At 67.4% G+C, this 54,792-nt stretch carries 56 protein-coding genes, 1 tRNA gene and 1 pseudogene (1 of these 58 only partly in view); 29 read left to right on the top strand and 29 right to left on the bottom strand.

Annotation, left to right across the window (positions count from 1 at the left end):
• The 5 genes from GTW51_RS12165 to GTW51_RS12145 all read right to left on the bottom strand — a co-directional run.
• Positions 1-204: the start of an HAD family hydrolase gene (locus GTW51_RS12165; protein WP_163044203.1), read on the bottom strand. Its footprint begins 495 nt before the window's first position; only the first 204 of its 699 coding nucleotides appear in the window; the start codon lies at positions 202-204; its stop codon lies beyond the left edge, outside the window.
• Between the two features lie 101 nt (positions 205-305).
• Positions 306-1,091 (bottom strand): glutamine amidotransferase, encoded by a 786-nt coding sequence (locus GTW51_RS12160; protein ID WP_163044202.1) that lies wholly within the window; start codon positions 1,089-1,091, stop codon positions 306-308.
• Positions 1,092-1,095: 4 nt separating this feature from the next.
• Positions 1,096-1,563 carry a tellurite resistance TerB family protein gene (locus GTW51_RS12155; RefSeq protein WP_163044201.1) on the bottom strand — a complete coding sequence of 156 codons (468 nt, stop codon included), beginning with the start codon at positions 1,561-1,563 and terminating at the stop codon, positions 1,096-1,098.
• A 127-nt stretch (positions 1,564-1,690) separates the two neighbouring features.
• Positions 1,691-3,295 (bottom strand): heme biosynthesis protein HemY, encoded by a 1,605-nt coding sequence (locus tag GTW51_RS12150; protein ID WP_163044200.1) that lies wholly within the window; start codon positions 3,293-3,295, stop codon positions 1,691-1,693.
• Between the two features lie 9 nt (positions 3,296-3,304).
• On the bottom strand, positions 3,305-4,423 hold the full coding sequence (locus GTW51_RS12145; protein ID WP_163044199.1) for a COG4223 family protein: 1,119 nt from the start codon (positions 4,421-4,423) through the stop codon (positions 3,305-3,307).
• 52 nt (positions 4,424-4,475) lie between these two features.
• Here GTW51_RS12145 and GTW51_RS12140 point away from each other — a divergent pair, with 52 nt between their 5' ends.
• Complete coding sequence (locus tag GTW51_RS12140; RefSeq protein ID WP_163044198.1) at positions 4,476-5,840, top strand: hypothetical protein; 1,365 nt, start codon at positions 4,476-4,478, stop codon at positions 5,838-5,840.
• Position 5,841: 1 nt separating this feature from the next.
• Here the strand turns inward: GTW51_RS12140 and GTW51_RS12135 are convergent, their stop codons facing one another.
• Together GTW51_RS12135 and hemC are read right to left on the bottom strand one after the other, a co-directional pair.
• Positions 5,842-6,534: a uroporphyrinogen-III synthase gene (locus tag GTW51_RS12135; RefSeq protein WP_163044197.1), complete on the bottom strand. Its 693-nt coding sequence runs from the start codon at positions 6,532-6,534 to the stop codon at positions 5,842-5,844.
• Between the two features lie 25 nt (positions 6,535-6,559).
• Positions 6,560-7,516 carry a hydroxymethylbilane synthase gene (hemC, locus tag GTW51_RS12130; RefSeq protein WP_163044196.1) on the bottom strand — a complete coding sequence of 319 codons (957 nt, stop codon included), beginning with the start codon at positions 7,514-7,516 and terminating at the stop codon, positions 6,560-6,562.
• 156 nt (positions 7,517-7,672) lie between these two features.
• On the opposite strand from hemC, the gene tsaD reads away from it, so the two are divergent.
• The 6 genes from tsaD (at position 7,673) to GTW51_RS12100 (ending at position 11,543) form a co-directional block, all read left to right on the top strand.
• A complete protein-coding gene (gene tsaD, locus GTW51_RS12125; RefSeq protein WP_163044195.1) occupies positions 7,673-8,761 on the top strand; it encodes a tRNA (adenosine(37)-N6)-threonylcarbamoyltransferase complex transferase subunit TsaD in 1,089 nt (362 codons plus the stop codon).
• Complete coding sequence (locus GTW51_RS12120) at positions 8,758-9,738, top strand: NAD(P)H-dependent glycerol-3-phosphate dehydrogenase (RefSeq protein WP_163044194.1); 981 nt, start codon at positions 8,758-8,760, stop codon at positions 9,736-9,738. Before tsaD ends, GTW51_RS12120 begins: the two co-directional genes overlap by 4 nt.
• A 76-nt stretch (positions 9,739-9,814) precedes the next feature.
• Entirely contained in the window at positions 9,815-10,105 is a 291-nt protein-coding gene (locus GTW51_RS12115; RefSeq protein ID WP_163044193.1) for a YciI-like protein, read from the top strand.
• Positions 10,106-10,119: 14 nt separating this feature from the next.
• Positions 10,120-10,557, top strand: a complete 438-nt coding sequence (locus GTW51_RS12110) for an EVE domain-containing protein (protein WP_163044192.1) — start codon at positions 10,120-10,122, stop codon at positions 10,555-10,557.
• Between the two features lie 79 nt (positions 10,558-10,636).
• Positions 10,637-10,861, top strand: coding sequence for a DUF3072 domain-containing protein (locus GTW51_RS12105; RefSeq protein ID WP_163044191.1), 225 nt, complete (start codon positions 10,637-10,639; stop codon positions 10,859-10,861).
• A gap of 37 nt (positions 10,862-10,898) precedes the next feature.
• On the top strand, positions 10,899-11,543 hold the full coding sequence (locus GTW51_RS12100) for a class I SAM-dependent methyltransferase (RefSeq protein ID WP_163044190.1): 645 nt from the start codon (positions 10,899-10,901) through the stop codon (positions 11,541-11,543).
• A gap of 22 nt (positions 11,544-11,565) precedes the next feature.
• Here GTW51_RS12100 and GTW51_RS12095 read toward each other — a convergent pair whose 3' ends face one another.
• The gene (locus GTW51_RS12095; RefSeq protein ID WP_163044189.1) at positions 11,566-13,881 is read right to left on the bottom strand and encodes an FdhF/YdeP family oxidoreductase; all 2,316 of its coding nucleotides are present in this window, start codon (positions 13,879-13,881) and stop codon (positions 11,566-11,568) included.
• A gap of 197 nt (positions 13,882-14,078) precedes the next feature.
• Entirely contained in the window at positions 14,079-14,612 is a 534-nt protein-coding gene (locus GTW51_RS12090; protein ID WP_163044188.1) for a L,D-transpeptidase family protein, read from the bottom strand.
• Between the two features lie 113 nt (positions 14,613-14,725).
• On the opposite strand from GTW51_RS12090, the gene GTW51_RS12085 reads away from it, so the two are divergent.
• Positions 14,726-15,409 carry a response regulator transcription factor gene (locus GTW51_RS12085; protein WP_163044187.1) on the top strand — a complete coding sequence of 228 codons (684 nt, stop codon included), beginning with the start codon at positions 14,726-14,728 and terminating at the stop codon, positions 15,407-15,409.
• 229 nt (positions 15,410-15,638) lie between these two features.
• Entirely contained in the window at positions 15,639-16,094 is a 456-nt protein-coding gene (locus GTW51_RS12080) for a cyclic nucleotide-binding domain-containing protein (RefSeq protein ID WP_163044186.1), read from the top strand.
• Here GTW51_RS12080 and GTW51_RS12075 read toward each other — a convergent pair.
• The gene (locus GTW51_RS12075) at positions 16,091-17,281 is read right to left on the bottom strand and encodes a DUF2235 domain-containing protein (protein ID WP_163044185.1); all 1,191 of its coding nucleotides are present in this window, start codon (positions 17,279-17,281) and stop codon (positions 16,091-16,093) included. The two genes, GTW51_RS12080 and GTW51_RS12075, sit on opposite strands and share 4 nt — an antisense overlap.
• A gap of 82 nt (positions 17,282-17,363) precedes the next feature.
• Complete coding sequence (locus tag GTW51_RS12070) at positions 17,364-18,173, bottom strand: exodeoxyribonuclease III (RefSeq protein ID WP_163044184.1); 810 nt, start codon at positions 18,171-18,173, stop codon at positions 17,364-17,366.
• Between GTW51_RS12070 and GTW51_RS12065 the strand changes: the two genes are divergently transcribed.
• Positions 18,145-19,176, top strand: coding sequence for an alpha/beta fold hydrolase (locus tag GTW51_RS12065; protein ID WP_343034005.1), 1,032 nt, complete (start codon positions 18,145-18,147; stop codon positions 19,174-19,176). The genes GTW51_RS12070 and GTW51_RS12065 overlap by 29 nt on opposite strands.
• Before the next feature lie 3 nt (positions 19,177-19,179).
• On the opposite strand, the gene GTW51_RS12060 is transcribed toward GTW51_RS12065, so the two are convergent.
• The 6 genes from GTW51_RS12060 to tesB all read right to left on the bottom strand — a co-directional run bounded on the left by GTW51_RS12060 (position 19,180) and on the right by tesB (position 27,525).
• Positions 19,180-19,833: an outer membrane lipoprotein carrier protein LolA gene (locus GTW51_RS12060; protein ID WP_163044183.1), complete on the bottom strand. Its 654-nt coding sequence runs from the start codon at positions 19,831-19,833 to the stop codon at positions 19,180-19,182.
• Between the two features lie 125 nt (positions 19,834-19,958).
• Positions 19,959-22,793, bottom strand: a complete 2,835-nt coding sequence (locus tag GTW51_RS12055; RefSeq protein ID WP_163044182.1) for an FtsK/SpoIIIE family DNA translocase — start codon at positions 22,791-22,793, stop codon at positions 19,959-19,961.
• Between the two features lie 231 nt (positions 22,794-23,024).
• Positions 23,025-24,404 (bottom strand): ammonium transporter, encoded by a 1,380-nt coding sequence (locus GTW51_RS12050; RefSeq protein ID WP_163044181.1) that lies wholly within the window; start codon positions 24,402-24,404, stop codon positions 23,025-23,027.
• A 293-nt stretch (positions 24,405-24,697) separates the two neighbouring features.
• Positions 24,698-26,053 carry an ammonium transporter gene (locus GTW51_RS12045; RefSeq protein WP_163044180.1) on the bottom strand — a complete coding sequence of 452 codons (1,356 nt, stop codon included), beginning with the start codon at positions 26,051-26,053 and terminating at the stop codon, positions 24,698-24,700.
• A 20-nt stretch (positions 26,054-26,073) separates the two neighbouring features.
• Positions 26,074-26,412, bottom strand: coding sequence for a P-II family nitrogen regulator (locus tag GTW51_RS12040; protein ID WP_163044179.1), 339 nt, complete (start codon positions 26,410-26,412; stop codon positions 26,074-26,076).
• Between the two features lie 240 nt (positions 26,413-26,652).
• Complete coding sequence (tesB, locus tag GTW51_RS12035; protein WP_163044178.1) at positions 26,653-27,525, bottom strand: acyl-CoA thioesterase II; 873 nt, start codon at positions 27,523-27,525, stop codon at positions 26,653-26,655.
• A 122-nt stretch (positions 27,526-27,647) separates the two neighbouring features.
• On the opposite strand from tesB, the gene GTW51_RS12030 reads away from it, so the two are divergent.
• The 8 genes from GTW51_RS12030 to GTW51_RS11995 all read left to right on the top strand — a co-directional run bounded on the left by GTW51_RS12030 (position 27,648) and on the right by GTW51_RS11995 (position 35,818).
• Positions 27,648-28,895: a ubiquinone biosynthesis hydroxylase gene (locus GTW51_RS12030; RefSeq protein WP_163044177.1), complete on the top strand. Its 1,248-nt coding sequence runs from the start codon at positions 27,648-27,650 to the stop codon at positions 28,893-28,895.
• Positions 28,896-29,076: 181 nt separating this feature from the next.
• The gene (locus GTW51_RS12025; protein ID WP_163044176.1) at positions 29,077-29,427 is read left to right on the top strand and encodes a DUF2849 domain-containing protein; all 351 of its coding nucleotides are present in this window, start codon (positions 29,077-29,079) and stop codon (positions 29,425-29,427) included.
• Positions 29,428-29,514: 87 nt separating this feature from the next.
• Positions 29,515-31,206, top strand: a complete 1,692-nt coding sequence (locus GTW51_RS12020) for a nitrite/sulfite reductase (protein WP_163044175.1) — start codon at positions 29,515-29,517, stop codon at positions 31,204-31,206.
• Positions 31,203-31,712, top strand: coding sequence for a DUF934 domain-containing protein (locus GTW51_RS12015; protein ID WP_163044174.1), 510 nt, complete (start codon positions 31,203-31,205; stop codon positions 31,710-31,712). Before GTW51_RS12020 ends, GTW51_RS12015 begins: the two co-directional genes overlap by 4 nt.
• 4 nt (positions 31,713-31,716) lie before the next feature.
• Positions 31,717-32,505: a phosphoadenylyl-sulfate reductase gene (locus GTW51_RS12010; RefSeq protein WP_163044173.1), complete on the top strand. Its 789-nt coding sequence runs from the start codon at positions 31,717-31,719 to the stop codon at positions 32,503-32,505.
• Positions 32,502-33,404: a sulfate adenylyltransferase subunit CysD gene (gene cysD / locus GTW51_RS12005; protein ID WP_163044172.1), complete on the top strand. Its 903-nt coding sequence runs from the start codon at positions 32,502-32,504 to the stop codon at positions 33,402-33,404. Before GTW51_RS12010 ends, cysD begins: the two co-directional genes overlap by 4 nt.
• Entirely contained in the window at positions 33,404-35,131 is a 1,728-nt protein-coding gene (gene cysN / locus GTW51_RS12000) for a sulfate adenylyltransferase subunit CysN (RefSeq protein ID WP_163044171.1), read from the top strand. The genes cysD and cysN overlap by 1 nt, the downstream gene beginning before the upstream one ends.
• Before the next feature lie 348 nt (positions 35,132-35,479).
• On the top strand, positions 35,480-35,818 hold the full coding sequence (locus GTW51_RS11995) for a hypothetical protein (RefSeq protein WP_163044170.1): 339 nt from the start codon (positions 35,480-35,482) through the stop codon (positions 35,816-35,818).
• An 80-nt stretch (positions 35,819-35,898) separates the two neighbouring features.
• Here GTW51_RS11995 and GTW51_RS11990 read toward each other — a convergent pair whose 3' ends face one another.
• From GTW51_RS11990 to GTW51_RS11975, 4 genes are all read right to left on the bottom strand, one after another.
• The gene (locus tag GTW51_RS11990) at positions 35,899-36,108 is read right to left on the bottom strand and encodes a Trm112 family protein (protein ID WP_163044169.1); all 210 of its coding nucleotides are present in this window, start codon (positions 36,106-36,108) and stop codon (positions 35,899-35,901) included.
• A 17-nt stretch (positions 36,109-36,125) separates the two neighbouring features.
• Positions 36,126-36,809 (bottom strand): LON peptidase substrate-binding domain-containing protein, encoded by a 684-nt coding sequence (locus GTW51_RS11985; protein WP_163044168.1) that lies wholly within the window; start codon positions 36,807-36,809, stop codon positions 36,126-36,128.
• A gap of 115 nt (positions 36,810-36,924) precedes the next feature.
• The gene (gene trxA / locus GTW51_RS11980) at positions 36,925-37,941 is read right to left on the bottom strand and encodes a thioredoxin (RefSeq protein ID WP_163044167.1); all 1,017 of its coding nucleotides are present in this window, start codon (positions 37,939-37,941) and stop codon (positions 36,925-36,927) included.
• Positions 37,938-38,495, bottom strand: coding sequence for a prolyl-tRNA synthetase associated domain-containing protein (locus GTW51_RS11975; protein ID WP_425483248.1), 558 nt, complete (start codon positions 38,493-38,495; stop codon positions 37,938-37,940). Before GTW51_RS11975 ends, trxA begins: the two co-directional genes overlap by 4 nt.
• 280 nt (positions 38,496-38,775) lie before the next feature.
• Here GTW51_RS11975 and GTW51_RS11970 point away from each other — a divergent pair.
• Positions 38,776-38,850: transfer RNA gene (locus tag GTW51_RS11970), tRNA-Gly, on the top strand.
• 334 nt (positions 38,851-39,184) lie between these two features.
• On the opposite strand, the gene GTW51_RS11965 is transcribed toward GTW51_RS11970, so the two are convergent.
• The 3 genes from GTW51_RS11965 to GTW51_RS11955 are packed head-to-tail and all read right to left on the bottom strand — an operon-like array spanning position 39,185 to position 41,693.
• Positions 39,185-40,867, bottom strand: coding sequence for a recombinase family protein (locus GTW51_RS11965; protein ID WP_163044166.1), 1,683 nt, complete (start codon positions 40,865-40,867; stop codon positions 39,185-39,187).
• Positions 40,864-41,364, bottom strand: coding sequence for a GNAT family N-acetyltransferase (locus tag GTW51_RS11960; protein WP_246233034.1), 501 nt, complete (start codon positions 41,362-41,364; stop codon positions 40,864-40,866). The genes GTW51_RS11965 and GTW51_RS11960 overlap by 4 nt, the downstream gene beginning before the upstream one ends.
• 23 nt (positions 41,365-41,387) lie before the next feature.
• The gene (locus tag GTW51_RS11955) at positions 41,388-41,693 is read right to left on the bottom strand and encodes a type II toxin-antitoxin system TacA family antitoxin (RefSeq protein WP_163044164.1); all 306 of its coding nucleotides are present in this window, start codon (positions 41,691-41,693) and stop codon (positions 41,388-41,390) included.
• Positions 41,694-42,211: 518 nt separating this feature from the next.
• Here GTW51_RS11955 and GTW51_RS11950 point away from each other — a divergent pair.
• The 4 genes and pseudogenes from GTW51_RS11950 to GTW51_RS11935 all read left to right on the top strand — a co-directional run bounded on the left by GTW51_RS11950 (position 42,212) and on the right by GTW51_RS11935 (position 47,129).
• Positions 42,212-43,423 (top strand): DUF932 domain-containing protein, encoded by a 1,212-nt coding sequence (locus tag GTW51_RS11950; RefSeq protein ID WP_163044163.1) that lies wholly within the window; start codon positions 42,212-42,214, stop codon positions 43,421-43,423.
• A 150-nt stretch (positions 43,424-43,573) separates the two neighbouring features.
• Positions 43,574-45,706, top strand: coding sequence for a ParB/RepB/Spo0J family partition protein (locus GTW51_RS11945; RefSeq protein ID WP_163044162.1), 2,133 nt, complete (start codon positions 43,574-43,576; stop codon positions 45,704-45,706).
• A gap of 68 nt (positions 45,707-45,774) precedes the next feature.
• A pseudogene (locus tag GTW51_RS11940) lies at positions 45,775-45,972 on the top strand (DNA primase); the annotation flags it as partial.
• Between the two features lie 104 nt (positions 45,973-46,076).
• Positions 46,077-47,129, top strand: a complete 1,053-nt coding sequence (locus tag GTW51_RS11935; protein ID WP_163044160.1) for a DUF7146 domain-containing protein — start codon at positions 46,077-46,079, stop codon at positions 47,127-47,129.
• A gap of 168 nt (positions 47,130-47,297) precedes the next feature.
• Here the strand turns inward: GTW51_RS11935 and GTW51_RS11930 are convergent, their stop codons facing one another.
• The 4 genes from GTW51_RS11930 to GTW51_RS11915 are packed head-to-tail and all read right to left on the bottom strand — an operon-like array spanning position 47,298 to position 49,061.
• Positions 47,298-47,531: a hypothetical protein gene (locus tag GTW51_RS11930; RefSeq protein ID WP_163044159.1), complete on the bottom strand. Its 234-nt coding sequence runs from the start codon at positions 47,529-47,531 to the stop codon at positions 47,298-47,300.
• Positions 47,528-48,277, bottom strand: a complete 750-nt coding sequence (locus GTW51_RS11925; RefSeq protein ID WP_163044158.1) for a COG4280 domain-containing protein — start codon at positions 48,275-48,277, stop codon at positions 47,528-47,530. The genes GTW51_RS11930 and GTW51_RS11925 overlap by 4 nt, the downstream gene beginning before the upstream one ends.
• A 30-nt stretch (positions 48,278-48,307) precedes the next feature.
• Positions 48,308-48,514: a DUF1127 domain-containing protein gene (locus tag GTW51_RS11920; RefSeq protein WP_203566048.1), complete on the bottom strand. Its 207-nt coding sequence runs from the start codon at positions 48,512-48,514 to the stop codon at positions 48,308-48,310.
• A gap of 4 nt (positions 48,515-48,518) precedes the next feature.
• On the bottom strand, positions 48,519-49,061 hold the full coding sequence (locus GTW51_RS11915) for a Chromate resistance protein ChrB (RefSeq protein WP_163044157.1): 543 nt from the start codon (positions 49,059-49,061) through the stop codon (positions 48,519-48,521).
• An 83-nt stretch (positions 49,062-49,144) separates the two neighbouring features.
• On the opposite strand from GTW51_RS11915, the gene GTW51_RS11910 reads away from it, so the two are divergent.
• Together GTW51_RS11910 and GTW51_RS11905 are read left to right on the top strand one after the other, a co-directional pair.
• A complete protein-coding gene (locus tag GTW51_RS11910) occupies positions 49,145-50,029 on the top strand; it encodes a DUF7146 domain-containing protein (RefSeq protein ID WP_163044156.1) in 885 nt (294 codons plus the stop codon).
• Positions 50,030-50,372: 343 nt separating this feature from the next.
• Positions 50,373-51,311 (top strand): DUF2493 domain-containing protein, encoded by a 939-nt coding sequence (locus GTW51_RS11905; protein WP_163044293.1) that lies wholly within the window; start codon positions 50,373-50,375, stop codon positions 51,309-51,311.
• 48 nt (positions 51,312-51,359) lie between these two features.
• Here GTW51_RS11905 and GTW51_RS11900 read toward each other — a convergent pair.
• Positions 51,360-52,414 (bottom strand): IS630 family transposase gene (locus tag GTW51_RS11900; RefSeq protein ID WP_203566047.1). Its coding sequence is split into 2 segments (ribosomal slippage): positions 51,360-51,922 and positions 51,922-52,414, totalling 1,056 coding nucleotides; the frame shifts between segments, so codons are not numbered across the junction.
• A 107-nt stretch (positions 52,415-52,521) separates the two neighbouring features.
• Between GTW51_RS11900 and GTW51_RS11895 the strand changes: the two genes are divergently transcribed.
• From GTW51_RS11895 to GTW51_RS11885, 4 genes are all read left to right on the top strand, one after another.
• Positions 52,522-52,899, top strand: a complete 378-nt coding sequence (locus tag GTW51_RS11895) for a YkvA family protein (RefSeq protein ID WP_163044154.1) — start codon at positions 52,522-52,524, stop codon at positions 52,897-52,899.
• 268 nt (positions 52,900-53,167) lie between these two features.
• Positions 53,168-53,332, top strand: coding sequence for a hypothetical protein (locus GTW51_RS23550; protein ID WP_203566046.1), 165 nt, complete (start codon positions 53,168-53,170; stop codon positions 53,330-53,332).
• 140 nt (positions 53,333-53,472) lie between these two features.
• Complete coding sequence (locus tag GTW51_RS11890; protein WP_163044153.1) at positions 53,473-53,928, top strand: DUF4175 domain-containing protein; 456 nt, start codon at positions 53,473-53,475, stop codon at positions 53,926-53,928.
• Between the two features lie 588 nt (positions 53,929-54,516).
• Positions 54,517-54,711: a DUF736 family protein gene (locus GTW51_RS11885; protein ID WP_203566045.1), complete on the top strand. Its 195-nt coding sequence runs from the start codon at positions 54,517-54,519 to the stop codon at positions 54,709-54,711.
• The last annotated feature ends 81 nt before the right edge of the window (positions 54,712-54,792 follow it).

Genomic DNA, 54,792 nt, shown 5'->3' with positions numbered 1-54,792 from the left:
CATCGACAGGACGAAGCCCTTGATGCCGAATCCGTAATGGGCAAGGTTGCGCCGTTCCGCGGCCAGCAGCCGCTCCGACACATGCGCGCCATCGGCATGCGGCGAAAGGATCTCCCGGAACCGCGCTTCGGTCAGCTGGAAGAACTGCTCGTTCTCCCAGAGCGTGTCGTCGGCATCGAAGCCGATCGTGGTCAGCCGGCGCATCGTATGGCTCCTGCCTGCCGATATTCGGGCAGAAGCCGATACACGCTCGACGGGCAGCAGTTCAAGAGAGCTGGTGGATCGACTATTCGCGACGGCGGCGTCTACGAGTTCTTCGGCTGACCGAAGACCCGCGCCAGGAACTCTTCCAGCCAGCGGCGCACAGGCGCGTCGTAAACCGCTCGGCCGTCGAAATGCTGGCGCCGGCCCTGTGCCCCGGCGAGGTTGAGCCGCTCGTGGCCGCGCGTCGTCCAGCGATGCATCATCGCCAGCGTCAGCTCGGCGTGGAACTGCACGCCGTAGGCGGCCTTGCCGTAGCTGAAGGCCTGGTTCGGATACCAGTCGCCTTCGGCAAGCCGATGCGCGCCACGCGGCAGCTCGAACCCCTCGCGGTGCCATTGATAGACCATGTCCGGCCAGTGCGGCATCAAGAGCCGGCCCTCCGTGGTCGGGCGCAGCGGATAGTAGCCGACTTCGGCCAGGCCCTCCGGGTGCGGCCCGACATTCGCCCCAAGATGCTTGGCGAGCATCTGGGCCCCGAGGCAGATACCGAGAAACGGGGTCTCCTCGCGCAGCGGCACGTCCATCCACTCGACTTCGCGGACCAGATGCGCATCGGTGTCGTTGGCGCTGGGCGGGCCGCCGAAGACGATAGCGCCGCGATGCGCCTCGAGCGTGTCGGGCAGCGTGTCGCCCATCACCGGCCGCCTGATGTCCAGCCGGACGCCATGCTGCTCGAGCACCTGGCCGACGCGGCCGGGGGTCGACGTCTCTTGGTGCAGCACGACGAGGATCGGTCGCGGGTCCGCGCCGTCGAGGCGGTAATTGTGTTTGGCCGTGCTCGTCTCGACGGCATTGGGCGCGCTGTTGTCCGTATCCTGAAAGGCCATGGCGTCAGTCGGGATTCCCGCTCCGGTTCGCTGCCTCCCGTTTCATCAACATCCGGTCCCTGGTGGAGACGCCAAGAAGCTCGGCGATCCGCCAGATCACGTTGTCCTCCAACTCGTGAACCGACCCGTCGACATACGTCACTTCCCACAGAAGCTCGATGAACCGCACGCGCCGGTCCTCGTCGAGCTCTGCCTTCAGCACCGAGGTGAATCGGTAGAGATCCACGGCCTCGGCATCGGCCGCCTCGCCGGCCGCGACGATCCGCTTCGTCTCGCCCGACGACAGGCCGAATTCCTCGGCCAGCACGGCATGCAGGCGCTCCCGCTCGCCATCCGTCACGATCCCGTCGGCATCGATGACATGATAGAGCAGCGCCGCCGCGGAGACCCGCACGTCATCGGCGCCGCGATCGTCGCTTGACGTGTCGTCGGTCCCGATCGACCGGATGAATTCCCGAAAGCTGTCGAACATCATTCCTCGCTGGCCCGCCGGCCGTGGGCGCCGCATGTGAGCATGACGGGCGCTGCCCGCAAGCCGGCTGCCGCGCGGAGCGGCGACGGACAATCCGGCGTGGTCGGGCGGACAGCACGCTGCGCCGTCATGCGAAGCGGGCTTCCTTGCGTTCTTCTTCGGTGAGGGCGTCTGGCTTCTTCTGCCCGCTGGCGGGCTCGACCGTTCCCGTATTGGCGGCAGGCATGTGCTTGCCGGAACCGTTCGACGACGGCTCGGTCGAAGCACCGGCTTCCGGCTTCGCCGGCGCCGGCTCGGATGCGGGGTTTTCGGCCGCCACGGTGCTGGCGGGGACGGGCATCACCGGCGGCGTCACCGGGGTAACGGGCGGCTCGTGCCCCGCCTCGATCGTCTTCGCACGATCGCCGGCCTGCGCCTCGATCATCGGACCGTCGTCAGCGGCGATACGCTCGACCGGCACCTTCCACTGGAAGGCGTCGAGCCGGCCGGTCACCGGCGAGATCGGCGCCCAATGCTCGGCAACGAGGCCGTCGGCGGTCCATGCCGGATCGCGCGGCGCGCGGATCGCGCGGGCGAGCCATTCCCGCACCCGGCCGATTTCGCCGGTGTCTTCCTCCTCGATATCCGCCAGGAGCAGGTAGACGCTCTCGCGCGGCTCCGCTTCAACCGCGGCCAGCGCGGATGAACGCGCCAGCCTGAGGTCGCCGGCATCGAGCGCTGCCCGCGCCAGGCAGGTCTCTGCCTCGACATGACCCGCGCGAAGCCCGTGCAGCTTCTGCGCGCGCTTCAGCCTGTCGGCGGGCGAGTCGCCCGGGCGGGCGTGCACATACGCCTCGGCGATTTCCGGATGCGGATTGCTGGTCCAGCTGGTCTCGAGAATCTTCGAGCCGCGGCGAAGGTCGCCCAGCCTGAACAGCGCCTGCGCGGCGACGAGGCCGGCCGGCACCAGATCCGGCGCCAGCTTGTGCGCCTCGACGCCGGCCGTGCGGGCGGTTTCCGGATCACCTTCGGCCGCGCCCATCGCCTTGGCGGTCAGCAGCACGGCGCGCAGCCGCTTGGACTCGTCGCGGTCGATCAGCCGTGTATTCTTCTGCGCCTCGAGGATTTCCAGCGCGCCGTTCCAGTCGCCGGCCAGCGACTTCGATTCCAGCACGGCGCCGCCGGCCCAGGGCACATGCGGCGCGATGCGCACCGCCCGCTCGGCATAATGGCGCGCCGCACCCTCGTCGCCGACGCGTTCGGCTTCGAGGAACAGGCCGCGCAGCGCCAGCAGGCGCGTTTCCGGGTCTCGCTCCATGTGCTCGAAGGTCGAGCGGGCGCGCGCGTGATCGCCCTCGATCATCGCCGTCTGGGCGTCGAGGAAGCGGATCAGCGGCTCCTTCTGGACGTCGAGCAACTTGTTGCTGCGCTTGGTCATCCGCCGCGCCAGCACCGCATCGCCGGCGCCGGCCGCGATGATGCCGGTCGACAGCGCCTCGTAGCCGCGGTCGCGGCGCCGGGTGTTCCACCAGTGGCCAATCGCACCGGGCGTCTTGAAGAACGCGCTGACCAGCCAGACGAGCAGAAGCACCGCGGCAAGCAGCAGCCCGAGCGCGATGATGAAGACCATCAGGCTCATGTCGGCCTGCTGGCCCTGCCAAACGAAGCTGACCTGGCCGGGATTGTCGGCCAGCCAGGCAAACCCCATGCCGGCGGCGAGAACGACGAGAAGGAAGGCGAGGATTCGCAGCATGTCCGTTCCTTAGCCCTGATTTTCCGTGGCGGCGGGCTCTTCCGCCGCCGGCGTGGCCTCGCCCTCGCCTTCGCCGGCCGCAGCGGCAGGCGCCGCAGCCAGCGTTTCCGACACGATGCGGTCGGCGGCAACCCGGGCCGCGACATCTTCGGCGAAATCCGCGCTGGCGTCCTTCGCCGGCTGCGGCAATGCCTCCCACTCCGTCTGCCAGGCAGCGAGATCGCCGTTGGTGATCGCCGCGTCGAGCCGCGACAGCGCCGCCGCCGGTCCCGGCTCGCTGGCGGGCGCGGGCCCGGCAGGGCGCACCTGGACCAGCGAGCGCAGGCCGGTCAGCAGCTGCTCGCCGACCGGCGCATCCGGCTCGGCGGGACGCAGCGCGTCCGCGATCCGACCCTCGACGGTGGGCCACGCGGCCGTCAGCGCCGCGACCGAAGGGACACCGTCGGCGGCGAATTCGCGCAGCGCATCCGTCGAGCCGCCGGCTTCCGTCGACTGCGCATAGGTTTCGAGCTCGCCCATGAACGGGCCGCCACGATCGATGGCGGATTTCAGATTCGCCGCGGCCAGTGCGGAGTCGGCCCGGCGGTTGCGTTGTTCCATGGCCGCCAGCCGATCGTCGAAGCCGGCGAGCGCGCCGTCGATGCGGGCACCGGCCTGCTCGGCGGCTTCCTGCGCGGCCGCGGCGGTGTCGCGGGCCTGGGTCGCCGTTTCCTGGGCGGCAGTGGACGCCGAATTGGCCGTGTTGGCAGTTTCCTGCGCGGCCGTCGCGGTCTCTTGTGCGGCGTCGGCTGCCTGCTGTGCGCTGCTGGCGGCTTCCTGCGCCGCGGTGGCCGTTTCCTGCGCCGCGGTGGCAGTCTCGCCGGCGCCGTCCGCAGCCTGCTGCGCGGCGGCGGCAGCCTCGCTGGCCTGCTGCGAACCAGCTGTGGTGGACTGCTCGAGCCCGTCGAGCCGCTGGCCCAGCGCGGTGAACTGTTCGGTCGTGGCCAGGCCCTCGACGGCGGGCGCCGCGTCGGCGCCGTCCATCTGCTGGCGCAGCGTCGTCACTTCGCCGTTCAGCGCCTCGAACTGTTCTGGCGTGACGGAAGCGACCTGCTCACCCTGTTCGGCCTCGCCGAGGGACGGCAGCACGCCCGCTGCCTGCAGCGCCGCGCCGCCGCCAAGGGCGATGAGCGCGCCGACAATGCCTGCCGCGAGCGCCGTGCCGAAGCCGCCGCCGGTCTTGGCCGGATCGGCGGCACGGGCCGGAGTGGGCGTCGCCGCCGGGCGAGAGGCACCGGACGATGCCGAGCCGCCGGAGGCCGAGCCGACGGTGGCGGGCGCCCCTGCGCCTGCGTCCGTCGTCGCTGATTTTGGAGACGTCGTGCTGGTCGGAGCCGCGCCAGAGGTTCCCGCATCCCTCGCAGCACCGACCGGGGAAGACGAACCCGACGGCCGCGCCGAGCCGGCGCTGCCAGATGCGCTGGCCGACGATCCCGAAGCGCTGGCGGACGGCGTCGCCGAGGATGCGCCGGACTTGGCGGCGCTAGCGGGCGAAGCTGCGCTGGACGAAGCAGGCGTGGAAGGGCCCGAAGCCGGCGCGCCAGCTGACTTGGCACTGCTCGTACCGGCGGTCGCCGATGCGCCGCTCGTGCTCGATGCCGGCAGGTTGGCGGACTTGGCACCGCTCGTGGCGGCACCGGAAGCCGCTGCACTGGCAGGCTTGGCACCGCCGGTGCCGGAGCCGGCGGAAGCGGCTCCGCCACTCGTGCTCGATCCGGCAGAGGCCGCGGCATGGCCCGGCGTGGTGCCCGCCACGGCCGGCGCGCCTGTCGGGGTGGCCGGCTGTTTGGGTACCGAGGATCCGGCAGACGACGTCGCACTCACTGCCGAGGTCCCGCCGATGCTGGGCGCGACGCCGCGAACGGTGGCGGGGACGGTGCCCGATGCGCCGACCGTCGTTGCAGGCTTGGCGTCGTCGCCCTCGGCTGGCTTTGTATCAGCGGCGCCGGCGGCCGGCTTCTTGTCCGCCTCGGCGGATTTCGGCGGATGCGGTGCGTCGGGGGCGAGGCCCTCCTCGGCGGCGAACGCCGCCACGGTCCCGCTGCCCTTGCTGTCGTTGGCCTTGCTGTCGCTGGCCTTGCTGTCGCTGGCCTTCGTCGAGGTGTACTTGACGGCGGACGACGAGCCGCTCTTGCCGCTGGCCGAACTCAACCCGGCGGCAGCGGAAGCTGCGGCGGGTTTGGTGCTGGACGATGCCGAAGGGGACGGCGCCGCGCCCGGCTTGGCCTGGGCAGCCGGCGCAGCCGTCGCGCTCTTGGCTTCGTCTGCCGTTCCGCTGGCAGGCTTGTTCTTGTCGCCGTCTGTCACTGGTTCAGCCTTCAGGTCGATCGTCTGGCCGCGCGTCTTGCTCGGCTTCGAGCGCCGGGGACGGTTGGTCATCGATTTAGCTCCATTCTCGCCGGACGGGCGGCTGCGCGGGTCCGAACCACCCCGGCGCACCGCGCCCTCATTGGTCCTTCATTCGCACCGGTCGCGCAAGCAGCGGTCTCTTCAGGGCAGAAACTAGGTTAGCCGAGCCATTCGAAAAGCGACGTAAGGCTCCTGTCGGACGAAATACGCGCGCGGCGGCGAAGTTCCGCCGGCAGCGCCGCCGCGATCCGCTCCGACAGCACGAGTACCAAAGGCAATGGCGAGAAGGCATCCGGCAGGGCGCGGCAGAGCCTGGCAAGCGCCGTCGCCTGCCCCACCGACAGCACCAGAACGCCGTCGGGCGCGCGCCCCGCGATCACCCGGCGGACCGTCGTCGCGTCCGGCCGCACCGGATGGATGGCATAGACTTCCCAGACCGCGCAGCCGACCCCCGCCTCGGCCAGCCCTGACTCAAGGGTTGCCGTGCGGGTCCGTCCCGCCGCATAGAGAATCGTCGATTCGTGCGGCAGCGTCGCTGCCGCGAGGGCCCCGATGCCATCAGCCGCGCCGCCCGCCACCCGAACGTCCGGAAAGCCGGCGTTGCGGGCGGCCGAGGCGGTCGCCTCGCCGACGGCAAAGAGCGGCCGCCCGTCATTCGGAAAAGCCCGCGCAAGCGGTGCCACCGCATGGGCGCTGGTGACCGCGAAGGCGGCAAAGGCGCCGTCGGGCGGCGGCGCATCCAGGGTCTCGACGGTTTCCAGCGGCAGCACCAGCGGTTCATGGCCGCGTGCCGTCAGTTCCGCCGCCGTTCGCGCGGCAGCGTCGGGCTCGCGCAGGATCAGGACACGCATGTGCCGGGCGCACCGGCGGCTCCGCTCATTTCGCCCAACCGGCGAAGAAGCCTGGCCCCGCCGCTTCCAATACGTCGCGCCCGGCCATCCGGCCGATCGTCTCGGCATCCTCGGCAAGCCCCGTCCGCCGCGTCTCGTGCATCTGGGCGCCGTCCGGCGTCAGGATCATGCCGTGCAGGGTCATCGAGCCGTCCTCGTGCATCTCCGCATGGGCGGCGATCGGCGTCCGGCAGGACCCGTCGAGTTCGGCAAGGAAGGCCCGTTCCGCCGTCAGCGCGACCGTGGTCCTATGGTCGGCGATCGCGGCGACAAGGTCGGCGGTCTCCTGGTCGCCCGCCCGGCTCTCGATGCAGATCGCGCCCTGCCCAGGCGCCGGCGGAAAGCTCACGACGTCGAGGACGTCCGTCGCGACATGGCTCATCTCCAGCCGGTTCAGCCCGGCGAGCGCCAGCAGCGTCGCGTCGACCTGGCCCTCTTCGAGCTTGCGCAGCCGGCTCTGCACGTTGCCGCGGAAGGTGATGACGTTGAGGTCCGGCCGCAGCCGCATCAGCAGCGACTGCCGCCGCAGCGACGCCGAACCGACCGTCGCGCCGTGTGGCAGTTCGTCGATGGTCCGGACCTCGCGCCCGATGAAGGCGTCGCGCACGTCCTCGCGGGGCAGGAAGGCGGTGATCGCCAGCCCTTCGGGGATCGCCGTCGACATGTCCTTCGACGAATGCACCGCAAGGTCGATCTCGCCGCCGAGCAACGCCAGCTCGATCTCCTTGGTGAACAGGCCCTTGCCGCCAACCTCGGACAGCGGCCGGTCGAGGATCCGGTCGCCGGAAGTGGAGATCACCGTCACCTCGAACCGCTCCGACGGCAGCCCGTGCGCGACCATCAAGAGGGCCCGCACCTCGCTGGCCTGTGCCAGCGCCAGCTGGCTGCCGCGTGTTCCGATGCGGATGATGCCGTCCGTCGCCAAGCGAGCCTCCCGGTCCATTGTTTTCGGCGGCTTCTGCCGCCTGCCGGCCTCGCGGCCTTGTCCCCATGCATAGGGGATCGGGGCGGCGAAGATCAATCACGACAGGCGGCCAGCGCGCCCACGGCCTTCCATCTGGCGCCGGAAGCGGTAGAACGGCGGCGCGAAGGGAATGCCATGACCGCCACACCCATCCTCGGCATCGAGACGAGCTGCGACGAGACCGCCGCGGCGGTGGTTGGCCGCGACCGTTCCGGTGCGCCGGTGATCCTCGCCAATGTCGTCCTCAGCCAGGTCGCGGAACACGCAGCCTTCGGCGGCGTCGTGCCGGAGATCGCCGCGCGGGCCCATGTCGAGGCGCTGGATGGCATCGTCCGGGCGGCGATGGCGGACGCCGGGCTGAGCTTCGGCGATCTCGCTGCGGTCGCCGCCACAACTGGTCCCGGCCTCGTCGGCGGCCTGATCGTCGGCGCGATGACCGGCAAAGCGATCGCGGCGGCCCGCGGCCTGCCCTTCATCGCGGTGAACCATCTCGAGGGCCACGCCCTGACCCCGCGGCTCACCGACCGGCTCGACTACCCTTATCTCCTGCTGCTGGTCTCCGGCGGCCACACCCAAATCCTCCTGGTGCGTGGCCTCGGCGCCTACGAGCGCTGGGGCACGACGATCGACGACGCGCTGGGCGAGGCCTTCGACAAGACCGCCAAGCTCCTGCAATTGCCGCAGCCGGGCGGGCCGAATGTCGAGCGCAGGGCGGCCGCCGGGGACGCCACGCGCTTTGCCCTGCCGCGGCCGCTGCGCGGCGAGGCGCGGCTCGATTTCTCGTTCTCCGGGCTGAAGACAGCACTCCGCCAGGCTGCGGAAGCCGCGGCGCCCCTGTCCGACGGCGACGTCGCCGATCTCTGCGCCAGCTTCCAGGCGGCCGCCGCCGACAGCCTCGCCGACCGCACCCGCCGGGCATTGGAGCGCTTCCGTACCGAATTCCCCGACCTCGCCGACCCGGTCCTCGCGGTCGCCGGCGGCGTCGCCGCCAATCGCGCCATCCGCGCTGCGCTGGAAGCCGAAGCCGCGAAAGCCGGTGTCAGGCTGGTGGCGCCGCCGGCCGCCCTGTGCACCGACAATGCCGCGATGATCGCCTATGCCGGGCTCGAGCGCTTCGAAGCAGGGCTCGTCGACGGGCTGGAGGCGCCGGTGCGCTCGCGCTGGCCGCTCGACGCTGGGGCCGTGCCACTGGTCGGCTTCGGCCGCCGCGGAGCCAAGGCATGAGCCGCTTCGCCATCGTCGGCGCCGGCGCCTGGGGCACCGCGCTCGCCAGCCTCTACGCCCGGGCCGGCCATGACGTGACCCTCCTCGGCCGCGATGCGGAGACCGTCCGGGCCATCGAAGAGGACCACGGCAATCCGCGCTATCTGCCGGACCTGACGCTGCCGGACGGCCTCAATGCGACGCTGGACCCGGAAGCGGCGCTCGGCGATGCCGGGATCGTCCTGCTGGTGGTCCCGACCCAGAGCCTGCGCACCGCCACGACGGCGCTTAAGCCGCATCTGCGCCGCGACCAGCTGATCGTGCTCTGCTCCAAGGGCATCGAGCAGGATACCGGACGCTTCGCCTCCGACATCCTGGCCGAGGAGCTGCCGGGCCATCGCCTCGCCGTCCTCTCCGGCCCGAGCTTTGCGGCCGACGTCGCGCGCGGCCTGCCGACCGCGGTCACCATCGCCGCCGACGAGGCCGAGGCAGCCGACGAAGCCGCGCGGCTGCTCTCGACCGACACGTTCCGCGGCTATGCCGCGACCGACATGCGCGGCGTCGAGGCCGGCGGCGCGCTGAAAAACGTCCTGGCGCTCGCCGCCGGCGCGGTTGCCGGGCGCGGCCTCGGCGCCTCGGCGCAGGCGGCGGTGATCACCAGAGGCTTCGTCGAATTGCGCCGGCTCGGCGCCGCGCTCGGCGGCCGGCCGGAAACGCTGATGGGCCTGTCGGGGCTCGGCGACCTCGTCCTCACCTGTTCGAGCCCACAATCGCGCAATTTCGCCTACGGCATCGCGCTCGGCCGCGGCGACGACCGCACCGGGCTGAAGCTCGCCGAGGGCGTCCACACGGCCGGCATCGCCGCCCGGCTCGCCGAAGAGCGCGGCATCGATGCGCCGATCATCGCGACTGTCGCGCGGATTCTCGCCGGTGGCATGGATGTCGGCGAGGCGGTACAGGCGCTCCTAGCGCGTCCGCTGAAGCGCGAATTCGATTGAAGCCGGCTCCAGGGTCGCTAACTTGCCGCCGCGGCTATGCGGCCGCCTTTATCCAGAACTGACCGAGGAAAATTCGATGCTCTACGCCCTGCTCTGCGACGACAAGCCGAATTCGCTGCAACTGCGCATGGATACGCGGGCGGAGCACCTGGCCCATCTGAACGACCTCGGCGACGCGCTGAAATTCGCCGGCCCGTTCCTCGACGACAACGACAAGCCCTGCGGCAGCCTGGTGGTGATCGAGGCGGACAGCCGCGAGGCCGCGAAGGAAATTGCCGATAGCGACCCCTACGCCGTCGCCGGCCTGTTCGCGACCGTCACCGTCCGGCCCTGGAACTGGGCGATCAAGAACCCGGCTTCGAGCTGAGCGGGAGCACGATCATGCGCTACTGGCTGTTCAAGTCCGAGCCCGAGAAATGGTCCTTCGACCAGCAGAAGAAGGCCGGCGCCAAGGGCCAGGAATGGGACGGGGTCCGCAACTATCAGGCGCGCAATTTCATGCGCGAGATGAAGGTCGGCGACCGCGGCTTCTTCTACCACTCCAACGAGGGCAAGGCGGTGGTCGGCATCGTCGAGGTGATCGCCGAGGCGCATCCGGATTCCACTGCCCCGGACGGCAAATGGGAGTGCGTGGACCTGAAGGCGGTGATGGACGTGCCGAACCCGGTCACGCTCGATGCGGCCAAGGCCGAGCCGGCGCTGAAGGACATGGTGCTGGTCAACAATTCGCGACTCTCGGTGCAGCCGGTGACCGAAGAGGAGTTCGCGAAGGTCTGCGCGATGGGTGGGCTCGATCCGGCAAAGGCCGGCAAGGGCTGAGCCGCGTTGCTCGGTCGCAGGGCGGAACCAGCACCGACGCAGAACATTTCCGGAACAACATCATCTCCGGAGAACGATCATGGCAACGCCCGACCCGAAGAACGACAATGCCTCGAACACCGAGAAGGACCCGGCGGAATGGACCACCGGCGGCGAGCCGATGACCGGCGCACAGGGCTCCTACCTGAAGACCCTCTGCGAGGAGACCGGCCACGAACTCGACGCCGGCCTCTCCAAGGCGGACGCGTCGGTCCTGATCGACAAGCTGCGCGGCGAGAGCGACCGGGTGAAGGCGGAAGGCTGAGCCGCCTCACCGTCACCTACAAGGGACCACGGCACGGATGAAGCGCGACGACTTCATCCGTGCCAACACGGCCATCCTCCGCCCGCCGCACGTCCCGGAGATCCGCCTCCATCTCGCCGACGAGGCCCACGGCCTCTGGCAGAAGACCGAGAGCGAGTTGGACTCCATCGGCCTGCCGCCGCCGTTCTGGGCCTTTGCCTGGGCCGGCGGCCAAGGCTTGGCGCGCCATGTGCTCGACCATCCGGAGATCGTCGCAGGGCGCGTCGTGATCGACTTCGCCGCCGGCTCCGGTCTCGTCGCCATCGCCGCCGCACTGGCGGGTGCGAGGTCCGTCACCGCCGTCGACACCGACCCGTTCTGCGCGGATGCGGTCCTGCTCAACGCCGCCCTGAACGGCGTCGATATCGGCTTTGACGGCAGCGACAGGATCGGCGGCAAGGTCGCGGCGGACGTGCTCCTGGCCGGCGACGTGTTCTTCGACCGCGAACTCGCCGAGCGGCTGACGCCGTGGCTCGACGATCTGGTCCGCAGTGGCGTCACGGTCCTCGTCGGCGATCCCGGCCGAGCCTATCTTCCCCGCGATCGCCTCGAAGGCCTCGCGGCCTACACGGTGCCGGTGACGCGGGCCCTGGAAGACGCCGAAATCAAACAAGTTTCGGTCTGGCGGTGGCGGTCGGCCTGACGTCTGGCCGCCCGCCTCGCGATCAGGCGGCGGGCCGCTTGATCAGCCGCACCGGGATCGACTTCGCGGCCGGCACGTGTGCCCGGCGCGAATGGTGCCAGAGCGGCATCAGCGCATTCAGCTCCGGATAATAGCCGGCGACGTTGCCCTTCGGCACAGAGAAGGCGTGGACGCGGTAATCCTCGACGCGCCGTGACACGCCGTCATCGGCATGCGTCTCGACGTCGACGCGGTCATCGTCGCGCAAGCCCAGCCGGCGCATGTCCGCCTCGTTCATCAGGATCACCATCCGCGTGCCGCTGACGCCGCGCAGCCGGTCGTCATAGCCGTAGATGGTGGTGTTGAACTGATCGTTGGAGCGGACCGTCATCAGCTGCAGGACATCCTGCGGCCGCGTGTCGATGTCGGGATTGACGTCGAAGCCTTCCGGCGTCTTGAAGTTCGCCTTGCCGGTGTCCGTGCGCCATTCCCGCTTGGAGGCGCCGATGTCACGATGGAACCCGCCGGGCTGGCGGAAGCGCTGGTTGAAGTACTTGAAGTCGCTCGGATAGGCGCGTTCGATCGCGTCGCGCACCTTGGCGTAGTCCGCCGCCCATTCGTCCCACGGAACGGTCGAGCGTCCCGGCACCGTCGCCTTGGCGAGTTCCGCAACGATCTTCGGCTCGGACAGGAGTTCCTTCGACGCCGGCTCCCGCATCCCGTTGGAGGCATGGATGCAGGCCGTCGAATCCTCGATCGACACGGTCTGCTCGACGCCCGCCTGCACGTCGCGCTCGATACGGCCGAGGCAGGGCAGGATGTAGGTGACCTCCGAGGTCAGCAGATGATTGCGGTTCAGCTTGGTGGCGATCTGGACGTTGAGGCGCATCTTCGGCCAGGCTTCCTCGACCAGCCGCGTTTCCGGCACGGCCCGCGAGAAATTGCCGCCGAGCGCAACGAACCCTTTCACCGACCCGTCGATGATGCCCTGGCAGGCCTCGACCGTATCGAGCCCCTTCTCCTTCGGCACGGTGAACCCGTAGAATTCCTCGAACTTGTCGACGGGAATCAGTTCCGTCTTCTCGGTGATGCCGACCGTGCGCTGGCCCTGGACGTTGGAGTGGCCACGGATCGGCGAGATGCCGGCGCCGGGCTTGCCGATATTGCCGCGCATCAGCAGGAGATTGACCAGCATCTGCACGTTCTCGATGCCATGCCGGTGCTGGGTGAGGCCCATGCCGTAATTGGCGATGACCTTCTCGGCCTTGGAATACACCCGGGCGACATGCTCGAGGTCGTCACGTGTCATGCCGGAGCAGCGCTCGATCTCGCCCCAGTCGGCGGCGCGCAGGAAGGCCTCGAAGCTTGCAAAATCGTGGCAGTGCTCCTCGATGAAGGCCGTGTCGAGGACGCGCTTCTTGCCGGCGGCCTTCGCCGTATCGTCGAGGTCGAGCAGCGCCTTGCCGATGCCGGTCATCGCGGCGATGTCGCCGCCGCCATTCAGCTGGAAATAGTCGCTCGACATCTTCACCCCCTCGTCGGGGCTCAGCATCTCGATCGGCGATTGCGGGTTCTTGAAGCGCATCAGCCCGCGCTCGGGCAGCGGGTTGAAGGTGATCACCGGCACGCCGCGCTTGCGGGCGTCATGCACCCAGTGCAGCAGCCGCGGTGCGTTCGTCCCGGTGTTGTGGCCGAAGAAGAACATCATGTCGCACTGATCGAAATCCTCGATCGTCACCGTGCCCACCGGCGAGCCGATCGATTCCGGCAGGCCGACCGAGGTCGATTCGTGACACATGTTCGAGGAGTCGGGCAGGTTGTTGGACCCGTAGATCCGGCTGAACAGCTGCCACATGTGCGAGGCCTCGAGCGAGGCGCGGCCGGAGACGTAGAAGACCACCGATGTCGGATCGAGCTGGTTCAGCTCGGCGCCGATCTCACGGAACGCATCGGCCCACGTCACCGGCACGTATTGGTCGAGGCTCTTGTCGTAGCGCATCGGCGTGGTGAGCCGGCCCTGCTTCTCCAGCTCGTGGTCGGTCCAGTTCAGGAGGTCGCTGACCCGGTGCCTGGCGAAGAACTCGCGGTCGCAGCGCTTCGGCGTGATCTCCCAGATCGTCGCCTTGGCGCCATTTTCGCAATATTCGAAGGCGCGCGGCTTGGCGGGCTTGGCCCAGGAGCAGGAGACGCAGGCATAGCCATCCGCCTTGTTCTGCTTCTGCAGCGTCGACCACAGCGTCGAGGCGAGCAGGCCCTCGCCCGCGGCATGGGACACCAGCGACTTCACCGAGCCCCAACCGCCGGTCGGCTCGTCGTAAGGCTCGATCGTCGGCTTGTCGGTGATCTCGCTGCGGTCCATGGCGGGGTCCCTTTCGATGGCGATGCGCGTCGTACCGGCCCAACTGGCGTCGAGGCTTCCTTCCGCAACTCGGCAACCGCGCCCCGGTTGCACGTGTAACCCCCGGCTTCGCGATGGTCGTTTTGCTCGACTGCAAGCGATCGCCGCCTCAGGCTGCCTCGTGCGGTACGATCACGATCGCCTGACGGGAACGTGATCTAGCGCTCCACCCGCAGCCGCGTCCCGGGCGAAAGGAATGGCGACAACCGCTGCATGTCGGCCGGCGAAACCGCGACGCAGCCGGCGGTTGGCGGGTAGCCGGGTCGGGCAATGTGGAGGAAGATCGCGCTGCCACGACCGCGCCCCCGGCGCCGCATGTTCCAGTCGAGCACCACGACGAAATCATAGAGCCTATCCGCCCGCGCCATGCTTTCGGCGCTGGCCGGAAAGGGCAGCCGGACCGGGCGGTTGTAGGCGGCATGCGTCGGTGCGTCGCACCATCCGTCGACGCCGCTGCGGATACGGCGAACCGGCAGACGCGTCGCCGGCAAGCGCATCCGGCCGGGCCGGTGCCAGGCCGAGATGAGGTCTATGGTCGCAACCGGCGTCGAACCGTCGCCCTCCCGCTTGAAGATCGTCGTGCCGGCTCGCCCGAGCGCGCAAGCCAGCCGCAGATTGCCGGCCGAGAGAATCCCTCGCTGCGGTGCACCGGGTGCCCGACGCACCACGATCAGACGATTTTTTGGCCGCATTTGTCCCCGTCCCCCTGACGAATGAAGAAAAACGCCTATCTGCACTCACGAAATATTACAGGCAACCGGGCTCGCAGAGGGCACGGCTCACCAGGACCGGACGACGACTCCGCATGAGCGCACGCAGCATTCTCATTGTCGATGACGACGACGATCTCCGGCAGACTCTGGCCGAACAGCTGGCGTTGCACGAAGAGTTCACGGTTCTCAACGAGCCTAATGCCACCAGGGCGATCAATACGGCACGCGCCGGCCTGATCGATCTGGTCGTCATGGATGTCGGCCTTCCCGACATGGACGGGCGCGAAGCGGTGAAGGTGCTGCGCAAGAGCGGCTTCAAGTCGCCGATCATCATCCTCACCGCCCAGGACACCGATTCCGACACCATTCTCGGACTGGAAGCCGGGGCCAACGACTACGTCACCAAGCCCTTCCGCTTCGCCGTGCTGCTTGCCCGCATCCGGGCGCAACTGCGCCAGCACGAGCAGAGCGAGGATGCGACCTTCCAGGTCGGCCCCTACGTCTTCAAGCCGAGCCAGAAGCTCCTGGTCGACGACAAGGGCGGCAAGATCCGGCTGACGGAAAAGGAGACGGCGATCATCCGCTATCTCTACCGCGCCGATCGCCGGGTGATCACCCGCGACATCCTTCTGGAAGAGGTATGGGGCTACAATTCCGGCGTCACCACCCACACGCTGGAGACCCATGTCTACCGGCTGCGCCAGAAGATCGAGCCGGATCCGTCCAACGCCCGGATCCTCGTTACCGAGTCCGGCGGCTACAAGCTCGTCCCCTGACCCAGGTGGCTGCCCTGCCCGCATGAGCATCGGCGCGTGAGCGCGATGCCGCCGCCCGCGGCCTCGTTGCACTTATCTTCATTTTTAACGATCACTGTGATTCCAGGCATCGTGCGCCATCGACGCTTGTCGGTGACCATGCGCTGTTGCCGCTACGCTTGACCCGAGACTTTGTCCGGGACGGATGGCAGCCGCACGGGCGAGGAACGAGGGACGGGTCGCAGACGAGATGAGCCTGGAAAGCGACATCGCCGTACTGCGGAAGGTCCGCCTTTTCGATGATCTGGAAACCGAGCAGCTGCGCCTTCTCGCCTTCGGCGCGGAGCACCGCCGGCTGCGCGCCGGCGAATTCGTCTATCGCGAGGCAGCCCGCGCCGACGCCGGCTTCGTCATCGCGACGGGCAGCGTCGTCCTGACCCGCGGGCGTCCCGAGCGCGAAAAGCACATCGGCGTCTTCGGACCTGGCGACCTTCTCGGCGAACTCGCTTTGCTCACCGAAACCGTCCGGCCGGCCAGCGCCAAGGCCGAGACCGATTGCGACCTGATCCGCATCGGCCGGCCGCTGTTTCGCCGCATGCTCGAGGAATTTCCCGAGTTTGCCCACGGCCTGCAGGCCCGGCTGCGCGAGGACCTGGCCGACATGACCCGCCGCATCGGCGACCTGGAAGGCCGCTTCCGCGACTAGACCGTCTTCTTGAGCGCCGCAGCGAGATTTTTCGGCGCGTAGGAAATGATCTCGATGTCTCCGTCGTCGTCGAGCACGACCGCCACCTTCTTGCCGAAACGCTTGACCGCGCACGGGTGGACCGTCTCGTTGATCGGCGTCAGCGGTTTTCCCTTTTCGTCGCTCGGCACATAGGCGCGCTCGAGGAAACTCGTCTTGAAGGCCGCACCCTGGATCTGTCGGATCGTCGGCGTCAGGCGATCCTTGCGGGAGAAGTTGAAGCGCGATTCGTGCTGCGGGGCGCGCGGATCGAGGGTCGCGTCGTCCGGCAAGAGCGGCTCGGCCGGCCGATCCTCGTCCTGCCATTGCAGCGCCAGTCCGCACTGCTCCGCCTTGCGGGCCATCCAGACCAGCGGGATATCGGCAAGCGTTCGGTCGGCATAGCCGCCGCCGACATCCGAGTGCGCACCGGCGAACCAGCATTGTTCGACGGTGGCGCCCTTCGGCACCTTGCCGGTCCAGAGGGTCGGGACGTACTCGTCGCGATATTCGTCGATCGCCAGCGCATGAAAGGCGTTGGCGACGATCTTCGAGGGCGTCGTATCGTGGAACTCGTGCGAGGAATCGAGCTGCAGCCCAACGATGCTCCTGGGAATGCCAAGCGCGCCGACCGTGTCCCAGACCCCGACGAAGGTGATCTCCGGGTCGTGGTGGCAGTCGCTCTTGTGGACTTCGCAGAAATCTTTCGACGATCGCTTTCCCTCCGTCCGATAATAGGTCCAGGCGCGGCGCAGATCCCCGAGCCGCTGCCGCTTCAGCAGGCCGGCACTCGAGATGAAGCCGGCGAGGCTCCGCACCGAGAAGGCGCCGCGCGAAAAGCCGAACAGGAAAATCTCGTCCGCCGGAACATCATGGCCGTCTTCCTTGCGGGCCGGGCGATAGTTCTGCGCCAGGAACATGTAGGCGGAGCGGATATTGTCTTCGACCCCTGCGCCGGTCGCGCCAGCCACCAACCGATCGATCTGCGTTCCGGTCGAGCCGACGCCGCGCAGATAGAGGACGATCTGCTGGATGTCGCCGCTGTTGCCGCGCACCGCGCGGGCGATCCGCTGGACGTTGGTCGCCCTTTTCCCGCTCTCGTCGGTTTCGTCGATATCGTCGGCGTTGTTCCAGGTGCCGTCGAAACACACGATCAGGCGCTTGCGCATACGGGGCCTCCCGCGCCGCCATCCCTCGGCGACCTGAAAATGACGCTACGTCATGTCGATCATAGCCGCAACAAGCGGCGGGTCACGCCGGCGTGTCGGCGAAGCGGGCGATCACCGGCACGTGGTCGGACGGCCTGTCCCAGCTGCGCGCCTCGCTGAGAATCTCGACGGTTTCCAGCTGCGGCGCGAGATCGTGCGAGCCCCAGACATGGTCCAGCCGGCGGCCACGATTGGAGATCGTCCAGTCGCGGTTGCGATAGCTCCACCAGGTGAAGAGTTCGCCCTCCGGAACATGCCGGCGCATCATGTCGGTCCAGTTCCCCTCGCCTTGCGCGCGCAACAGGCCCTCGGTTTCGATCGGCGTGTGCGAGACCACCTTGAGCAGCTGCTTGTGCGACCAGACATCGGCCTCGAGCGGCGCGATGTTGAGGTCGCCGACGAGCAGCGCCGAGACGCCGGGCTCGGCCTCGGCGTTCATCAGCCGCAGCTCCTCGACGAAATCGAGCTTGTGGCGAAACTTCGGGTTGATCGCCGGATCCGGCTCGTCGCCGCCCGCCGGGACGTAGAGATTGTGGATGCGGATGCGGCGATCGCCGGCCACCAGCCGCGTCGACAGATGCCGTGCGTCCCCGACGGCACAGAAATCCTGGCGTACGATGTCCTCGAACGGCACCCGCGAGATCGTCGCGACGCCGTGATAGCCCTTCTGCCCGTGCAGGGCGATGTGCTCATAGCCGAGCGCCCGGAACGCCTTTTCCGGAAACTGGTCGTTAGGGCACTTGGTCTCCTGCAGGCAGAGGACATCCGGCGCGTGGTCGCGCAGCAGGCGCTCGACCAGCGGCAGGCGCAGCCGCACGGAGTTGATGTTCCAGGTGGCGATGGAAAAGGGCATTGGCGGGGTCCGGCTGATGTTCTGCCCGGCTTATGGCCGCACCGGCGATACCGCAACCCTTGCCGACGCCGGCAAGGGGCCGATGTCATCGCTCGCAGGCGTTGGCAAGGTGACCGGGATGTTCGAAGGTTTCGAGACGAAGACGATCAGCGGCGACGGCGCCGACATCTTCGTGCGCGTCGCCGGGGACGGCCCGCCGCTCCTCCTGCTGCATGGCTACCCGCAGACCGGCGCCATGTGGGCCCGCATCGCGCCACGGCTTGCCGAACGGTTCACCGTCGTCATCCCGGATCTGCGCGGCTATGGCCGCTCGTCCGCTCCGCCGACCACGCCGGACAACCTGGTTTACTCCAAGCGCGCGATGGGGCGCGACTGCGCCGCGGTAATGCAGGCGCTTGGCCACAAGCGCTTCTCCGTCGCCGGGCACGACCGCGGTGCCCGCGTCGCCTATCGGATGGCGCTGGACATGCCGGAGCGGGTGGAGAGACTGGCGGTGTTGGACATCGTGCCGGTGGCGGAGGTCTGGGAGCGGATGGACGCGACGTCAGCGATGAAGGTCTATCACTGGCTGTTCCTCGCACAGCCCGCGCCTTTCCCGGAGACTCTGATCGGCGCCGCTCCCGTGATGTTCCTCGATCACACGATTGCCAGCTGGACCAAGACCAATACGCTCGACGCGTTCGACCCCGCCGCGCTGGACGAATACCGGCACGCCTTCGCAAGGCCCACGACCATCGCCGCTACCTGCAACGACTACCGGGCCGGCGCGACGATCGACTGGCAGCTCGACCGGGAGGACCGGGATCGCGGTCGCCGGATCACGGCGCCGACACTGGTGCTGTGGGGTTCGGCCGGCATCGCCGGCGAGGGTCACGACCCGCTGGAGGTCTGGGAGCCCTGGTGCGGCCGGCTCGAAGGTCATGCCATCGACGCCGGCCACTTCATCGTCGAGGAAGCGCCCGATGAGACGCTCCGCTCGCTCGAGGCCTTCTTCGCGGCCTGACCGTCAGTTGCCGGTCTGGCCCTGGCTGATCGCGGTGTAGGGGATCTGGAACGCCGAAGCCTCGATCCTGCCACCCTGCTGGACGTCGTAGATCATCACCGAGGTGTCCTTGCCCTGCTGGTCGCGGATCGTCCACTGCTTGAGTTCGTAGGTCTTGGGGTCGAACATCATGGTGATGCGCGACGTACCGAAGACCGACTTGTCGCCCATGACGATCGTCGTCAGGTCAGGCTCTTCCCTGACGCTCTGGATGTTCGCCGCCGACAGGTCGATCCGCTGGTCGAGCAGCAGCTTCAGCGGCGTCTTCGACAGCGGATAGAGATCCCAGGTGTTGAGCTTGCTGTTGTTGATCGCGACGTTCGATCCGTCGGCGATCACCCGCAGCGGGGTCGACGAATAATCGAACCGCACCTTGCCCGGCCGCTCGATGAAGAACTTGCCCTCGGTCTGCCGTCCGTTCGGATCGAACTGGATGAACGAGCCGTGCATCGACTGGACGCTGGAGAAATGGTCGGCGATCCGCTGCGCGGCGGCGCTGGACTGTGCTGCGACGGGAGTAGCGCCCAGCGGCAGCAGCGTCGCGACGGCGACGAAGGCGGCGGAAAGGACTGCGACGAGACGGCGCCCGTTGCGGGGAAAAATGCTGTTGATGGCCATGATGGTCGAGGCTTCCCTTTCGAAGTCGCCCTTGCGTCGCCACGACCCGAAAGGTCGTGGCTTTCCGTTATGTCGGGAGGCCACCATGGCGGCGCAATGGGGCGCGCGAATGGCGACGGCCCGGCCTACATCCGGTCGTCTTCGGTCGGCACCAGGATCTCGCGCTTGCCGGCATGGTTGGCCGGCCCGACGATGCCTTCCTTCTCCATCCGTTCGATGATCGAGGCGGCGCGGTTGTAGCCGATCGACAGCCGCCGCTGGACGTAGGAGGTCGAGGCCTTGCCGTCGCGCAGTACCACCGCCACGGCCTGGTCGTAGAGGTCGGCGCCCTCGTCGACGTCGCCGCCGCCGGCCCCGCTGCCGGAAGCGCCGCCTGCAGCCCCGCCGTCTTCGTCGTCATCCTCGAGGATCGCGTCGAGATAGTCCGGCACGCCCTGCGACTTCAGATGCCGGACGATGTCCTCGACCTCGGCATCGTCGACGAACGGGCCGTGCACGCGCTGGATGCGCCCGCCGCCAGCCATGAACAGCATGTCGCCCATGCCCAACAGCTGCTCGGCCCCCTGCTCCTGCAGGATGGTGCGGGAGTCGATCTTCGAGGTCACCTGGAAGGAGATGCGGGTCGGGAAGTTCGCCTTGATCGTGCCGGTGATGACGTCGACCGAGGGGCGCTGCGTCGCCATGATGACGTGGATGCCGGCGGCACGCGCCATCTGGGCGAGGCGCTGCACCGTGCCCTCGATGTCCTTGCCGGCGACCATCATCAGGTCCGCCATCTCGTCGATGATAACGACGATGAACGGCAGCGGCTCGAGGTCGAACTCCTCGGTCTCGAAGATCGGCTCGCCGCTCTCGCGGTCGAAGCCGGTCTGAACCGTCCGGGAGATCGTCTCGCCCTTCTCCAGCGCCTGGCGCACCCGCGTGTTGAAGCCGTCGATGTTGCGCACGCCGACCTTCGACATCTTGCGGTAGCGGTCTTCCATCTCCTTGACCGTCCATTTCAGCGCGACGACCGCCTTCTTCGGATCCGTGACGACCGGGGCGAGCAGATGCGGGATGCCGTCATAGACGGAGAGTTCGAGCATCTTCGGGTCGATCATGATCATCCGGCACTCGGCCGGCGTCAGCCGGTAGAGCAGCGACAGGATCATCGTGTTGATCGACACCGACTTGCCGGAGCCGGTGGTGCCGGCGACGAGGAGATGCGGCATCTTGGCGAGGTCGGCGATCACCGGTTCGCCGCCGATCGTCTTGCCGAGCGCCAGCGCCAGCCGGCTCTTGTTCTGGATGAAGCTCTCCGAGGCGATCATCTCGCGGAAATACACCGTCTCGCGCCGCTGGTTCGGCAGCTCGATGCCGATGGCATTCTTGCCGGGAATGACCGCGACGCGCGCCGCGATGGCGCTCATCGAGCGAGCAATGTCGTCGGCGAGGCCGATGACGCGGCTCGACTTGATGCCGGGCGCCGGCTCCAGCTCGTAGAGGGTGACGACCGGACCCGGCCGAACCTCGATGATCTCGCCCTTGACGCCGAAATCCTCCAGTACGCCCTCGAGCAGCCGGGCGTTCTCCTGCAGCACCTCCGGCGACAGCGAGGAGTCGCGGCTGCGCGGCTTGGGCGGGGTCAGGAAATCCACCGACGGCAGGATGAACGGCACCGCCTGGGCACGGCCCGCGGCGGGCTGCAGGGCGACGGCCCGACCGGAGCCGCTGCGCAGCTTGCGCTGTTCGGCGGTGATGGTGGCCTGCGGCACGACCCGAGCGGCAGGCTCGGCGGGCCGGGAAGCCGGCTCGCGCGCCGGCGCTGCTGTGCGCGCAGCACCGGCCGCGGCACCGTTGCCGGCCGGCGTCTCGGCCTTGCGGCGGCCTGGGAAGGCGACGATGTTGCCGGCGAGGAGACCGCGCCAGCCCCCCTGCTCCTCGGCGATCGGCGCCGCATTTGGCGACACGCGGTCGCCCGGTCCGATGACAAAGGCGTCGTCGTCGAAGTCGGGGGTCGCATCCGCATCCCCGTCCGCCGCGTCCCAGGGCATGTCCGATCGGGGGTCGGAAGCGGTTTCGGCATAGTCCGGCACGGCGTCGTCGCCGTCCATCGGGTCGTAATATTCGTTGTCCGTCGGCTCGGGTACGGACACGCGGATTTCGCGCTGCGCGGCGCGCGGCTGTGCCGCGGGCACCGGGGCGTCGAGATCGTCCTCGTCCTGCCAGTCGTCGAAGCGGTCGCCGAACTCGCGCGGGGCCTTGGCGGCGCGACGCGCCTCGAGCCGGCGGCCGATCGCCGAGCGGGCCGAGTAGGCGGTGTGGGCGAGCGCGCCGAACAGCAGCGCGAAGCGGCTTTCGCCGGGATCCTCGTCATCGACGTCGTCCTGCGGCGCCGCGCGGCGTCCGGCCGGCGCCGCCACGGCCTCGCGGCGATCGATCAGGCCGGCACCGTTGAGGAACAGCCAGGCGGCCGGCGCGGCCATCATCAGCGCCAGCACGACCGCCAGGAAGCCTTCCGGGAACGCGCCGGTGGCGAGCGCCGGGAATTTCAGCACGATGTCGCCGGCGACGCCGCCGAGGCCGATCGGCAGCGGCCAGCCTTCCGGCGCCGGCAGGCAACCGAGCGCCGCGGCGGCCAGCACGATTCCGGCGACGCCGTACCAGGCGCGGCGCCAGATATGGTCGATGCTGCGTCCGGACAGAAGGATCAGCCCCCAGATCGCCGGCAATGCGACGAGGAGCGCGGCGGCGAGCCCGAACACCTGCATGGCGAGGTCGGCGACGATGGCGCCGGAGGAGCCCGCCCAGTTCTCCACCATGTTCTGGTTCGACTGGCTGAGCGAGGGATCGGTCACCGTCCAGGTCGCGCAGGCGACGCCCAGATAGGCGGCGAGGCCCAGCAGGCCCGCCGCGCCCGCGATCTCGCCCTGCCGCCGGATGAAGGAGGTTTCCCCGTCGCGCGCCGCCGTCTGTGCCATTGCCATCGCCCTGTCTCGACTCCTCGAACCCTGCCGCGCCGGGCGGGTCCGCTGCTTGCCGCGAGACTAGGAGGGCGAGGTTAAGACCCGCTTAAGCTTAAGAGGGCCTTACGGACTTCAGCGCGGCGGGCGGGCCAAGCACCTGTCCTTCGGGGGGCAGGTTGACCACGCCAAACGCGAAGGGACGGGCGATCGCTCGCCCGTCCCTTTACGTTGTCCGCGTAGCTCCGCTCAGGCGTGGTAGGCGGCCTCGCCGTGATAGCTGAGGTCGAGGCCTTCGCGTTCCTGCTCCGGGGTGGGGCGCAGGCCGACGACCAGGTCGACGAGCTTGAACAGGATCGCCGAGACGATGCCGCACCACACGACGGTGACGAGCACGGCCCAGAACTGGATCGTCGTCTGGCCGAGGATCGAGAAATCCTCCGCGCCGGTGCCGCCGAGCCACGGCGCGGTGAAGATGCCCGTCCCGATCGCCCCGACGATGCCGCCGACGCCATGAATGCCGAACACGTCGAGGCTGTCGTCGTAGCCGAGCCTGTTCTTCACCACCGAGACGAAGAAGTAGCAGCAGCCGCTGGCCAGCGCGCCGAGGACGATCGCCCCGACCGGACCGATCGTGCCGCAGGCCGGCGTCACCGCGACAAGGCCGGCGACGATGCCGGAAGCGGCGCCCAGCATCGAGGCCTTGCCGCGCATCGTCGATTCGATGAGGCACCACGCGACCAGCGCGCCGGCGGTCGCGGTGAAGGTGTTCAGCATCGCCAGCACAGCACCCGACGTCGATTCGAGGTTCGAGCCGGCGTTGAAGCCGAACCAGCCGACCCAGAGGATCGAGGCGCCGACCATGGTCAGCGTCATCGAGTGCGGCGCCATGTTGTCACGGCCGAGCCCGGTGCGCTTGCCGACGAACAGGCAGCCGACCAGCGCGGCAACGCCGGCATTGATGTGGACGACGGTGCCGCCGGCGAAATCGAGCGCGCCCCAGTTGAAGATCAGGCCCGAGCCGTCCCACACCATGTGCGCGATGGGGAAGTAGACGAAGGTGACCCAGAGGATGGTGAACAGCACCACGGCCGAGAAACGGATCCGCTCCGCGAACGCCCCGACGATCAGCGCCGGGGTGATCACCGCGAAGGTCATCTGGAAGGCGATGAAGAGATATTCCGGGATGGCGACGCCGTCGCTGAAGGTCGCGGAGGTGGAATCGACCGTCACGCCGGCGAGGAACAGCTTGCCGAGCCCGCCCCAATACGGGCTGGTCCCGCCGCCGAAGGCGAAGGAATAGCCCCAGAGCACCCAGACGATCATCACCACGCCGGTGATGATCGTGCACTGCATCAGCACCGACAGCATGTTCTTGGCGCGGACCAGGCCGCCGTAGAACAGCGCCAGGCCCGGCATGGTCATGAACAGGACGAGGAGCGTCGCGGTCATCATCCAGGCGACGTCGCCCTTGTCGACGACGGGAGCGACTTCGGCGGCCGGCGCGGCAGCGGTGGCCGCGGCGTCCTGAGCGAAGGCCGGCCCGGCGGCCGAAGCCAGGGTCGCGACGGCACCGAGGCAGGCGCCGGCGGCGGCCAGCTGCCGAAACAATCGAAGTGATCCCGACATGAGCTTTGACTTTCCAACAGAGCCCGAATGGCGGGCTTGCCCGGGCGCATCCGCTGCGTCCCGTGGATCGTTAAACAAGAGCCGTGCCAGATCAATCCGGCTTCAATGCTACGACGAAAAGGCCTGCGGTAAGGGGAACTGAGCATCTTTGGCGACCGGCAGTTGCCGCTTGCGGCGGCAGCTTGCCTGTTTTCGCAGCACTCGATCACGAAACCGGGATCCTCCGGACCCACGAAAAAGGGGGCCCGTGGGCCCCCTCCTCTTCGTTTCGTCGTTCGATGGTCGCTGGCGCGTCAGCCGCGGGCGCCCGTGAACTCCGGATAGGCTTCGACGCCGATCTCTGTCCGGTCGAGGCCCAGGGCCTCTTCCTCTTCGCTCACCCTGATGCCGATCACCGCCTTGATGATCCCCCAGACGATGAGGCTCCCGAAGAAGGCGAAGACACCATAGGAAACGACGCCGATCAGCTGGGTGACGAAGCTCGCATCCGCGTTGGTCAGCGGCACCGCGAGGGTCCCCCAGATACCGGCGAAGAGATGGACCGGGATTGCCCCGACCACGTCGTCGATCTTCAGCTTGTCGAGCAGCGGCACGGCCACCACGACGATGACGCCGCCGACAGCGCCGATCAGGATCGCCGCCAGCGGCGAAGGCGCCAATGGCTCTGCGGTGATCGAGACGAGACCCGCGAGGGCGCCGTTGAGCACCATCGTGACGTCGACCCGCTTGTAGATGACCTGCAGAAGGATCATCGACGCAACCACGCCGCCTGCGGCCGCGAAGTTGGTGTTGGCGAAGATCCTCGACACGTCGGTGACGTCGGTGATCGTTCCCATGGCGAGCTGCGAGGCGCCGTTGAAGCCGAACCAGCCGAGCCAAAGGATGAACGTGCCGAGCGTGGCGAGCGGGATCGAGGATCCCGGCATCGCGATGCCGCGGCCGTCAGCCCCGAAACGACCCTTGCGTGCACCGAGAAGGATGGCACCCGCGAGTGCTGCCCAGCCGCCGACCGAGTGAACGATCGTCGAGCCCGCGAAGTCGGAGAAGCCCATTTCCGAGAGCCAGCCGGCACCCCACTGCCACGAACCGGAGATCGGGTAGATGATGCCGGTGAGGATGGCGGTGAACAGCAGGAACGGCCACAGCCGGATGCGCTCGGCGAGCGTACCGGAGACGATCGACGCGGTCGCCGCGACGAACACCATCTGGAAGAACCAGTCCGAGGCGGTCGAATAGCCTGTGGCGAGATTGTCGCCGCCGACCGGATCAAAGGCGTAGGGGCCGAAGGAACCGATGTAGCCGCCATCGACGCCCGTATACATCAGGTTGTAGCCGACAACCCAGTACATGATACCGGCGATCGCGTAGAGCGCGACATTCTTCAGGCACTGCATCGAGACGTTCTTGGAACGCACGAGGCCGGCTTCCAGCATGGCGAAGCCGGCTGCCATGAACATCACCAGGAAGCCGCCGATGAGGAACAGCAGCGTGTTGAAGATGTAGGTGACATCCGGCTGCACGGCTGGCGCGGGCGCGGCGGCTTCGGCAGCGACCACGGCGACGTCGGGCGCCGCGTCCTGGGCGAAGGCCGCGGTGGCGGCCAGGCCGACGAAGACGCCGGCAAGTGTGAGTGTTTTTCTGAAGGTCATGTGATGATGCGTCCCCGCTCTCAAAGTGCGTTCACATCGATCTCGCCGGTGCGGATGCGCACGGCGGAGTCGATGCTGAAGACAAAGATCTTGCCGTCGCCGATCTGGCCGGTCTTGGCGGCAACCTGGATCGCCTCGACGGCCCGTTCGACCATGTCGACCGGCACCGCCACCTCGATCTTCAGCTTCGGCAGGAAGCTGACGGCATATTCGGTGCCGCGGTAGATCTCGGTGTGCCCCTTCTGCCGGCCATATCCCTTTACTTCAGTCACGGTGAGGCCCTGGATGCCGACGCTCGTCAGCGCCTCGCGGACCTCGTCAAGCTTGAATGGCTTGATGATCGCCATCACAATTTTCATGTTCACCTCGCAGCTTTGACGGCCGCCGTGGCACGGCCGCCGAGTTGAGCCAACCGCCGGATGGGGCGGAGCGCCCGCACGGTGACTGACTCAAGGGTAATCAAGGCGCGTGCCAAACGGGCTGCGCGGCGAAAATGGGCGCGCCGGAAGCGAAAACATGGCCGAAACACGCCCTGCCTTTGAATGAGGCAGGGCGTCGATGCACAATAAACCGTCGGACTCGGGATTTATGCCTGCAGATTATGCAGGTTGCGTACGACGTGGTCGGATGAGCCCTTCCTGTGCCACCGAGGCGACCAGCGTGCCGTCGAGGGCAAAGAGCGAGCCACGGGTCAGTCCCCGTGCACCGGAGGAGGACGGGCTGTCCTGCGAATAGAGCAGCCATTCCGAGGCGAGCGCCGGCCGGTGGAACCACATCGCGTGGTCGAGGCTCGCCGCCTGCACCTTGTCGTTGAACACCGACAGGCCGTGCGCGAACAGCGCCGTGTCGAGCAGCGTCATGTCCGAGATATAGGCGAGCACCGCGGTGTTAAGGTCGCGGTCCGTGCCGATGTCGCCTGAGCAGCGTACCCAGACCTGCTGGAACGGCTCGAGCTTGTCGGTAGTGACATAATGGTCGAACGACACCGGCCGGAACTCGATCGGCCGCGGCCGCTGCCAGTAGCGGCGCACCGGCTCGGGCGCGTGCTTGAGGATCGTCTCGGTGATCGCCTGGCCGTGCGGCAGATCGTCCGGAAGCGGCACGTCCGGCATCGGCGCCTGATGGTCGAAGCCCGGCTCGTCCTTCTGGAAGGAGGCCGAGAGCGAGAAGATCGCGTGGCCGTGCTGGATCGCCACGACGCGGCGCGTGGTGAACGAACCGCCGTCACGGATCCGGTCGACGTCGTAGATGATCGGCGCCGCCGGGTCGCCGGGCCGCATGAAATAGGAGTGCAGCGAGTGGCAGTGGCGCTCCGCCGGTACGGTGCGCTGCGCCGCGACCAACGCCTGCGCGATCACCTGGCCGCCGAACACCCGCTGCCAGCTCTGGTCCGGACTGGTGCCGCGGAAGAGGTTTTCCTCGAGCCGTTCGAGGTCGAGCGTCGTCAGGAGCTTTTCAACGGCCGTCGTCATACTAGTCTTACTCCGCGGTTGCGGGCGCCGCCCCGCCCGCTTACCTGCGGCGTTGCACCAGGGGCGCGGGATCGTCAAGCCGTCGCACCGGGGCCGCATCGGCCCGCGAGGAGGAGAATGGCATGAGCGACACGACCGATCGACCGGCGCACGAGCGGGCCGACATCGTCATAGCAGGCGCCGGCTATGTCGGGCTGACGACGGCGGTGGCGATCGCCGACGCCGCGCCACATCTGTCGATCGTCGTCGTCGACGCCGCGCCCGACGGCGTCTGGCGCAAGGACGAGCGCGCCTCCGCCGTCGCCGCCGCGGCGATCCGCATGCTCGAGCGCCTGCAGATATGGGACACGGTGCGCGACGAAGCGCAGCCGATCACCGAGATGATCGTCACCGATTCCCGCACGTCCGACCCGGTGCGGCCGGTCTTCCTGACCTTTGGCGGCGAGGCCAAGCCCGGCGAGCCCTTCGCCCACATGCTGCCCAACGCCGACCTGAACGAGGCCCTGCGCAAGCGCGCCGATGCCCTCGGCGTGACGATCCGCCAGTCGGTCGCCGTCTCGGGCATCGAATCCGGCCTGGCCTCGATCGCCGTCCGCCTCGCCGATGGCGGCACGATCGATGCCCGTCTGCTCGTCGCCTGCGACGGCGTTCGCTCGAAGATCCGCGACATGGCCGGCATCCGGACCGTCCACTGGGACTACGGCCAGTCCGGCATCGTCGCGACGGTCAGGCACGAGCGCCCGCACGAGGGGCGCGCCGAGGAGCATTTCCTGCCCTCCGGCCCCTTCGCCATCCTGCCGCTCAAGGGCAACCGCTCGTCGCTGGTCTGGACCGAGCCGACCAGAGAGGCCGAGCGGCTCGTCGCTTCCGACGATTTGCTGTTCGAGATGGAACTCGAGCGGCGCTTCGGCCACAAGCTCGGCGCGCTGACCGTCGAAGGCGGACGCCGCGCCTTCCCGCTCGGGCTGACGCTCGCCCGCGACTTCGTCCGGCCGCGCATCGCGCTGGCCGGGGACGCGGCCCACGGCATCCACCCGATCGCCGGCCAGGGCCTCAATCTCGGATTCAAGGATGCCGCAGCCCTTGCCCAGACCGTCGTCGAGGCCGAGCGCCTGGGGCTCGATATCGGCGCGCTCGACGTGCTGGAGACCTACCAGCGCTGGCGGCGCTTCGACACCGTGCAGATGGGCATCACCACCGACATCCTGAACCGACTATTCTCCAACGACAGCCGCTTGCTGCGCGCCGCCCGCTCCTTCGGCCTGTCGCTGGTCGACCGCGCCCCGCCGCTGAAGGAATTCTTCATCGGCCAGGCCGCCGGCCTGACCAAGGGCCCCTCGCCGCGCCTGCTGCAGGGCGAGGCGATCTGAGGCGTTTTGCCAGTCGGGAACGGAATCGGTCGCCGCTTGGGCGTCCGGCAGCAAATTCTTTCCCTTGGCTGGCCCACAAGGCAATCCTCGCCGCCGCGACGAAACGACATTCGGCCTATCAAAGGGCTGGCGTCCCGCATCGCGGCGGCGCGATCGTTTTGACTGCAAGCGGGAGACGCCGATGGCCGCCGAACACCGGGCCGGATCCAAGGTCAGGGGTGACACCCTGCCAGCGATCCTGATGGCGAACCACCTTCTCGACGGCGACGTCGTGTTTCTCGCCGAATCCGGCTGGACGCTCGACCCGTCCGCCGCGCGCATCGCCTTCGACGCCGAGAGCGCCGCGACCATGGAAGCCGAGGGCAAGGCGGCCTTCGCCGCCAATCTGGTGGTCGATCCGTATCTGGTGCCCGTCGACCTGGCGAGCACCGGCCTGCCGCGCGCCCGGCACTTTCGCGACGCCATGCGGCAGAAGGGCCCGTCCATTCATCCGGACATGGGCAAGCAGGCCGAGTTCACCACGCCGGTCTGATCGACTTTCCGATCCGCCGATCGCGCGTCGCCAGAACGAATTGCGGAAGGCGGCGAAGCTTTCCCACACGAGACGACAGGAGTGCCCATGTACCGCTACGACGAATTCGACGAGCGTTTCGTGCGCGAGCGGGTCGCCGAGTTCCGCAGCCAGGTGGAACGCCGGCTCGACGGTTCGCTGTCCGACGACGAGTTCAAGCCGCTGCGGCTGAAGAACGGCCTCTATCTCCAGCTCCACGCCTACATGCTGCGCATCGCGGTGCCGTACGGCACGCTGAGCTCGCGCCAGCTGCGCCAGCTGGCGGTCATTGCCGAGACCTACGACAAGGGCTACGGCCACTTCACGACGCGCCAGAACCTGCAGTTCAACTGGCCGAAGCTGCGCGACGTGCCGGCAATCCTTGATCTCCTCGCCGATGTCGAGATGCACTGCATCCAGACCTCCGGCAACTGCATCCGCAACGTCACCGCCGACCAGTTCGCCGGCGTCGCGGCCGACGAGGTCGAGGATCCGCGCCCCACGGCCGAGCTGATCCGCCAGTGGTCGAGCCTGCATCCGGAATTCGTCTGGCTGCCGCGCAAGTTCAAGATCGCCGTCACCGGCGCCGAGCACGACCGCGCGGCGATCATGGTCCACGACATCGGCCTGAAGGTGAAGCGCCATCCGGAGACCGGCGAGACCGGCTACGAGATCGTCGTCGGCGGCGGGCTCGGGCGCACGCCGATGATCGGCAAGATCGTCCGCGACTTCCTGCCCAAGCACGAGCTGCTCGCCTATCTCGAGGCGGTGATGCGCGTCTACAATTCGGAAGGACGGCGCGACAACAAGTACAAGGCGCGGGTGAAGATCCTCGTCCACGAGACCGGCGAGGACGAGTTCCGCCGCCGCGTCGAGGAGGAATACGCCAGGCTCGACGGCCCGACGATCAACGCGCCGCAGGAAGAGCTGGAGCGGATCGCCGCCTATTTCGCCCCGCCCGCCTATGACGAACTGCCCGAGACCTCGCCGGTTCTCGACGCCGCGCGACGCACCGATCCCGCCCTCGACCGTTTCGTCGAGCAGAACGGCTTTGCCCACAAGCAGCCGGGCTACATCGCGCTGACCGTCTCGCTGAAGGCCGTCGGCGAGGTGCCCGGCGACATGAGCGCCGAGCAGATGAGTATCTTCGCCGATATCGCCGAGCACTGGTCGTTCGGCGAGCTGCGGGTGACGCACGCCCAGAATCTCGTCCTGCCGCATGTCCGCAAGGACGATGTCCGGGAAGTCTTCGCGGCGCTGCAGGCTGCAGGCCTCGCCACCGCCAATGCCGGTCTCGTCACCGACATCATCGCCTGCCCGGGGCTCGACTACTGCGCGCTGGCCACCGCCAAGTCGATCCCGATCGCCCAGGCGATCGCCACGACCTTTGCCGACGAGGCACGCCAGAAGGACATCGGCCCGCTGCCGATCAAGATTTCCGGCTGCATCAATGCCTGCGGCCATCACCATGTCGGCGCCATCGGCATTCTCGGGCTCGAGAAGGCCGGCAAGGAGAACTACCAGATCACCGTCGGCGGCGACGCCACCGAGCGCGCGGCCCTCGGCGAGCGGCTCGGACCCGGCATCGACGCCGAGGACGTGCCCGGCGCGATCGAGACCATCGTCGACATCTATCTCGGTGAGCGCCAGGCCGGCGAGGCATTCAACGACACCGTCCGCCGCGCCGGGATCGAACCCTTCAAGGCCGGCTTCGCGGACTACATCGCCGCGCGGCAGGCAGTCCGGGAGCCCGCCGAATGACCCTGATCACCGCATCCGGCGAAAAGTCCGACGATTATGTGCGGATCGATTCCGCCGAGGCGGCCGCTGCCGTGGAGTCGCCCGCCCTCGTGCCGCTGGCGCTCGCCGGCGCCGTCCTTGCCGCGAGCACCAATCGCCGCTTCGGCCTGTCGGTGCCCAACAGCACACCGGTCGAAGACATCGTGCCGTATTTCGCAAGCGCCGACCTCATCGCCGTCGAGTTCCCGTCCTTCTCCGACGGGCGCGGCCTGTCGCTGGCCAAGCGGCTGCGGCGGGAAGGCTTTGCCGGAACCCTGCGTGCTTCCGGCCCGCTGATCGCCGACCAGTTCGCCGATGCGCTGGCCTGCGGCTTCGACGAGGTCGAGCTGCCGCAGACCATGGCCAACCGCCAGCCGGTGCAGCAGTGGATGGCGGCCAAGGACGTGATCAGCGCCCGCTACCAGAGCGGTTACGAAACCCGGGAGGCCAGCATCCTCCAGCAACGCCTCGCGGCCCGGAAAGGCTGACGCGATGTCCGAGCGATTGAGGGAACTCGCCGCCGCATTCAACGGCAGCTTCGCTGCCATGACGCCGCTCGAGCGCCTCGCGGCGATGGCCGAGCACGTGCCCGGCCCCGTCGTGTTCACGACCAGCCTCGGCATCGAGGACCAGATGATCACCCATCTGATCTTCTCCAACGATCTGCCGATCACGGTGAAGACGCTCGATACCGGCCGGCTGTTTCCCGAGACCTACGCGCTCTGGCGCGAGACCGAGGAGAAATACGGCCGTCGCATCCGCGCCATGTATCCGCGCGGCGAGGCGCTGGAGGAACTGGTCAACGACCAGGGCATCGACGGCTTCTATTACGCGCCGGAGTTCCGCAAGAATTGCTGCGGCGTCCGCAAGGTCGAGCCGCTCGGCCGGGCGCTGGCCGGGGCTGCAGGCTGGATAACCGGGCTGCGCCGCGACCAGTCGGCCAACCGCGCCGACATGGACTTCGTCGGCTTCGACGGCGCTCGCGGCCTCGTCAAGGCCAACCCGATCTTCGACTGGTCGCGCGACGCGATCGCCCACTTCACGAAGGCCAACGGCGTTCCGGTCAACGCGCTGCACGCGAAGAATTTCCTGTCGATCGGCTGCGCGCCCTGCACGCGGGCCCTGCGGCCCGGCGAGCCGGAGCGGGCCGGCCGCTGGTGGTGGGAAGAAGAAACCAAGCGCGAATGCGGCCTGCACGTCGACGATGCCGGCCGGCCGGTGCGCGCCGACAACCATCGCCCCGCCGAGGGCGATGCCGCTTTTGAAAGACTGCCGCAATGAAGCCCATGACCCATCTGCAGCGGCTCGAGGCCGAATCGATCTTCATCCTGCGCGAGGTGGCGGCGACCGCCGACAATCCGGTGATGCTCTATTCGATCGGCAAGGACTCCGCCGTGATGTTGCATCTGGCGATGAAGGCCTTTGCCCCCGGCAAGCCGCCCTTCCCGCTGCTGCATGTCGACACGACGTGGAAGTTCCGCGAGATGATCGCCTTTCGCGACCAGCACGTGAAGGATCTGGGCGTCGAGCTCATCGTCCACACCAACGAGGAGGGCGTGCGCGCCGGCATCAATCCGTTCGATTCCGGCAGCCGCGTCCATACCGACGTGATGAAGACCGAGGCGCTGAAGCAGGCGCTCGACAAGTACCGGTTCGACGCCGCCTTCGGCGGCGCGCGGCGCGACGAGGAAAAGAGCCGCGCCAAGGAGCGGATCTTCTCGCTGCGCACGCCCGAGCATCGCTGGGACGCCAAGAACCAGCGGCCCGAGCCCTGGCGCCTGTTCAACACCCGCAAGAAGAAGGGCGAGAGCTTCCGCGTCTTCCCGCTGTCCAACTGGACCGAGCAGGACGTGTGGGACTACATCGCTATCGAGAACATCCCCGTCGTGCCGCTGTATTTCGCCGCGCCGCGCCCGATCGTGCGGCGGGACGGCGCACTGATCATGCGCGACGACGAGCGCATGGCCCTCAAGCCCGGCGAGAGCATCGAGACCATGATGGTGCGGTTCCGTACGCTCGGCTGCTACCCGCTGACCGGCGCCGTGCCGTCGCAGGCGGCGTCGCTGCCCGAGGTCATTGCCGAAATGCGCGGCTCGCGCACCTCCGAGCGCCAGGGACGGGTCATCGACCAGGATTCCGGCGCCTCGATGGAAGAGAAGAAGCAGGAAGGCTATTTCTGATGACAGGCGCCCTGCCCAGGAAGCGCGACCTCCAGAAGCTGGAGACGGTCGACGCCTCGCTTGCCCCGGTGGCCAACCCGGCCATCATTGCCGAGGACGAGCGCTTCGCCGGTCCCGCACCGGACGAGGATCTTTCGGACGATCCCCTTGCGGGGCCGCTCGCCCCCGCGGCGTCGCTGCTGCGCTTCATCACCTGCGGCTCGGTGGACGACGGCAAGTCGACGCTGATCGGCCGCCTGCTCTACGAGACCAACGCCGTCTTCGACGACCAGCTGGAGACCCTGAAGCGCGATTCGAAGAAGTTCGGTACCACCGGCACCGACCTCGATTTCGCCTTGCTGGTCGACGGCCTGTCGGCCGAGCGCGAGCAGGGCATCACGATCGACGTCGCCTATCGCTATTTCTCGACCGGAAACCGCGCCTTCATCATCGCCGACACGCCGGGCCACGAGCAGTACACCCGCAACATGGCGACCGGCGCGAGCCAGGCCGAACTGGCGGTGATCCTCGTCGACGCGCGCAAGGGCATCCTGCCGCAGACCCGGCGGCACTCCTTCATCACCTCGCTGGTGGGCATCAAGAGCGTCGTCGTCGCGATCAACAAGATGGACCTCGTCGACTTCTCCGAAGATCGCTTCGAGGCGATCAAGCGCGACTACGAAGAGATCCTGCCCTCCTTCGGCTTCACCGATATCGCCTTCATCCCGGTCTCGGCGAAGAACGGCGACAACATCGCGGTGCCCTCGCCGAACATGACCTGGTACCGGGGGCGGACGCTGCTCGCGCATCTCGAAACCGTCGAGCCGCCGACCTTCGCGCCATCCGACGCGGCGTTCCGTTTGCCGGTGCAGTGGGTCAACCGGCCGCATCTCGACTTCCGCGGCTTTGCCGGCACGATCGTCGGCGGCGAGGTCAAGCCCGGCGACGCGGTGATGGTCATGCCGGGCGGGCGGGAAAGCCGGGTCAAGGAAATCCACGGGCCGGACGGCGTCGTCGAGACGGCCGGGACCGGCGAGGCGGTGACGCTGACGCTGGCCGACGAGGTCGACGTCTCGCGCGGCGACGTCATCGTGTCGGCCGCCGACACGGTCGCCGTCGCGCAAAAGCTGCAGGCCGAGATTCTGTGGATGGCGGAACGGCCGCTGATCGCCGGTGGGCGCTTCGTCGCCAGGCTCGGCGCGGCGACGACGCCGGCCATCGTGCGCGGCCTCGATGCGGCGATCGACATCCACTCCTTCGAGGCGCGGCCAGCCAGCGCGCTGATCATGAACGAGATCGGCCGGGTCACCATCGCCTTCGACCGGCCGCCGGTGGCGACCACCTACGAGGCGAACCGAGAGCTCGGCTCCTTCATCCTCATCGACCAGCTGACCAACGAGACGGTGGCGCTCGGCGTCGTCACCGCGATCGAGACCAGTGAAACCCGTCCGGCCGCGACCGCGGCGCCGCAAGGTGCGCTGGCAAGGCTGCAGGCCCTGTGGCTCGGGCAGGCCGCCACGGCCGGCCCGGCACACCGGCGGCGCGTCCTTCGCTACCGGGTCGCGGCGTCGCTGCTGGTCGGCTTCCTCGCCTTCCTGTTCGGCATCGGCCTCTTGCCGGCAATTGGCCTGGCGGCGCTCGACCTCGCGCTCCGGCCGTTCGTGGCCGCCGCCTTCGGCGCCGACCGGATTCCCGCGGAAGGCGCGCGCGCCGATCCGAGCACGGTCGGGGATGGTGCCGGCATTTGACCGGCAGACTGTCGGGTGACGCGGACGTCGGCGCACCGAGGGCCCAACTGCGCCACCGGCGCGGGGCGCGAGTCCGGCTTTCGGTCGCAGAGGGCCTGCTTTTGACCGCCTCGCTGGGCGCCTGCCTGGCGCTCACCGCCGGGTTGCTGGGCTAGGACGCGCGCCGACCGCCTCCGTCCGAAAAGCGCAAAATGTGGCACGGGGACGCGGCCGGTCCCCCGGCCTGCAGCAATATTGCCGCGGAATGAGCAAGACCCGACCCCATTCGGGCCGTGATGCCGGGCGAGCCTCGTACCATTCGCACGGTCGCCGGTCGGCGGCCATAGAATGCCATTCGGAGACTGAACCATGAAGATCCCACTTTTCGCCGCCGGGCTGCTGGCCCTGGGCACCGTCGCCGCAGCGGCGCAGAGCGCACCGCCCGAGATGGGGGCCCCGCAGCCGACGCCGACCTGCGCCGAGGCGCTGCCGCAGATCCAGTCGCTGATCGACCAGGCCAGCCAGGCCGGTCTCGACACCAGCGGCGCCGCCGCCCATGTCGCGGAGGCCGAGACGGCGCGCGGCGCCGATGACGAGAATGGCTGCATCCGCAGCCTCGTCCTTGCCCAGAACGACGTGCTGGAAAAGGCCCAGGCCGCGGCCCCCGCGGCCGGGGAGGCCCCCGCCGCCCCGCCGTCAGCACAGTAAGCCCGGCATCGACGCAAGATAAAAAGGCCGGGCAAGCGCGTCCGGCCTTTCATCATGAACGAGCGGCCTGACGGTCAGGCTCAGCCGAGTTCGCGGGCCTCGGAGACCAGCATGATCGGGATGCCGTGGCGGATCGGAAAAGCCAGCTTGGCGGCCCGCGAGACGAGTTCGTTGGCCTCGCGATCATAGACTAGCGGCGTCTTGGTCAGGGGACAGACCAGAAGCTCCAGGAGCTTCGGGTCGGGCCGCAGCAGCGTCTCGGGACGGTCCGGGGTCGTCGCTTCGTTCATGGACGGCTCCTGCTCGCTCACTGCAACGTATGCGACGTGCCGTCGCCCTCCTCGCCGTCGCGCGCCAGCGAGATCTCGGTGATGGCGATCAGCGTGTCGGCGCGGGTCTTCAGGTCAGGCGCCTCGAGCAGCGCCTGCTTTTCCGCCGCGCCATACGGCGACATCATGCACAGCGCATTGACCAGCGTCTCGTTGGAGGCGCGGGTGACGCTCTCCCAGTCGGCTTCCAGCTGGTTGGCGTCGAGATACTGCCGGAACGCCTTGAGCAGCGCGTCGCGATTGACCTCCTCTGCACCCTCGCCAAGGTTGAGGTCGCCGACGAAGGCGGCAATCCGGCACATCCGGTAGGGTGTGCGCGATGCCAGCTCCTCGACCACCCGGAAGCGCGCGATGCCATGCAAATTGACGATGCAGCGTCCGTCGCCGGTCTCGCTGAGCGAGGTGATACGGCCGAGACAGCCGACCTGGCAGAGCGCCGGCTCGCCGTCTTCGCGCTTGGCACCGTCGAGGCTGGGCTGGATCATCGCGATGATCCGCCGCCCGGCCATGGCGTCGTCAAGCATCTGCAGATAGCGCGGCTCGAAGATGTTCAGCGGCAGTTGCCCGCCGGGCAGCAGCAGTGCGCCCCCGAGCGGGAAGACCGGCACCACGTTGGGCAGGTCTGATTCGTCGGTGTAATTGTAATTGCCGGCCTGGACCAAAGGCGTTCTCCGTTACCGATCCGGCATGTGGAGCCTTGGCGGGCGATCTCAAGGGGATGCGGCGACAGGGCGCTGCCTCGCCGCCCGCAAGGGAAGCGACGAGGCAGCGGATCGCTCAGGCGAAGAGCAGCGTCGACAGCTTGCGGCGGGCTTCCTTGGTGGCAGTATCCGCCGGACCCCACGCCTCGAAGAACTCCAGCAGCTTGCGCCGCGCGCCGTCGTCCATGAACGTCCGGTCGCGGCGGATGATCTCGAGAAGGTGACCGGCGGCGGTCTGCCGGTCGCCCTGTGCCTGGGCGATCAGTGCGAGGTCGAAGCGCGCCTGGTGGTCGTCGGCATCGCCTTCGATACGCGCCTGAAGCTGCACCGGGTCGCCGAGCTCGGCGATCTCCTCGGCAAGCTTCAGCTTGGTGCGCACGGCCGCCAGCGCCACGTCGTCGGGCGCATCGGCCGGCACCTGGTCGACGATCGCCCGCGCTTGGGCGTGCTCGCCCATGGCAAGGTAGCATTCCGCCAGGCCAGCCGTCGCGCCGACATGGCCCGGCTCGTGCTGCAGGATCACCGCGAAGAGCTGCGCGGCGTTCGCCGCATCGCCGGCCGCCAGGAGTTCGTTCGCCTGGGCCAGGGCGTCCGCCAGCGGATCGCCGCCGGTGCCCTTGGTCAGGCGGTCGATGAACGCCGTCACCTCGCTCTCCGGCAAAGCGCCCATGAAGCCGTCCACCGGCTGGCCGTCGACGAACGCGAACACCGCCGGGATCGACTGGACGCCGAGCTGGCCGGCAATCGCCGGGTGCTCGTCGATGTTCATCTTGACCAGCTTGACCCGGCCGCCGGCCGCCTGGACGGCCCGCTCGAGGATCGGCGTCAGCTGCTTGCAGGGGCCGCACCAGGGCGCCCAGAAATCCACCAGCACCGGCTGGTTGCGTGATTCCTGGACGACGTCGGCGGCAAATTTCGCCGTGGTCGTGTCCTTGACCAGATCGCCCACAGGCGCACCGGCCGGCGCGGTGCCCGGCGCCGCGCCGAAGCCTTGCAGGCCGGCGGAGGGCGCTGTCGAAGCCGGCGCGGCCGGCCGGCTGGTCTGGGCGCCGTAGCCGCCGCCGAAGGAATTGCCGTAGGGATTGTCGCTCATTCTCGCCGTTCCTCGCCGTCATCGACCCCGCCGTCCAGCCCGATGATGAGCGGCTCGTGCGCGGTGGCCCGGAAAAACGCCATCAGGTCGCTGGTGGCAATGGTTGTCGTCGCCGCGTTGGTCAGCGGATGGCAGTTCACCATATCGTGCAGGAGCAGGCCTTCATCAAGCACGAGCTGCACCCGGCCCTCGCTGTCGTTGACGACGCCGAAGGCCGTCACCGAGCCCGGCGTCACGCCCAGCAGGGCCTGCATCTCGCTCGCCCCGGCAAAGGACAGGCGCCCGCTGGCGCCGATTCGCCGGTGCAGGGATTTCAGGTCCACCGCCCGATCCTCCTCCGCCACCACCAGGAACAGCCGGCCCTTCTTGTCCTTCAGGAACAGGTTCTTGGTATGCCCGCCGGGGATCGTCCCGCGCAGGCTCCGGCTTTCCTCGACGGTGAACAGCGGCGGATGCGCGGTCGTCCGGCTGGCGATGCCGAGACCCTCGAGAAAGGCGATCATCTGTTCCGGCGTCTCGACCATGGCCTCGCTCGCTTCGGGCGCGTTGGCCATGCCTCTAGCGAAACATGCCGCCGATGCGAAGGGGGCATCTGCTGCCGCCCGACTCTGCGGGGATGGCGCCGTCGCCTCGGTGATGCGCAGCCTCGACGCGAACCATTGCGCCGCCGCGGCATTCTTCTTGGCGCCATCCGGCCCACGAAAGCCGCCTTGCGCGCCGACCCTTCGCCGGGACCGGAGGCGATCCGACCGACCGTGTCATTTCGCTGTTGCAATCACCCCGGCTTTCGGCCATACACCGCCCGTCGCAGCGCCTCGGTGCTGCGCGGAGCGGGCGGGCGTAGCTCAGGGGTAGAGCACAACCTTGCCAAGGTTGGGGTCGAGGGTTCGAATCCCTTCGCCCGCTCCAAATTTCCTTATGAAAATCAAACACTTCAAACTAGCCTTTAGGGGCCGTTTTTGCTTACAGAGCTACTCGCCAGCAGCGATGTAACCTCCTTGTAAGCGTCTGAGGGAGGGCCGCGGGAGACCGTAGCGTGCTTGCGACAAGGTGTGCGGGGCTTATCGACAGGGTATGGCAACGCTATAGCGTATGCGTCCGAAATCGCCAGTCGCCTTCCAAAACGAGATGCGGTGACAGTGGTGGACATACGACGCGTCCAAATCCAGTTCCGAAAGGAGTGCCGGTTCGTCCCTGGCCATCCACTACCTTCTCTTAAACCGCTGCGCTCCGAAGCCGAAGGTCACAGGTTCGAATCGTGTCGGGTGCGCCACTTCGGTATAAAACTGCGAACGCCAGCAGCCGCCGATTCTACGCTTGCAGCGGCGGCAAGTGTCCGTAGCAGTTCGGTTTTCGAGCCCAAGATGCGAATCTCAGTCGGGTCGACGACCTCGACGCGTTGCGCGAGCGCACGCAAATGGTCCCGCCGATAGGTTCCATCTTCGTTCCGCAGCTTGCGTCGAGCCGCGAGCACGAACCGCCGCAAACTGTCCGACGTGATCGCGGGCCCGAGGCGCTCCACCGCGGAAGTTGCGCGTTCCGCATCAGCCTGCGCCTGGGCGCGTACCGCGGTGAGTTCTGCGATGCGACCTTTCAGCGACGAGTCGGCCATGTCGACCACGCCGTTCTCGATCGCTTCGTAAAGGCGCTTCAACTTCGCTTCCGCTTCGCTGGCGCGCTTTCGCAGTTCCGCGATGTGCCCGCGACGGCGTTCATTCCATTCCTCACGTCGCTCAAGCAATTGATCCATCATCGTCGTCAAACGCACCGGATCGAGCAGCCGCCATTCCAGGTGATCGACGACGGCGCGGTCGAGCTTGTCCATCGGCACCGTCAGGCCGCGACAACCCCGCTCGCCCTGCCGCGCCTTCGTCGAGCAGGTATAGTAGCGATACATGCCGCCTGCGCTGCCCTTGCCGGTTCGCAGCGTCATCGCACCGCCGCAGGATGCGCAGAAGCAAATTCCAGTCAGCAGGGTCGGACCGCTCACCGCGCGTGGCGGCATCCATTGAGGGCTGCGCGCCTTCAGCGCCGCCCGGACGGCCTCGAACTCCGCTTCGGTGATGATCGGTGGAACGTCCATAACCGCGTGCTCGGCTTCGGGCTTGGCCGTGCGCGTCTTGTGGTCGCGCGTATTGAATCGGTGCTGGCCGATATAGGTCGTGCGTGTGAGGATCTGATGCACCGAGGCGATGCCCCAGCGGCCGCCGTCGCGAGTGCGGATGTCGCGGTCGTTGAGATAGGTAGTGATCGACTTGATCCCCAACGGGCCTCTGTCGCCGTCACCATTGAGCGCCAGCCTGTAGATCAGGCGCACCGTGTCGGCGTGGATGGGATCGATCTCAATTTTCTTTTTGATCTTCGCGCCACGCTGCTCGGCGGCGACAATGCGGTAGCCGATCGGCGGCAACGCGCCATTCCAATAGCCCTGGCGTGCGTTCTCCTTCATGGCGCGCAGCGTATGCTTGGCGTTTTCCTTCGACTGATATTCGTCGAACAACGTCATGATCTGACGCATCATCACGCTCATCGGATCGTCGCCGAGGTCCTGCGTGATGGAGATCAGCCGAACGCCGTTCTTGGCGAGCTTGCGGACATAGAATTCGAACTGGAATTGATCGCGGAAGAAGCGCGAGAATGAGTGGACGATGATGACGGTGAAGGTCGGCGGCTTCACCAGCGCCGCGTCGATCATCGCTTGGAATGCCGGCCGGCGGTCGTCGGTGGCGGTGTTGCCCGGCTCGACGAATTCAACCGCGATGTCCCAGCCCTTGGCGACGCAATAGGCCGTGATCTGGCGGCGCTGATCGGGGATCGAAAGATCACTCTCCGCCTGTCGGCCAGTCGAGACCCGCAAATAGAGCGCCGCCTTCACAATCGCAGGCGCAGCCGTCACGTCAGGCGATGCAGGTGCTACGTCGGTCATGGTTCCACCAATCGCTGGATCGCGTGCATCGGCAGCAACAATCGGAGCGAGTCCGGTAGGCGCACGAAGCCGTTTCCTTCGTAAAAAGCGGCGGCGCGCTCATTGATCGCGTCGACCACCAGCATCGAGGAGCCGACCGTGGCCGCGCTCGCATATGCGCGCCGCACGGCGTCGGCGAGAAGCACCGCGCCCAAGCGTTCGCCCTGCCGCGCTTCGGAGACCGCCAGCCGTCCGACCAGCGTGGCGCTGACCAGCGGATAGCGCGGGACGTGCTTGCGGGCGACGGCCGGCACGTCGCCTTGCGCCAGGCCGGTCGCGCATAGCGTATAATAGCCCAGCACGACATCCGGCTTGTCCGGCTCGAGCAGAATGAAGACACCGTTCGCCTTACGGCGAACATCCTGGCTCGCCTGCGTCCGGAGATAACGGTCGAGGCTGTCGACGCCGCAGGAAAAGCCGTCGCGGTCGTGATGCGACGCGAGCGCCTCGATCTTCAAATCTGGCCGAGGCGTCGCCATGCTCAGGAAGCGACCCGGCGCTTGTGCTCGGCCAGAGCACGGACCAGCCGTTCGCTCGGCTCAGGCGGATTGACCAGCGCGTCGAAGAACGCGGTGCGGTCACGGTCGGACAGCACCAGCGCCTCATGCTCCGCGATTGTCCGGCGCGCGGTATCGGTCAGCGCGGTCACGCAGAAGTCGCTGACCTTGCGCCGTGACAGATGCGCGGCCCTCTCGATAAGGTCCTTCGTCTCTTCGTCGAGACGGAATCCAAGACGTTCGACGCGATTCGGCGTCTCCCGTTCGATCTTAGTCTGCTTGCCCGGCATTGGGGGCGCTCCTCGCATGGGCTATATTTCCCCAACAATGTACGTCATATCGACTAACAATTCAAGCCCTTTCCATTCGTGCTTTAGGCGCGCGGCCCGAAGATCGCGTCAAGCACCTCGGCGAGGTGGCCTTCCATCACTCGCAACTCGGTCTCGGTGATCGGCACCACCTCGGGCCAGTCGTCTGTCACCGTGATCGCCTCCTCCGAACACACGCGCGACCTGCCCGCGCGGGGTGCGGTCGGCTGCGCATAATCGAAAAGGTCTTCAGGAGCGCCAGACCAGACAGGCCGGACCCGGCGCGCACGTCGCCGCTTCTGAGTCATGCCGCAAAGGAGCCGCGCGATGGTGCGTCGTGCAACCAAAACCGCACGTCATCGTGCTGTGGCGAAGAGAGACAGGTAATCGGCGGTCTGGGTATCCGGCGACCACCTAGAGGAAGAGGGCTGCGGCTGTCGCCGTGACGGGTTGAGGGTCGAGAGAGAGGCTCCCGGCCGGCCCGTCATGGAGATTCAGCCATGACCCAGATAACCACCATCGCCGAGCGAGACGCCTTCGGCCCATCGACAGCTTCTGCCGGATATAAAGTCGACATTTCGCGAGGCGAGCGAATCGGACGGGTGTCGTCCGAATGGTTCTCGCGGCCCGACGACGAGCGCTACCTGTCGCTTAGCGATCTCTACGCCGCCGTTCGCGCACGCGCTGATCAAGCCACCGCCCGCACCGTCGAATCCCGCGCCATCCGCGTCGAAGCAAGTCGCGACAACGCCGAACGCCTGGCGCTTATCGTCCCGGGCCGCGACGAGTCCGTTGCTCCGACGCACTGGTCGTTCGGCCAGATGTGCAGCCTGGTCGGCGCGCCGGCCGGCTACATGCGGCAGCTCCCCGCGCCGCTTGCCGGAATCAACATGCAGCATGGACTGCTCTCGCACCGTGCCGAACTGGTGAAGACGTTGGAGGCGGATGACGGACGGATCGAACTGCGCGCCGTCACCGGCCCGGACTATGGCCGCATCTGGGACCACGAGCTGGTCGCCGCGGTCATGAAGATCGCCGGCGAGGGGACGGGCGACACCCGATGGAAGGTGCCGGGCCTGCTCGACTGGTCGACCATGACGCACAACCCGTTCGTCGAAGTGACCAACGATACCACCACGCTCTATGCGTCCGATCGCGACGTCTTCCTTTTCCTGGTCGACGACGCCCATCCGATCGAGGCCGGCCGCCTCCCCAACGGCGATCCCGACCTCTACTTTCGGGGCTTCTATTGCTGGAACAGCGAGGTGGGGTCGAAGACCCTCGGCATGGCGTCCTTCTACCTCCGCGCGGTTTGCATGAACCGCAACATCTGGGGCGCCGAGGGCTTCGAGGAGATCTCGATCCGCCACAGCAAGTTCGCCAGCCACCGCTTCGCGCATCAGGCGGCGCCCGCGCTGGAACGCTTCGCCACGTCGTCGCCCGCGCCGTTTCTGGCCGGGATCAGGGCCGCTCGCGAACAGATAGTCGCCCGCAAGGATGACGATCGCGAGAGCTTCTTGCGCAAGCGCGGCTTCTCGCGCCCCGAGACCGAGAAGATCATCGCCACCGTACTGGAGGAAGAAGGGCGCCCGCCGGAATCGATCTTCGACTTCGTCCAGGGGATCACGGCGCTTGCCCGCACCAAGCCGCATCAGGATTCGCGGCTGGAGCTGGAGAGCAAGGCCGCGAAGCTTCTGTCCAGCGTCCGGTAATATCGGGAGGCGTGGAGCCGACTTTGCGGCTCCGCGCCTTTCCGCTTCTGCGCAGCCCCCGCCTCCTAGAGGAAGAGGGCTGCGCTCGCTTCGTGACGGGTTGGAGGCCGAGAGAGAGTCTTTCGGCCGCCCGTCGCGGAGTACATCCCGATGACTACTTCTGTTAAGAAGATCACCCTGTCCTCATCGCGGGACATCCCCTTCAACAAGCTGGTGCTGAGCCAGTCCAATGTCCGCCGGATCAAGGCCGGCGTGTCGATCGAGGAACTGGCCGAGGACATCGCCCGGCGCACACTCCTACAAAGCATCACCGTGCGCCCGGTCCGCGACGCCGACGGCGTCGAGACCGGCATGTTCGAGATTCCGGCTGGCGGCCGCCGCTTCCGTGCGCTCGAACGTTTGGTCAAGCAGAAGCGTTTGGCCAAGACCGCGCCGGTGCCCTGCGTCGTGCGCGAGGACGGCATTCCGGAGGAGGACAGTCTCGCCGAGAATGTCCAGCGCGCGCCGCTGCATCCGCTCGACCAGTTCCGGGCCTTCCTCACGCTGCGCGAGAAGGGGCAATCCGAGGAGGAGATCGCCGCGGCCTTCTTCGTCGCCGTGTCGGTGGTCAAACAGCGCCTGCGCCTCGCGTCGGTCTCCCCCAAGCTCCTCGACATCTATGCCGACGACGGCATGACCCTCGACCAGCTCATGGCGTTCACCGTCAACGGCGACCACGAGCGGCAGGAGCAGGTGTTCGAGCGCCTGAGCCAGTCCCACTCCAAGGAGCCGCACGTCATTCGCCGGATGCTGACCGAGGGCGCGGTGCGGGCCTCCGACAAGCGCGCGCAGTTCATCGGCCTCGACGCCTACACCGAGGCTGGCGGCGTGATCCTGCGCGATCTGTTCCAGGGCGATGACGGCGGCTGGCTGCAGGATGTCGGCCTCCTCGACATGCTGGTGGCCGAGAAGCTCCGCGCGCGGTATGAAGCAATCCGTGCCGAGGGTTGGAAGTGGATCGAAGTCGCGCCCGACTTTGCTTACGGCCACACCTATGGCCTGCGGCAACTGCGCGGCGAGCAGCTTCCGCTCACCGACGAAGAGCAGGCGACCCGTGATGCGCTGCAGGCCGAGATGGACGCTCTGGAGGAGACCTACGCCGAAGCCGGCGAGCTGCCCGACGAGGTCGATCAGCGGCTCGGCGAGATCGAGACAGCGCTTTCCGCTTTCGATGATCGCCCACAGGTCTTCGATCCCGAAGAGGTCGCGCGCGCTGGCGCCTTCATCAGCATCGACGGCTCGGGCACGCTCCGCATCGAGCGCGGCTATGTCCGCCCCGAGGACGAACTTCCGATCGCCCCCGAGGCCGACGGCGAGACCGATCCGACCGACGAGGCTGCGATCGCGACGCAAGCCAAGGATGACGAAGCGAGCGCGGCGGCAGGCGGGGAGCCTCCCGCAGACGAGCCCGAGGAAGACGATGGTATCAAGCCGATCCCCGACCGGCTGATGACCGAGCTGACCGCCCACCGTACTCTGGCCCTTCGCCACGCCTTGGGCGAGAATCCCGACATCGCCTTCGTCGCCGCGCTTCACGCCCTGTGCCTCCAGGTGTTCTACCGCTACGCGCAGGACACCTGTCTGGAACTCGACGTGAAGAGTGCGGGATTTGGCGCTCAGGCGCCGGGCCTCGCGGACAGCGCGCTTGCCGTCGCTTTCGACGCCCGGCATCAGGCTTGGCTCTCCTCCCTGCCCAAGGAGCCGGCCTATCTCTGGGACGGGCTGATGTCGTTCGACACCGACAGCCGCCAGGCGCTGTTCGCGCACTGCGTATCGTTGTCGGTCAACGCCATCTATGAGGCTCACAACCGCAAGCCTCGCGCCCTGGCCCATGCCGACCGCTTGGCCCAGGCCGTCGATCTCGACATCGTCGCCGCCGGTTGGACGCCGACGATCGGCAACTATCTCGGCCGCGTGACCAAGGCCCGCATCCTCGCAGCGGTGCGGGATGCGAAGGGTGCGCGTGCGGGCGACCGCATCGAGCACCTGAAGAAGGTCGAGATGGCGGAACAGGCGGAGACGCTGTTGGCCGGGTGCGGATGGCTTCCGGAGCCGCTGCGCACGCCTGGCCGTACCGCGCCGAAGGCCGTTGAGTCCGACACCGTCGATCCCGCCGAGCCGGGCGCCGATGCGGCCGGCGAAGAAACGGCGGCGGACGGCGGCGAAACGGCCGTGGTGGAAGACGAGGAAGTGACCGAGGATAAGTCGGTCGCGCTCGAACCCCACGCGACCGCGGCCGAATAGGAGGAGCAACGCAACCGTCCCCCTGGGCCCGCCGGCAACGGCGGGCCTTTTTCGTTTCGGAGCACGCGATGCCGGACAACGCTTCACACCTGGCGCATCGTCTCGCGCGCGACGCCGAGGCGGTGTGCCGTCACTATCTCTCCAACGGTCGCCGTGAGGGCCGCTACTGGCTGGTCGGCGACGTCAACAACACGCTCGGTCGCTCGATGTTCGTACGACTGAAAGGCAGCGACTCGGGCAAGGGCGCTGCGGGCAAATGGACCGAATATGTTGCGCCGAGGGTTATGTTGCGCTCCCGCGATTGGGCGCTGTTCTGCAGACGATCGACGGCTTCTACGCAACATAATGTCAGCGCGCGGGAGGTCTCGTGATGCCCCGCGACGCTTCTGAACTGGCTCGCCGCCTGGCTTGCCGTGCCGAGGCGGTATGCCGGCACTACCTGTCCAATGGTCGACGCCAGGGTCGCTACTGGACTGTGGGCGACGTTCGCAACACGCCCGGCCGGTCAATGTTCGTCCGGCTCAGCGGACCGGAATCCGGTCCTGGTGCGGCCGGGCATTGGACCGATGCCGCCTCAGCCGAATATGGCGATCTGCTCGACGTGATCCGCGAGAGCTGCGGGCTCGTCGACTTCAAGGACGTCGTCGACGAGGCGCGGCGCTTTCTGAGCCTGCCGCGCGCGGAACCGCGCCGAACCCCAAAGCTCGTTCGCACACCCGTCCCCGCCGGATCGCCGGAAGCGGCGCGACGGCTCTTCGCCATGTCGCAGCCGATCCGCCGGACGCTCGTCGAGACCTACCTGCGCAACCGCGGCATCAAGGCTATCCATGATGCGGGAGCGCTGCGGTTCCATCCGCGCTGCTACTATCGGCCGGACGAGCATTCGCCGACCGAGACCTGGCCGGCGATGGTCGCAGCCGTCACCGATCTCGACGGTCGCATCACCGGGTCGCATCGGACCTGGCTTGCCCGTGATGGCTCCGGCAAGGCGCCGGTCGACACACCGCGCCGGGCCATGGGCGGTCTCCTCGGCCATGGCGTCCGCTTTGGTGCGGTCGACGACGTACTCGCTGTCGGCGAAGGCATCGAGACGATGCTGTCTCTGCGCTGTGCGCTGCCTGCCATGCCGATGGCTGCCGCGCTCTCGGCCAACCACCTTGCCGCCCTTCTGCTCCCGCCGGCGCTGCGTCGGCTCTACATCGCCCGCGACGCCGACGCCGCGGGCGACACGGCGTTCGCGGCATTGACCGAACGCGCCGAAGCAGCGGGCATTGAGGCGCTTGCCCTGTCTCCGCGGACGGGCGACTTCAACGACGACCTGCGTGCATTCGGCCTCCGCGCGCTGCGAGCGGCACTGCGCATCCAACTCGCACCGCAGGATTGCGTTTGCTTCATCCGCCTGCGTACGGCCAGGACGGAGTGACTGAGGGCGGGTCTGCGCCGTCCTGTCCGATCCGGCGATGGGCCATCATAGCTGCCTCGGCTTGGCGGTGGAAACTTTCCTTGGGCAAGGGTGGTAATCGATCAGGCACACGAGGGCACCGAGAAGGTCCGGCGCCAGCCAGGGCGAGTAGCGTCGCGATTTCTTTCATCAGGTCGTCCGGGTTGCCGCCGCCCCCTGCCGACGCGCGGCGCGCATCACGGCGCCGATGAGCACGACGAGACATCCGACAAGCAGCACGCCGCCGCCGATCAGAGGCGGGACATCGCCGAGATCGATCAGCGCAGCGGCGATGGCCACGACCAAAAGCACAGCAGCCGTCAGCCGCGCATCGCCTACGAACATGCCGAAGAGTTCCGCGAGGACGTCCCTGAGAATCGTCAATGCGCGCCCCCCCTGACCGAGGCGCGGGCCATACCTGCGGCAAGAAGTCCGGTCGCAAGGAAGAGCACCGCGAAGACGAAGAGAGCAAGATCGGCGCCCGGCCACTCGACTCCCAGACCCTCGCCGGTCCAGAACACTCCGAAGGCTGACAGCATCACTCCGACCCCGAACTTGAGGGTGTTCTCCGGTACGCGGGACAGCGGCCGGTGCATGATCGCGCCGACCAGAAGGACGAGCGCGCAGCCCGCGAGCGCGCCGAGGCTCGCGGGCCACAGAAGCCCGCGCCCGGCGCCGACTGCGATGACGATGAACACGACTTCCAGCCCCTCGAGCAGAACCGCCTTGAAGGCGGTGATGCCGGCGATCCAATCGAGCGATGTCTCGCGGCGTCGGGTCTCCTCGTCGAGATGCGCCGTTTCGGCGGCGAAGATCGCCTCCTCGTCATGAAGCGGGATCACGCTGGCCATGCGCAGCGCGGCCTTGCGTAGCCAGCCGATGCCGAAGAGGAGCAGGAGAACTCCGATTACCAGTTGCAAGGCATGAAGCGGCACACGGTCGAGCAGAGGGCCGAGTGCCAGCACGATCGCCGCCAGCAGGGCGAGCGCCGCCGCGGTTCCAACAACCGCAGGCCGCCAGCCGCGCAGTGTCGCCACCGCGAGAATGATGGTGAATGCCTCGACGATCTCAACCACCGAGGCGAGAAAGGCAGAGCCAATGGCCGGGGCTGCCGTGGACCATTCAATCATGGGTGCCGATCCCCTTGCATTGCGACCTCGTCAGTTCCATCGCCGGGCCTCCGCCTCGGCAGCCGCACGGCTCACGCCGATATCGGACAGCAGCCGGTCGTCAAGTTCCGCCAGCGCGGCGCGCTGGCGCTGGCGGTCAAACCAGCGCAGCGCCCGGGACGGCGCGCGCCGCATCGCCTCGGGCGGAAAGCGCGGAAAGAAGGCCGTGGAGAGGCTAGTATCTGTCTGAACGCCCATGCTCTCACCCGTTCTCATCGTGGGCGTCGAAGACGCGCCGGGCGTAGTCGTCCAAGACGACCTCGCACCCCTTCAGCCTTTCCTCCGCCTCGGCCGTACGGGCGCCGCCGTAGAAGTCGATCTTGCGGATCTTGCCGAGCCAGCCCTGAAGCTTCTTTAGGTCGACGTCGTTCTCCTCGAGCTCGGCGTAGGTGAAGTGACTTGCCGTGACTTCCTTGGCGACCTCGCGCTCGAAGTCGTCGCACTTATCGATGAACTCCTCGTAGGCCTCGTCTCGGTCGGCCTTGAACCGGGCGATCACCTTCTCCTCCTGACCGCGGTCGAGCGCTACGGTCTCGAGGATCACGCATTCCCCCTTCGCCTCGCCGATGTCGTTCTCGAGCATCTTCAGCCGGCGAACATGGTCGTCGGTCTTCGGCAGAAGGCAGACGCCGCTCTGGAGGTAGACCGCTCCCATCCCCTTGAGCCGCCGCCATACGGCGATCCGCTTCGCCGCCGGCTCGGGCGGAACCTTGTAGGTGAGGAGGAGCCATGCCATCTCGGTCATGGACTCATGAATAACGTTACGGCAGTAACATGTCAATTGCTCGAGCAGCACACATTCTGCGTTGCTGGTCGGCAAGAGGGTGATTGCTGCGCCGCGTCGACCGCTCCGAGCAGGAGTGCTCGGCGGAGGACGCGGCAACAGTCCACCCGACTCACAAGGATTTCAGGAAGACCATCAGCTGCGGCCTGGTCGACTTCCGCGACGTTGCCGATGAGGCGCGGCAGTTCCTCAGCCTGCCCAGACCGGAACCAGGTGCCGACCCCAGATCACGACCGGCGTCCGCACCTGTCGGCTCGCCCGAATCCGCCCGCCGTCTGTTCGCCATATCGCACCCGATTGCGGGCACAGTCGTAGAAGCGTATTTGCGCAAACGCGGCATTACGGCTCTGTACGAAACCGGAAGCCTCCGTTTCCACCCCCGCTGCTACTATCGACCCGACCGCTACTCGCCGACCGAGACCTGGCCAGCGATGATCGCCGCCGTTACCGATCTCGACGGCCGGATCACCGGCGCGCATCGTACCTGGCTCGCGCCAGACGGTGGGGACAAGGCGCCGATCGACACGCCGAGGCGCGCGATGGGTCATCTTCTTGGACACGGCGTCCGCTTCGGTGTGGCGCACGATGTGATGGCGGCGGGCGAAGGAATCGAAACCATCCTGTCGCTCCGCGGCATCATGCCCGTCATGCCGATGGTGGCAGCGCTCTCGGCCGCGCATCTCGCCGCTATCCTGTTCCCGACGACGCTGCGCCGTCTCTACATCGCCCGCGACGACGATCAGGCCGGCGACAATGCGATGCGGACTCTGGTCGACCGGGCGCAAGAGGCCGGGATCGAGGCGATCACGCTGTCGCCACAGCTCGGGGACTTCAACGAGGATATCCGCACGCTCGGCAAAGATGCGCTTCGGTCCATGGTTCGTGTGCAGGTCGCGCCGGAGGATGTCGCTCGCTACATGACGGCGTAGGCAGCAGGGCCGGAACGAGGTTGAGAGGCAGCCCCGCTCGGGGAGCCGTCTTTGTCTTCGGTGATCGTGCTCCTGCCTGCGTCGGAGAGGCCGCGCCCACGGCCTTCTGAGAGGGCGATCGGAGCGGCAAACGGCCCGGACCGGCAATGGCTGCGCTCGGTTCTTTTCCGCCGGCGGACGAGCCGCCTTTGCATCGCGAAGCAAAACAACCGGGCTTCGCCATCCTACGCATGCGCTTCGGCCCTCCCGCTTCGCTCCGGGTGCAGGTCCGGGCCGTCCGCCGCCTTTCATCGCCACGAAGGCCGCGACGGGCGCGGTCGCCGACGAAGGGAAGCACATCATGATGACCGAAGACCAGGACGACGGCTACGAGCCGCCGCACACCTCATCCCCGACCGATCACGTCCTCGCCGAACTCCAGCTCTATGGCTACCGTCCTTTCGAGGACGAACCCGATCCGAGGCCACTCCCCGAGGCACAGACCGTCGCCAATGCGGTCGCCGACATCTTCGACGCCCTCGTCGTGAGCCTGAGCGACACGCGCCTCGAACCCGACCTCGGCGAACTGCTGTGGTCAGCCGTCAACCTGTTCCACCGCGCCGTCAGCCGGATCGAACGCGAGCTGGACGACAATGAGAGGGAACAGCGCCGCGGCCAGCTTGAACAGGATGGGTCGGAAGTGAAGTCGGTCGAACTGGAGCGCCTCACCGCCGAAGGTCAGACGCTGATCGAACGCCGCGACACCATGGAATTCTTCCGCGACCAGGCCGCCGAGCAATTCAGCCGTCACAACCTCTCGCCCTGGCGCCCACGCTCGGGATCGATGGTGAACCATCGCAACCTCACCTCGGCACTGATCGACAGCCGCGACTTCCTCGCCGCCAAGCGCCGGGCCGACAAGGAAGTGCTGCTGCCCGCCGGACCCAAGGTCGCCTTCACCGGCGGGTTCGATTTCAACGATCACAAGCTGATCTGGGATCGGCTCGACAAGGTTCACGCCAAGCATCCCGACATGGTTCTGTTGCACGGCGGTTCGCCCAAAGGCGCCGAACTGATCGCATCCAAGTGGGCCGATCATCGCAAGGTCCCGCAGGTCGCCTTCAAGCCCGACTGGACGAAGCACGCCAAGGCCGCACCGTTTAAGCGCAACGATCAGATGCTCGACGTTCTGCCGATTGGCGTCATCGTCTTCCCCGGCACCGGCATCCAGGACAATTTCGCCGACAAGGCGAAGAAGCTCGGCATTCCGCTGTTCGACTTTCGGAAAGGAGGCGGCGCGTAAGCGCCGCTTTCGGACGCAAAATGGAGTAATACCAACTCCCACCGACACTCACCCATGTGCCCACTGGCGCAGTCCGATGGACATGATGCGCCACGGCTGATCCATGAGGCGGCTCCAAGCAAAGCAGCAATGGTCCAGGATGTCGTCGTAGGATTTGAAGATGCGGTTCGACAGCCAGTTGTCTCGCATGAACTGCCAGACGTTTTCGACCGGGTTAAGCTCGGGGCATTTGGCCGGTAGCGGCAGCAGGGTGATGTTGGCGGGGATGATCAGCCCCGCGGAGAGATGCCAGCCCGCCTGGTCGAGTATGAGCACGGCATGGGCGCCGGGTGCCACGGCGGCGGATATCTCGGCGAGATGCAACGTCATCCCTTCGGTATTGCAGCGGGGAAGGACAAGCGCTGCGCCCTTGCCCTCGGCCGGACAGATGGCGCCATAGATGTAGGCCGAGGTTGTGCGCTGATCCTTGGGCGCTGACGGCCTTGTCCCGCGTTTGGCCCAGCGCCGGGTGATACCATTCTTCTGGCCGACCCGCGCCTCGTCCTGCCACCACAGTTCTATGGTGCCGCGGGGGAGCGCCGCCCGGATCGCCGCCACCTGGGCGGGGAAGTTTTTTTAAACGTCGGGATGGCATCGGCGTCCTGCGCATGATGGCGCGGGCGCGCCGAGAGCTTGCGGTAGCCCATTGCGCGCAACTCGCGGCTCAACGTCTGGGTGCTGATCGACACCGCGAACTCGTCACGGATCCACTGCACCAGGTCGACCAGTCGCCAGCGCACAACGCCGTGCGCGGCCGGGATCGGCCCACTCTCGACGGCTGCGGCCAGCGCTGCCCGCTGGTTCGCGTCAAGGCGCGGGCGACCTCCGGGGGCTTTGCCATCAATCAGGCCATCAGGTCCCTCGCGGTTGAACCGCAGCACCCAGTCCCGCACCGTTTGCAAACCAACGCCACCGGTGCGGGCGGCTTCGCTCCGGCTGCCACCGTCATAAATCACCGCCAGCGTCAGAAGCCGACGAACTTGCCCGGCATCACGCCGCGACTGCGCAAGCCGCCGCAAATCCGTCGCCGTTAAGTCATCCCGCAATCCAACCGCCGCAGCCATCGCAACCTCCCTCGAAAGGGAATGTTGAATCACATCAGTGGCCTCTTGGGAATCGCCCGCGTGAGTCAGGCTTCATGGTTGCTGGTATAAGCTGCGAAGCGATGACTATGCTGAAGCAGCTGAAAACCTGGGCGAAAGCGATCAAGAGAGACGTTCACGCGCTCTGGCTCGCGGCGCATGATCCCAGAACTCCTTGGTACGCGAAGGCCCTCGCGCTCGGGATCGCGGCTTACGCGCTTTCCCCCATCGACTTGATCCCTGATTTCATACCGGTCCTGGGTTATGTTGACGACGCCATCTTGTTGCCGCTGGCGATCATGCTGGCCGTGCGGTTGGTCCCTGCGGAAGTCATGGCCGAACACCGAGCGACCGCGTCGCTGGCCGTGGCTCGACCCGTCAGTCGCACGGCGGCCGTCTTCATCGTGGTGGTCTGGGTCGCCGCCTCCGCAACGCTGGCATGGTGGTTTTGGCCGAGACGCCCGTAATTTGGTCCAACCGAATAACTGAGCCCACCGTCTGCTTAACTCTTGCTTGTTTGTGACTGATCTCCGGCTCCACCGGCCGTCACCACCCCGCTCTCATTGGCGCTATCCTTGGTCCGGCCCAGGGCCTGACGCCATCAACCCATAAAGGGTCCGCTACGCGCGCGTGCGGCCTTGAGGCTTCGCCTCGGCGGTGATTGCGGCCCTGTGCCGAACACATCGGGCGCCTGTCGAGCGGGGATGGTCCCCGCCTCCACACAGGAGCCGGAAGATGTCTCTCACCGACGCACACGCCTTCGCCTTCAGCCTCGCCACCACCCTCATGGTCGTAATCGTCATCTTCAAGGCGGGCGATGGCACGCATTCGGTTACTCCCGCCAACGAGTTCGACGGCGACGCGGAGGTCGTCGCGGAAGTCGATCCGTTCGCCCTCTGACGGGCGACGCCTGCGGTGATGCGGAGATCCTCGCCGGATTTCCACTCCCACCGCCGCTCTTCTTCGGCTATACTCGGAACGCGCCGCGGTGGTGGTGGATGGCGCGACCGTCAGACCTTTATCTCACGGAGACCACCACCATGATCTTCATCGGCATTCTCCTCAGTATCGCGGCGATCGGGTTCTTCTGCTGGCTGTTGTTCACGCTCGCCGTCTTCGCGTTGCCGTTCTTCGCGTTGCCGTTCTTCGCGGGTGTCACGGCGGGCATGTGGGCCTATGACACCGGCGCTGGCTGGCTCGGCGCGATCGTCGTCGGCGCTGTCGCGGCTTCACTCACGTTCGGCATCGGCCAACTCCTGCTGGTTTTCGTCCGGCCGCTCTGGGCACGCATCGTCATCGCGCTCGCGTTCGTCGCGCCGGCAACGATTGCCGGTTATCATGCCACGCACGGCATCGTGAAACACACCATGCCGTCGGAAGGCTGGCAGATCGCCTTTTCCATCATTGGCGCGGTCGCCATCGGCGCAACGGCGCTGATGCGACTGGTGACGATGGCCACGCCCGGTCCGACCGGCCAGAACCTTGCGCGGGGCTGAACGCACCGACATCAAAGGCTGAACCGGAAGCTGGACCCGATCATGCACCTCAACCCTCAAGGGTCTGGGGGACGGAGCATTGGCACGGCGCGCAGTTCGGACCGGTCACGGCATGCCGCCTCGGTGGCGCTTGGATCAGGTCGGGTGACTCAATGCGAGGTCGACAATGAACGGTGGGGAGTTCGCGGCCTGAGCGCGTGGCTGAACGCTAGCTTTCATACTTGTGCTGGTTCTGGAGAAGGTATTGTCGCCGGTGGCGGTCATGGCCGGTGTCTCGGGCTGCGACAGTGTCGCCATGTTCTCCGTTGATCCGTCTCTGTCTGGTCGACCGCTCCAAACGGCCTCTTCAATGGGCTGATCTGGCCGAAGGACGGCTCCGCCTCGACCGCCTATGGCTCAACGCCCCCGGTCAACTTTCTTCCCCTGCCGGCTGCGCCGTCATTCCTCGCGAAGAAAGAAAGTCTCCCGGCAACGTCCGGCGCTGCGCTGGGCCCGTGAACGGGTGAGCCGTCGATCGCCTCCGGCCTGTCGATCGCCATCGAGGCCGCAATGGTGCGGGCTCGAGGCAGAGAACAACGGAGAACCACCATGGCGACCATCGGCACCTTCAAGAAGTCCGGCAACGACTACACCGGCGAAATCGTCACCCTCTCGGTCCAGGCCAAGAACGTCCGCATCGTCCCCGACGCCACCCGCTCCGGCGACAATGCTCCCTCCCACCGGGTCATGGTCGGCCGCGTCGATTATGCGGAGAGTGGGATTATGCGAAGCGCTGTGCTGTGAGGTCTGGCTTTCTGTGGGTTTTGGCGGGGATTGCTGCGCATAACGCCGGGGGTTTCGGGCGCCCCGCATGGAGCGGAGCGC

The sequence above is a fragment of the Aurantimonas aggregata genome, from assembly GCF_010500835.1.
Taxonomy (GTDB): Bacteria; Pseudomonadota; Alphaproteobacteria; order Rhizobiales; family Rhizobiaceae; genus Aurantimonas; species Aurantimonas aggregata.
Note: the sequence above shows the minus strand (reverse complement) of the source record. Positions and strands in the feature narration are given on the sequence as shown.

Excerpts from the sequence above, each read along its gene's own strand:
- GTW51_RS12015 (WP_163044174.1), top strand. The coding sequence starts at position 31,203 with ATGACCCTGATCACCGCATCCGGCGAAAAGTCCGACGATTATGTGCGG.
- GTW51_RS12100 (WP_163044190.1), top strand. The coding sequence starts at position 10,899 with ATGAAGCGCGACGACTTCATCCGTGCCAACACGGCCATCCTCCGCCCG.
- GTW51_RS12030 (WP_163044177.1), top strand. The coding sequence starts at position 27,648 with ATGAGCGACACGACCGATCGACCGGCGCACGAGCGGGCCGACATCGTC.
- GTW51_RS12150 (WP_163044200.1), bottom strand. The coding sequence starts at position 3,295 with ATGCTGCGAATCCTCGCCTTCCTTCTCGTCGTTCTCGCCGCCGGCATG.
- GTW51_RS12085 (WP_163044187.1), top strand. The coding sequence starts at position 14,726 with ATGAGCGCACGCAGCATTCTCATTGTCGATGACGACGACGATCTCCGG.
- GTW51_RS23550 (WP_203566046.1), top strand. The coding sequence starts at position 53,168 with ATGTCTCTCACCGACGCACACGCCTTCGCCTTCAGCCTCGCCACCACC.
- GTW51_RS12045 (WP_163044180.1), bottom strand. The coding sequence starts at position 26,053 with ATGACCTTCAGAAAAACACTCACACTTGCCGGCGTCTTCGTCGGCCTG.
- GTW51_RS11955 (WP_163044164.1), bottom strand. The coding sequence starts at position 41,693 with ATGCCGGGCAAGCAGACTAAGATCGAACGGGAGACGCCGAATCGCGTC.
- GTW51_RS12060 (WP_163044183.1), bottom strand. The coding sequence starts at position 19,833 with ATGGCCATCAACAGCATTTTTCCCCGCAACGGGCGCCGTCTCGTCGCA.
- GTW51_RS12135 (WP_163044197.1), bottom strand. The coding sequence starts at position 6,534 with ATGCGTGTCCTGATCCTGCGCGAGCCCGACGCTGCCGCGCGAACGGCG.
- GTW51_RS12105 (WP_163044191.1), top strand. The coding sequence starts at position 10,637 with ATGGCAACGCCCGACCCGAAGAACGACAATGCCTCGAACACCGAGAAG.
- tesB (WP_163044178.1), bottom strand. The coding sequence starts at position 27,525 with ATGACGACGGCCGTTGAAAAGCTCCTGACGACGCTCGACCTCGAACGG.
- GTW51_RS12095 (WP_163044189.1), bottom strand. The coding sequence starts at position 13,881 with ATGGACCGCAGCGAGATCACCGACAAGCCGACGATCGAGCCTTACGAC.
- GTW51_RS11915 (WP_163044157.1), bottom strand. The coding sequence starts at position 49,061 with ATGACCGAGATGGCATGGCTCCTCCTCACCTACAAGGTTCCGCCCGAG.
- GTW51_RS12070 (WP_163044184.1), bottom strand. The coding sequence starts at position 18,173 with ATGCCCTTTTCCATCGCCACCTGGAACATCAACTCCGTGCGGCTGCGC.
- GTW51_RS12025 (WP_163044176.1), top strand. The coding sequence starts at position 29,077 with ATGGCCGCCGAACACCGGGCCGGATCCAAGGTCAGGGGTGACACCCTG.
- GTW51_RS12155 (WP_163044201.1), bottom strand. The coding sequence starts at position 1,563 with ATGTTCGACAGCTTTCGGGAATTCATCCGGTCGATCGGGACCGACGAC.
- GTW51_RS11885 (WP_203566045.1), top strand. The coding sequence starts at position 54,517 with ATGGCGACCATCGGCACCTTCAAGAAGTCCGGCAACGACTACACCGGC.
- GTW51_RS11905 (WP_163044293.1), top strand. The coding sequence starts at position 50,373 with ATGACCGAAGACCAGGACGACGGCTACGAGCCGCCGCACACCTCATCC.
- GTW51_RS12110 (WP_163044192.1), top strand. The coding sequence starts at position 10,120 with ATGCGCTACTGGCTGTTCAAGTCCGAGCCCGAGAAATGGTCCTTCGAC.
- GTW51_RS11935 (WP_163044160.1), top strand. The coding sequence starts at position 46,077 with ATGCCCCGCGACGCTTCTGAACTGGCTCGCCGCCTGGCTTGCCGTGCC.
- GTW51_RS11950 (WP_163044163.1), top strand. The coding sequence starts at position 42,212 with ATGACCCAGATAACCACCATCGCCGAGCGAGACGCCTTCGGCCCATCG.
- GTW51_RS12090 (WP_163044188.1), bottom strand. The coding sequence starts at position 14,612 with ATGCGGCCAAAAAATCGTCTGATCGTGGTGCGTCGGGCACCCGGTGCA.
- GTW51_RS11990 (WP_163044169.1), bottom strand. The coding sequence starts at position 36,108 with ATGAACGAAGCGACGACCCCGGACCGTCCCGAGACGCTGCTGCGGCCC.
- cysD (WP_163044172.1), top strand. The coding sequence starts at position 32,502 with ATGAAGCCCATGACCCATCTGCAGCGGCTCGAGGCCGAATCGATCTTC.
- GTW51_RS11975 (WP_425483248.1), bottom strand. The coding sequence starts at position 38,495 with ATGGCCAACGCGCCCGAAGCGAGCGAGGCCATGGTCGAGACGCCGGAA.
- GTW51_RS11965 (WP_163044166.1), bottom strand. The coding sequence starts at position 40,867 with ATGACCGACGTAGCACCTGCATCGCCTGACGTGACGGCTGCGCCTGCG.
- GTW51_RS12115 (WP_163044193.1), top strand. The coding sequence starts at position 9,815 with ATGCTCTACGCCCTGCTCTGCGACGACAAGCCGAATTCGCTGCAACTG.
- GTW51_RS12080 (WP_163044186.1), top strand. The coding sequence starts at position 15,639 with ATGAGCCTGGAAAGCGACATCGCCGTACTGCGGAAGGTCCGCCTTTTC.
- GTW51_RS12065 (WP_343034005.1), top strand. The coding sequence starts at position 18,145 with ATGTTCCAGGTGGCGATGGAAAAGGGCATTGGCGGGGTCCGGCTGATG.
- GTW51_RS12050 (WP_163044181.1), bottom strand. The coding sequence starts at position 24,404 with ATGTCGGGATCACTTCGATTGTTTCGGCAGCTGGCCGCCGCCGGCGCC.
- GTW51_RS11890 (WP_163044153.1), top strand. The coding sequence starts at position 53,473 with ATGATCTTCATCGGCATTCTCCTCAGTATCGCGGCGATCGGGTTCTTC.
- GTW51_RS12120 (WP_163044194.1), top strand. The coding sequence starts at position 8,758 with ATGAGCCGCTTCGCCATCGTCGGCGCCGGCGCCTGGGGCACCGCGCTC.
- tsaD (WP_163044195.1), top strand. The coding sequence starts at position 7,673 with ATGACCGCCACACCCATCCTCGGCATCGAGACGAGCTGCGACGAGACC.
- hemC (WP_163044196.1), bottom strand. The coding sequence starts at position 7,516 with ATGGACCGGGAGGCTCGCTTGGCGACGGACGGCATCATCCGCATCGGA.
- GTW51_RS11895 (WP_163044154.1), top strand. The coding sequence starts at position 52,522 with ATGCTGAAGCAGCTGAAAACCTGGGCGAAAGCGATCAAGAGAGACGTT.
- GTW51_RS12075 (WP_163044185.1), bottom strand. The coding sequence starts at position 17,281 with ATGCGCAAGCGCCTGATCGTGTGTTTCGACGGCACCTGGAACAACGCC.
- GTW51_RS12040 (WP_163044179.1), bottom strand. The coding sequence starts at position 26,412 with ATGAAAATTGTGATGGCGATCATCAAGCCATTCAAGCTTGACGAGGTC.
- GTW51_RS11995 (WP_163044170.1), top strand. The coding sequence starts at position 35,480 with ATGAAGATCCCACTTTTCGCCGCCGGGCTGCTGGCCCTGGGCACCGTC.
- cysN (WP_163044171.1), top strand. The coding sequence starts at position 33,404 with ATGACAGGCGCCCTGCCCAGGAAGCGCGACCTCCAGAAGCTGGAGACG.
- GTW51_RS12160 (WP_163044202.1), bottom strand. The coding sequence starts at position 1,091 with ATGGCCTTTCAGGATACGGACAACAGCGCGCCCAATGCCGTCGAGACG.
- GTW51_RS12140 (WP_163044198.1), top strand. The coding sequence starts at position 4,476 with ATGCCTGCCGCGAGCGCCGTGCCGAAGCCGCCGCCGGTCTTGGCCGGA.
- GTW51_RS12020 (WP_163044175.1), top strand. The coding sequence starts at position 29,515 with ATGTACCGCTACGACGAATTCGACGAGCGTTTCGTGCGCGAGCGGGTC.
- GTW51_RS11945 (WP_163044162.1), top strand. The coding sequence starts at position 43,574 with ATGACTACTTCTGTTAAGAAGATCACCCTGTCCTCATCGCGGGACATC.
- GTW51_RS12010 (WP_163044173.1), top strand. The coding sequence starts at position 31,717 with ATGTCCGAGCGATTGAGGGAACTCGCCGCCGCATTCAACGGCAGCTTC.
- GTW51_RS12055 (WP_163044182.1), bottom strand. The coding sequence starts at position 22,793 with ATGGCACAGACGGCGGCGCGCGACGGGGAAACCTCCTTCATCCGGCGG.
- GTW51_RS11925 (WP_163044158.1), bottom strand. The coding sequence starts at position 48,277 with ATGATTGAATGGTCCACGGCAGCCCCGGCCATTGGCTCTGCCTTTCTC.
- trxA (WP_163044167.1), bottom strand. The coding sequence starts at position 37,941 with ATGAGCGACAATCCCTACGGCAATTCCTTCGGCGGCGGCTACGGCGCC.
- GTW51_RS11920 (WP_203566048.1), bottom strand. The coding sequence starts at position 48,514 with ATGGGCGTTCAGACAGATACTAGCCTCTCCACGGCCTTCTTTCCGCGC.